The organism is Sphingomonas sp. 320_CC, assembly GCF_059691795.1.
The window spans coordinates 1-56663 of the sequence record NZ_JCAWAE010000003.1 but is presented as its reverse complement, the minus strand read 5'-3'; the positions used below and the strand labels follow the sequence as shown (position 1 = coordinate 56663).

Here is a 56663-nt window from a genome sequence, read left to right as displayed (position 1 = left end):
GCCCGATAGCGCGGTCATCACCGACCACAGCGACAACCCGATCGTCATCAGCCTGACGCGGTGCCAATTGTCCGCCAACCGCCCCAGCGGAATACCGAACAGCGAATAGAACACGCCGAACGCAGTGCCGTACAGGAACCCGAGATCCTGGTCCTTGAGCCCCAGGTCGCGCTTGATGTCCTCCGCCAGGATCGAGATGATCTGCCGGTCGACGAAGTTCAGGACGTAGACGAGGAACAGGATCGACAACACGTACCAGGCGTAGCGCGACGCGCCTTTCTCCGGCTCGCCCATAACGGTTTCGGCGTTTGCCATGATCCCTCCCGATGTTTTTCGAGCTATGGGTATCAGAGGCAAGAAGAGAGAAACAGTGCTTTCGGCAGGCTCGGGTACGCCAGATCGAGCGGTGCGCGTCTACCTCAGTGTGACCCGATCCGCCCGCGACGAAGCGCCCCCTGCTCCAGTCGCTGCAAGAGCGTCTCGATCGTCGGCGGCACAGGCGGCTCAGCCTGCGCACGCAGAGGCCGGGCGATCGGCGTCGGCGCGCTGACCTCCTCCACCGGTTCGGACGTTTCGACGACCGGCGGCTCGACTGGCTTCGGCACAGGCGCGGTCACGAACGTGTCCGGCTCGACGGTCGGCGACATTTCGATCACCGGCGCGACCATCGTTGGCTGCGCCAGCGGCGCGACCGGCCGGGCAGGCTCCATCGGCACCGGCCGCATCGCCTTCGGATCATAGGCGGCGAGCGGCAGGTCGAGATCGGCGGGAATAGCCCGTTCATCACGCGGGGCCCCATCGGCCGAACCCGCGACGCCAACCTCCATCAACGGCGTACCGAGATCGGCCGCAGACATAGGCTTGCGCGGCGGTGCGTCGGGATGCGCGTCGGCGCGGCGGATCACCGGCACGCCGTCTTCCCGCGGTCGCGCACCGGCAAACACCCCACCCGGCCCGAACAGCAAATACAGCGACGACCACAGGATCGCCGCGATCAACGCCCCCGCCCCCAGCGAAAGTATCGCGCGCGCAGTCGCCCCGAGCGGTGGTGCCGCCATCGGGATCAGCGCCGCGATACCCGTATCCGATACGAGCGCCTCCAGCGCATCGCCGGACGACAGCATCACGCCTGCCGCCGCGATCACGCCCCCGGCAATCGCACCGACGATCGGCACCAGACGATTCAGATTGCCGCGCTGCAAAGTCCGAAGAGCAAACTCTGCCATTAATTTTCCCGCACCGCGGCCGCGATCAGCCGTTCATAGACTGGAGCATAGCGACGAATGTTTGACGACCAGTTACGCTCTTCCTGGACGAATGCACGCCCCCGTGCGCGCCGTTCGTCCCACCCCGAGCGATCCGCGAACATCCCCGCCAGCGCATCCGCAATCGCCTGCGGATCGTCGGGCGGAAACAGCGTGCCGGTATCACCGTCGCGGATCAGCTCGCGGTGCCCGCCGACGTCCGACGCCGCGACCAGCCGCCCCTGCGCCATCGCCTCCAGCGGCTTCAATGGCGTGACCAGATCGGTCAGCCGCATCCGCTTGCGTGGGTAGGCGAGGATGTCGACCAACCCGTAATAGCGCTCGACCTCCTGATGCGGCACGCGCCCAACGAAGGCGATCGCATCCGCCACCGGCGATGCCCCCCCCTGCGCGCGCAACGCCGCTTCCATCGGCCCGCCGCCGACCATCAACAGCCGAGCTTTGGGCCGCAGCGCCAGTAGGGCAGGCATCGCCGCGATCAGATCGTCGAGCCCTTCGTAATCGTAGAAGCTGCCGATGAACCCGACGACGTCGGCACCGTCGAGCCCCAACTCAGCCCCCAGCGCATCGTCACGCGGCGGCGCGTTGCCGAACAGGTCGAGGTCGACGCCGTTGGGCGACACCATGATCTTGTCCCTGGAGATGCCCCGCGCGACCAGGTCGCCGCGCAGGCCCTCGCAGATCACCGCCACCGCATCCGCCCGCCGCACCGCCCACGTCTCCAGCGCCCGCGTCGCACGGTAGCGCATCGACGTCGCCGTCCCCGTCCCGTTGCCGACCGCCGCATCCTCCCAGAACGCGCGAATCTCGTAGACCAGCGGCAGCTTCCGCTTGCGCGCGACGATCAGTGCGGCGAGCGCATCGATTACCGGCGAATGCGCGTGGAGGATGTCGGGCTTGAAGGCATCGACCGCCGCCTCGATCCGCTTGGCGAACGCCGCGATCCCGACGGCTTCGCCGACCGGTCCCGGCTTCACACCGGCATCCGTACGGTGGAAGGTCAGCCCGTCGACCGACTCAACCGAGGCAGGCGCGACACCGTGCCGCGGGCCGGTCACCGCAGCGACAGTCCAGCCGAGCGCCTCCTGCGCCTTGAGGATCGCCCGCGTGCGGAACGTGTAGCCACTTTGCAGCGGCAGGCCGTGATCGAGGATATGAAGGATACGCATCGTGCTATCCCCCTGCCACAGATCGCTTAACGGCGCGTCAACCGACTATACCTACAGACGATTCCGTGATGTCCGCATATCCGGAAAGGAGGCCGTACCTATGATCGACAATCTCGCGCTCGGCCTCAGCCACGGGTTGATGATGCTTGCGGCGTTCCTGTTGCTCAAGCGTCCCGATCTCGATCGCGAGCCCAGCCCACACGACAGTTCGGATACCAAGCGCAAGTCCACCGAGAAACCCCGCCACGATGCGTGACCTCGCGTTCATCGCGTTCCTGCTCGCGTTCTTCGGAATGGGGTTCAAGCGGCCGTTCCTGCTCGTGCTCGTCTATGTCTATATCGACATCGTATCGCCGCAGCGGCTGACCTACCTGCTACTCAATTCGGTGCCGATCTCGCTGATCGCGGTCGCGCTGGCGGTCGGCGGGTGGATCCTCGCCGACGACAAGCGCGACACGCGGGTCGGTGGGCGACAGGTGCTGATCGTGCTGCTGCTGCTCTATTGCTGGGGCACGACGATCACAGCAGACTTTCCCGTCGAGGCCAAGGAGAAATGGGACTGGGTGTGGAAGGCGCTCGCCTTCGCCGCGTTCCTCCCCCTGACGCTGCGCACGCGCGTGCGGATCGAGGCGCTGCTGCTGTTCATGATCCTCGCCGCATCGTCGATCATCGTCGTCGGCGGCATCAAGACGATCGCCAGCGGCGGCGGCGGTTACGGCCAGTTGAACCTGATGGTCGACAATAATTCAGGACTGTACGAGGGCAGCACGATCAGCGCGGTGGCGATCGCGATCGTCCCGATCATCGTCTGGTTCATGCACCACGGCACGATCTTCCGGCCGGACTGGCGGGTAAAGGCTTATTGCCTGGCGCTCGTCTTCGCCTGCCTGCTGATCCCAGTCGGCACGTCGACGCGCACCGGGCTGCTCTGCATCGGCCTGCTCGCGCTGCTGTCGATCCGCAACGTGAAACGCAAGGTCGCGTATCTGGCGATGCTCGGCGTGCTGGGGCTGGCGGCGATCCCGTTCCTGCCCTCGACCTTCACCAACCGCATGAACACCATCAAGACCTACGACGCCGACGAATCCGCCTCGACGCGCCTTGCGGTATGGAAATGGACGATCGAATACGCAAAGGCGAACCCGTTCGGCGGGGGCTTCAACGCGTATCTGGGCAACCACATCCGCTACGATTTGAAGACCACGCCCGGCGCTGCCGAGGCCCCCAAGGTCGAAGTCGATAAGGCGCGCGCGTATCACAGCGCGTATTTCGAAATGCTCGGCGAGCAGGGCTATCCCGGCCTTGCGATATGGCTCGCGATCAACCTGATCGGCATCGTCCGCATGGAGTTCATCCGCCGCCGCTACCGCGACCCGGACGGGGAATTCGCCTGGGCCGGACCGCTCGCGGCCGCGCTGCAAAGCGGGCACATCGTCTACCTGCTCGGCGCAGGGTTCATCGCGATCGCGTTCCAGCCGTTCGTCTACATGCTGATCGGCGCGCAGATCGGCCTCGATACCTATCTGGCGCGCAAGCGGAGCGAGCAGTCGTTCCGGCCGATGCGCCGCAGTGCCGTGCCATCTCCAGCGTGACGGATCGTACACCGGTTCACGAACTGCGCGCGCTGACCGGCGTGCGCGGGATCGCCGCATGGTTCGTCGTCTTCTATCACATCCGCCTGTCGATCGCGGGGCTGCCCAGCGGCGTGCGCGACGTCTTCGCCAAAGGTTATCTGGCGGTCGACTTCTTCTTCCTGCTGTCCGGCTTCGTAATCTGGCTGACCTGGTCCGACCGCATTCGTACCGGCGGGGTGGCTAGCATTCCGCGGTTCCTGCGAAAACGCATCGCCCGTATCTGGCCGCTACATCTGGTCACCTTGGGGGGCGCCGTGGGACTGGCCCTGCTGCTCCGCGCAACCGGCCGCAGCGATCCGCAGTTCGTCTTCCCGGAATTGCCGCTCCACATCCTGCTGCTCCAGAACTGGGGCTTCACGCATCAGCTCGCCTGGAACGACCCCGCCTGGTCGATCAGCGCCGAACTGGGTGCGTACCTGCTGTTTCCGTTGCTGGTTATGGCGGTGGACTGGCGGCGCTTGCCGAGCTGGGCATTGCTGGCAATTGCCGGCGGCCTGCTGGTCGGCCTGCACCTGGCGATGGATGCGACTACCCTCGGCGCCAACATCCCGCGCTACGGCCTGCTTCGCTGCCTGGTAGAGTTTACGACGGGCAGCATCGTCTGCGCCCTATGGTTGCGGTGGCGCGGCGTCTTGCGAGCGCCGCTATGGGCGGCGCTCGCAGCCATGGTCGCTGCCGGTAGTTGGATCGCGGGTGCACCGGAAACGCTGGTCGTCCCCGCGTTGTTCGCCGTCGTCCTGCTGCTGCTGGCACTGACTGGAGGTAAGCCAGGAAACCCGTTCGAACTGGGACCAACGCACTATCTGGGCGAGATCAGCTATGCGACCTATCTCAGCCATTTCATCTTGTGGAAGGCGTTCAAGCTCGTCTTCGTCAGCGACGCGACCGCCGTGTCGCCGATGTATGTAGCCTTGTATCTGGGCTTGGTCCTGATGGCCTCGATTACCCTCTATCACCTGATAGAACGCCCCGCCCAACGCTGGCTCAACAGGCTCCCCTCCCGCTCGTGGGAGGGGTTGGGGGAGGGGCAGCCATAAACGTCGGCGCCCAATCCCCTCCCCTAGCCACTCCCGCAAACGGGAGGGGAACAGGTCAGTCGACCGGCTCGTCGGACAGCTCTTCCTCAAGTGCGGCGATGATCGCCTTGTTGAACGCGGGGATATCGTCCGGCTTGCGGCTCGTGATCAAATTGCCGTCGACGACGACCTCTTCGTCCACCACGTCCGCGCCCGCATTCTCCAGGTCCGTCCGGATCGACGGGAAGCTCGTCACGCGGCGTCCGTCGATCACGTCCGCCTCGGCCAGCAGCCACGGCGCATGGCAGATCGCGGCGATGATCTTGCCGTCCTCCATGAACTCGGTGATGATCTCGATCGCGCGCTCCTGCTGGCGCATCGCGTCCGGGTTGGCGACGCCGCCCGGCAGCACCAGCGCGTCGTAATCGTCGGTATCGACCTCGTCGAGCGTCAGGTCGGGCGTCGCCGTCTCGGCCTTGTTGATGTCGCCCTTCATGCCCTGGATCGGGTCGGTCTTGATCGAGGCGAGCGTCACTTTCGCGCCCGCCGCCTCCAGCGCTTTCCTCGGTTCGAACAGTTCGACGGTCTCGAAACCATCGGCAGCGAGCATCAATACGCGAGCTTGGGAAAGATCGGCCATGTCATGTCTCCAGTGAAATCCCGTGCCCCCTCAACCAAGCGCAGCCCGCCTCGTTCCGGAACGATGCGCCTTCCCGAACATTTGCAGAGATAGTTCGAACGAGACCCTCGAGGGACCACCGCATTGCCCATCAAGATCGTGTATTCCGACGACTCCAAGCCCGGCATCACCCGCAAGAAGATGCGGAACGGCTGGGGCTATTGGGATGCCAAGGGCGAACGCATCACCGACCGCGACGAGATCGACCGGCTGAATGCAGTCGGCCTGCCCCCCGCCTACCGCGACGCGTGGTTCTGCCCCAAGCCCAACGGCCATATCCAGGCGGTCGGCTGGGACGAGAAGGGGCGCAAACAATACCGCTATCATCTCGGCTTCCGCGAAGCGCAGGAGGCCGCCAAATACGAACGCTGCGCCGATTTCGGCCACGCACTCCCCAAGATCCGCAAGGCGGTCGAAGCCGATCTCCGCAAGCGCTCGCTGACCCGCGAACGCGCGGTCGCCGCGGTTATCCGCCTGCTCGACGGCGGCCACATCCGCATCGGCAACGAGGCTTATGCCGAGGCGAACGAGAGCTTCGGCGCCACCACGCTGCGCAAGCGCCACGGCGAAGTGAAGGGCTCGACGCTCAAGCTCCAGTACAAGGGCAAGTCCGGCAAGATGCGGACGCTCAAGATCACCGACCGCTCGCTCAGCAGCTTCGTCAAGAAATGCCAGGACCTCGACGAACAGCATCTGTTCGCGTGGCTCGACGACGCCGGCGTCGCGCACCCGGTCACCTCGACCGACGTGAACTGCTACATCCGCGACGTCACCGGCACCGATTTCACCGCCAAGAACTTTCGCACCTGGGCCGCCAGCGTTGCCGCGTTCGAGGCACTCGCGTCGGCCGAACGCGACCTCAGCCTCAAGACGATGCTCGAACCCGTCGTCGCCCGGCTCGGCAACACCCACGCGATCGCGCGCAAAAGCTATGTCCACCCGTCGCTGATCGCGCTCGTGAAAACCGGTCAGTCGACCTTCCGCAAGGCGCTCCGCCTCCCGCGCGCCAAGCGCTACATGAGCCGCGAGGAATGTGGCCTGATCACCTTCCTCGAAGCCGGCACGCCCGCTGTTGCGACACTGGCAAGAGCGGCCTGACGAGTATTTCCATGACCAATACCACTGCCGCCGCCAAGCAACCGATCTTCGACGCGGGCGACGTCGGCGACCAAGCGCAGGGCTTAGTCACCGCCAGCTTCGCTTGGGTGCAAGCCTATTGGCTCCAGATCCTGATAGCATTCGGGATCGGCGCGGTGATCGTCGTCGCGCTCCACACTGCGCGCCGCTTCGGCAGCAAGCTCTGCGAACGCCCGCGCGCGCTGAACGGCTGGGGTATCGTCGTCGGCAAGGCGATCGCACGCACCGGCAATTTCTTCATCGTCATGCTCGCCGCCAAGCTGGTCGCCGGATACTCCGCCGCCCCCGGCGAAGTCGCGACGACGATCAATTTCCTCTTCACCGTCGCCGCGGTGTTCCAGGCCGCCGTCTGGGTCCGCGAGATCATCCTCGGCGCGATCGAGCACCGCACGCAGTCCGAACATTATTCGGGCGAAGCGCTGCTCTCGGCGATGGGGCTGATCCGCCTGCTCGTCACTTTCGTCGTCTTCGCGGTCGCGCTGGTGGTCGTCCTCGACAATCTCGGCGTCAACGTCACCGGCCTCGTCGCGGGTCTCGGCGTCGGTGGCATCGCGATCGGCCTGGCGGCACAGGGCATCTTCGCCGACCTGTTCGCCGCGCTAGCGATCATCTTCGACCGCCCGTTCCGCCGCGGCGACTCGATCAGCTACGACACCGCCTCGGGCAGCGTCGAGGCGATCGGCCTCAAGTCAACGCGCATTCGCGGCATCGACGGCGAGGAGCGCGTGATCTCGAACAAGAACCTCCTCAACAAGGAGATTCTTAACAACACGCAGCGCAACCACCGCCGCGCGAAGTTCGTCATCGGCGTCACCTATTCGACGCCCCCGGAGGTCTGCTCGCGCATCCCCGCAATGCTGAAGGAGATCGTCGAAGCCAACGACAAGATCTTCACCCGCGCAGGTTTCACCGGCTTCGGCGCGTCGAGCCTGGATTTCGAGGTCCAGTTCGACAGCAAGGGGCCCGACTATGCGAGTTTCTACGACGGTCGGACGGCCGTTGGCATCGCAATCCTGAAGCGGTTCAACGACGAGAAGATCGAGATCGCGTTCCCGACGCAGGTCAACATGATGGCCGCGCCGGATGGCTCGATGGTGATGCCGTATCTCGAAGGGCGACGGGCGGACACGGAAGCAACGCCCGCCTGATTATCTACCCGGCCGCTCGACGCCTTCGCCTTCGGCTTCGGAATGTACGCGCCGGTTAGGGTAGCCCTACCCTATCTTGTTCTCCCGCGAAGGCGGGAGCCCAGTCTGGGTCCCCGCCTTCGCGGGGAAACAATGCTTGCTAGAGTACCGTGAAATCGAGTCGGCCGAGACAAGCTGGACATAAAGAGCTCGCCGCCACGCCCAACACCACCCCGGCGAAGGCCGGGGCCCAATTGGCAAGGTCGCAGTAACGAAGCGCGACGGTCGTCAGCACAGTTCCCCAATTGGACCCCGGCCTCCGCCGGGGAGGTGCTCTACAAGTGACCCACGCGTAGGCCGTGTCCGGTTGAGGAGAGACTAAATTCCACCCTCATCCAACGACAGCAACGTCGCGTTCCCGCCCGCACTCGTCGTATCCACCGAAACCGCCCGCTCGGCACAGAACCGATAAAGATATCGCGGCCCACCAGCCTTCGGCCCCGTCCCCGAAAGCCCCTCACCACCAAAAGGCTGAGACCCCACGACCGCGCCGATCATCGACCGGTTGATGTACAAATTTCCCACCGCAGCCTCGGCCTCGATCACCTCGGCCGCCCGCGCGATACGGCTGTGCAGGCCCATCGTCAGCCCATACCCCTTCGCGTTGACCCGAGCGATCGTCTCGCTCAGCTTCCCCGCCTCCCACGTCGCCACGTGCAGGATCGGCCCGAACCACTCCTGGTTCAAATCCTCGATCGCCCCGATCCGAACCAGAGTCGGCGGCACGAACAGCCCATCCGCCGGCGCATCGAGCGTCTTGACGATCTTCGCCTTCACGCTCTCGCGGTAGGCCATCAGCCGATCATACGCGGCCTGGTCGATTACCGGCCCGACATCGGTCGCGGGATCGCCCGAGCGCCCGATCCGCAACGTCTCCATCGCCCCCGACAGCATCTCGATCACGCCGTCGGCGATGTCCTCCTGCACCAGCAGCAAGCGCAGCGCCGAGCACCGCTGCCCCGCCGACCGGAACGACGACGCGATCACGTCCGCCACCACCTGCTCAGGCAGCGCGGTGGAATCGACTATCATCGCGTTGATCCCGCCGGTCTCCGCGATCAGCGGCACGATCGGCCGCGTCTCGTCGTCGAGCAATGACCGTGCGATCTTCCGCGACGTCGCGGTCGATCCGGTGAACGCGACACCCTGGATGCGCACATCCGCCGTCAGCGCCGCGCCAACCTCCGGCCCGCCGGTCACGAGCACCAGCGCATCGACCGGCACGCCAGCCTCATGCGCAAGCTCAACCGCACGCGCCGCGATCCGCGGGGTCTGCGGCGCAGGCTTGGCAACCACGGTGTTGCCGGTGACGAGCGCCGCCACCGTCTGTCCGAGAAAGATCGCCAGCGGGAAGTTCCACGGCGCAATCGTCGCCCAGACACCCCGACCCTCGATATGCAGCGTGTTCCGCTCGCCCGTCGGCCCCGGCAGTTCGATCGGATGCAAGTTCAGCCGCGCCTGCTGCGCATAGTAGCGACAGAAATCGGCTGCTTCGCGCACCTCGCCAATCGCGTCGCCAATCGTCTTGAACGCCTCCTGCACGCAGATCGCCATGAGTTCGTCGTGATGCTTCTCGAGCAGGTCGGCAAGCCGTTCGAGGCAAGCCGCGCGTTCGTCGACGGGCGTGGTCGACCAAGCCGGAAACGCCGCATGTGCACGCGTGATGGCATCTTCTACCGTTCCCCCGCGAAGGCGGGGGCCCAGCCCCTCCAAATCACGCGCGTCAGCGCGGTCGGCGCTTCGCGCCGAGTCTGGGCCCCCGCCTTCGCGGGGGAACGGCGTATGGGCCAACGGTGCGTTCACGGCCTTCACCACCGCCTCCAGCGTCCCCACATCACTCAAATCCAATCCAGCAGAATTGCGGTGCCCGCAGGCCCCGAACAAATCCACCGGCAACGGAATGCTGGGATGCCGCTTCCCCCCCACCGCAGCGATCTTCGCCACCGGATCCGCCAGAATCTCCGCCTCGGTCAGCCGCTCGTCCGCCAACTGATGCACGAAACTCGAATTAGCCCCATTCTCCAACAACCGCCGAACAAGATACGCCAGCAAATCCCGATGCCCGCCAACCGGCGCGTAAACCCGGCAATGATAGCCATTCTCCTGCACCAGCCGCTCGTACAGCCCGTCACCCATCCCGTGCAGCCGTTGGAACTCGAAGTCGCGCGAGTTGCCCGCCCACTCCATGATCGTCGCGACCGTCAGCGCGTTGTGGCTCGCGAACGCCGGCCGGATATTCTCCGCGGCCAGCATGTCCTTCGCCACGGCCAGGTACGACACGTCGGTCGCCGCCTTGCGCGTGAACAGTGGATAGTCCGCCAGCCCCTCGACCTGCGTGCGCTTGATCTCGCTGTCCCAATACGCGCCCTTCACCAGCCGCACGTTCATCACGCGGTCCAGCCCGTTCGCCCATTCGATCACCGGCCGCGCGCGCTTGCCATAGGCCTGCACCGCCATGCCGAACCCGTCCCAGCCCTTCAGCGACGGCAGCCCAGCGACCGTGCCGATGATGTCGAGGCTCATCTCCAGCCTTTCGGATTCCTCCGCGTCGACGGTAAGCGCGATGCCCTTCGACGCCGCCTGCACCGCAAGCGCTTCCAGCATCTCGGTCAGCGCGGGCACGCACTCACTCCACCGCGCCACTTCGTACCGTGGATGCAGCGCCGACAGCTTGACCGAGATCGAGTGCCCCGCCGCCGGATCGCGCCCGACCGCGTCGACCGCACCGACATACGCCTGGAAGTATCGCTGCGCATCGGCATGCGTCCGCGCCGCCTCGCCGAGCATATCAAAGCTCGCCGTGAAGCCCTTGTTCTCCGGCCGGCGCATCCGCTTCATCGCCTCGTCGATGGTGCGACCCATCACGAAGATCTCGCCCATCATCTTCATCGCCGCGCCGACCGCCTGCCGCACGAACGGCTCGCCCGCGCGGCTGATCAGGCGCCGCAGCGGTCCCGTCGATCCCTCGCCGACCAGCACGCGGCCGACCACCAGCCCCCAGGTCGCCGAATTGACCAGCTTCGAATTCGACTTGCCCGCATGCGCGCGCCAGTCGGCATCGCCCAGCTTGTCCGCGATCAGCAGGTCCGCCGTCTCGGGATCGGGCACGCGCAGGAACGCTTCCGCCAGCGACAGCAACGCGACGCCTTCCGACGAATTGAGCCGATATTCCTGGAGGAACTGGTTCACCCAGCCCTTGCTCTGCGCCGCTCGCAGGTCCGCGAGCAGGCCCAGCGCATGCCCCATCACACGTTCGCGCGAATCCGAATCGAGCGCGGCGCGGTCCAGCAGCGGTTTTAGAACATCGGGTTCGCTCGCGCGGTACAGCTTTGCCATGATATCGCGGGCATTGGACGTTACGGCAGTCGACATTTTCCAGCTTCCGGTTGGGTGAGGCTTGCGATCCGCTCGCCTGTACGCCTAGAGACATTGCAGCGCTTAGCGCCAAATGAGCTTTGAGGGGAATGCCGTGGCGACGATCACCACCGCGCAGATGCACCAGCGCATCGGCACCGAGACGGTTTCCGACTGGGTCGAGGTCACGCAAGACATGATCGACAAGTTCGCCGACGCGACCGGCGACCACCAGTTCATCCACATCGATCCGGTCCGCGCGGCACAGACCCCGTTCGGCGGCACGATCGCGCACGGCTTCCTGACGCTGTCGCTGATGCCGCTGCTGTCGTCGAAGGTGCCCGACGCGCCGACCATCGAGGGCGCGAAGATGGGCGTCAATTATGGCGGCAACTCTGTCCGCTTCCTGACCCCCGTCCGCTCCGGCTCGAAAGTCCGCGGCCGCTTCAAGCTGCTCTCGTTCGACGAGAAGCGTCCCGGCCAGTGGCAGCAGACCAACGCGTTTTCCGTCGAGATCGAGGGCCAGGAAAAGCCCGCCCTGATCGCCGAATGGATCAGCCAAGTCTTCGTTTGAAACTAATTCCCCTCCCGCTTGCGGGAGGGGTCAGGGGAGGGTCCGATATAGCCGCGATTGCGCCGGCTGCTCTGGCCACCCCCTCCCCCAACCCCTCCCGCAAGCGGGAAGGGAGCAGATAAGGATAAAATCATGCGTTCAGCCGTCATCGTCTCCACCGCCCGCACCCCCATCGGCCGCGCCTATCGCGGCGGCTTCAACAACACCCCCGCCCCCACGCTCGCCTCGCATTCGATCAAGGCCGCGGTCGAGCGCGCCGGCATCGACGGGGCGGAAGTCGACGACGTCGTCTTCGGCTGCGCGCTCCAGCAGGGCCACCAGGCCGGCAACATCGCCCGCACGTCGTTGCTGCGCGCCGGCCTCCCCGTCACCGTCTCGGGCATGTCGGTCGACCGCCAGTGCGCCTCCGGACTGATGGCGATCGCCACCGCGGCCAAGCAGATCATCACCGACAACATGGACATCACGATCGGCGGCGGCGTCGAGAGCATCAGCCTCGTCCAGACCCCGCAGATGCGCGTCGCCCCCGATCCCCAGCTGATCGCGATGCACAAGGACGTCTACATGCCGATGCTGCAGACTGCCGAAGTCGTCGCCAAGCGCTACGGCATCAGCCGCGATGCGATGGACGCGTACGCGCTCCAGTCGCAGCAACGCACTGCCGCCGCACAGGCAGCCGGTTATTTCGATGCCGAGATCGTGCCAGTCGATGCCAACATGGCCATCGTCAACAAAGAGACGAAGGAGGTCACGTACAAGGACGTGACGATCACCAAGGACGAGGGCAACCGCGCCGACACCACGCTGGAAGGGCTCCAGTCGCTGAAGCCCGTGATGGGCCCCGACTTCACGATCACCGCGGGCAACGCTTCGCAGCTCTCGGATGGCTCGTCGTCGTCGGTACTGATGGAAGAGAAAATCGCCTCGCAGCGCGGTCTCCAGCCACTCGGTCGCTATGTCGGCATGGCGGTCGGCGGCACCGAGCCCGACGAGATGGGCATCGGTCCGGTCGTAGCGATCCCCAAGCTGCTAAAGCGCTTCGGGCTGAAGATGGACGATATCGGCCTGTGGGAACTGAACGAGGCGTTCGCGGTCCAGGTCCTCTATTGCCGCGACCATCTCGGCATTCCCGACGAGTTGCTCAACGTCAGCGGCGGCGCGATCTCGATCGGCCACCCCTACGGCATGACCGGCGCCCGCGCGACGGGCCACGCGCTGATCGAAGGCAAGCGTCGCGGCGCAAAGTATGTCGTCGTCACGATGTGCGTCGGCGGCGGCATGGGCGCGGCCGGGTTGTTCGAGGTGCTGTAAATTCGAAATGCAGCGCCGGTGTAGCCCACGTACTACACCGGCGCTGTCCCCATCGTCTTGCCTATATGGTCCCCGGCCGTGTTAGCAGCTCCGTTCAATATTCTGGAACAGCACGCAGTCGGGTCCCTACGACGCATTACGAAACTAAAACGCCGCCCGGCCCTTCTATTACTGAACTGCTCGACGCCTGGCTACGCCTGCTGCGGCTACTCGACGCGCCGCAGGACATCACGGTATTGGCGCCGCTTTGCGAGCATGGATCCCTTACCGCCTACTTCAGGGCGCGCAGGGAGCGATCGTCCGCCAGATCGCGCGTGCGGATAGCCGCCTTTCGCAGGTCGCCGCGCGATTAAGCTAACGCGAACAGTTCGACCAGCCTTTACGCGTCGAAGCGTTGACCGATGAGGCAGGCATGAGTTCGGCTTCGCTACATCGGCATTTTCGAACGGCAACGGCGATGAGCCCGCTACAGTATCAGAAGAGCTTGCGATTGCAGAAGGCTTGTCGACTAATCGTCAGCGGCCGCGATGTTGCCGCGGCCGGCTATGCCGTCGGGTACGAAAGCGTATCGCGATTCAGTCGCGAGTATGCCCGGCTCTTTGGCTCACCATCCTCTCGCGATACCAAGAGCGCAAACGCCGCAGACCAATTCAGCGAGGTTTTCGCGGAACGAGGCAACCCGGCCCAATTCCGGACACTCGGACTGCCTTGCGACACCGCCAGCTTCGGTCCCGATACGGCGCCGGATCTGTCGGCATCGCGGTATGCGTCAGGCAAGGCTGTTGGCGAGCACCACGTCGAGCAGGCCCGGGAAACGCCGGTCGAAATCGGAGCGTCGCAGCGTGTTGATCATCTCGCGCCCAGCCTGCGTCGTCTCGATCAGCCCCGCGGCGCGAAGCAGCTTCAGGTGATTGGACAGCGTGCTCTTGGGGATCGACTCGCATGGTGCCGCGTCGGTGCAGCTCAGCCGCTCGGTCATGGCCAACCGTGCCACCATTGCCAGCCGATTGGGATCGGCCAGCGCGTGGAGAGCGAGATCGAGCGGAACGTCCTCAAGACGGGGATGCGTGAAACGGGGCATCGGGCTCATATAATGGAGCGGCTCCACTTTAATAGTTCGGATATGTTGAACTGTGGAAGCGTCAGCTTATGTTCCCTCTTGCCGACAGCACACGACGGCGTGATCGCGGGCCACATTTCGGAGAATTGACATGTCACTTCAGGGCAAAAAAGCGCTCGTCACCGGTGGATCACGCGGCATCGGCGCAGCAATTGCCAAGCGACTGGCTGCCGACGGTGCAGCCGTCGCGATCACCTACGCCGGCAACAAGGCTGCCGCCGACGCTACCGTGGCGGCAATCGAGAGTGCCGGCGGCACTGCCTTCGCATTCCAGGCAGACGCTGCCGACCCTGCATCGCAACGCGCGGGCGTCGAGCAGGCCGCCGCCGTGCTCGGCGCGATCGACATCCTGGTCCACAATGCCGGCGTGGCGGAATTCTCTGCCGTCGCCGACGATACGGACGAGACCTTCGATCGCCAGTTCGACGTCAACGTGAAAGGCCTCCACGTTGGCACACGCGCGGCGCTGTCGCACCTGAACGACGGTGGGCGGATCATCCTGATAGGCAGCGTCTCGGGCGAGCTCGCCTTCCCGGCGACCGCGGTCTACAGCGCGACCAAGGCGGCCGTTGCGGCGTTGGCGCGAGGCTGGGCGAAAGATCTCGCATCACGCAATATTCTGGTGAACACGGTGCAGCCAGGCCCGATCGACACAGACATGAACCCCGCCAACGGCGAGTTTGCGCAGCAGATGATCGGATACATTCCGCTTGGCCGCTACGGCAAAGTCGAGGAAATCGCGGGTGCGGTCTCGTTCCTCGCCGGTCCCGATGCGAGCTATATTACGGGTACCACGCTCAACATCGACGGAGGCGCGGCTGCCTAACGCTACCGGTCAGCCCCTCCGCCAAGTTGGAGGGGCTGATCGCGCTTGGGCGAGGGTGCGATCGAAGGGAGCACGGCTGTCCTGGAGTATCTCAAGCTGATCGCATCACCCGGGCTTGGCGCATCCTGCGTCTCAGTGCCAAGTACGCTGTTTCGACACTTTCGAACTCGAGGAAGATCTGTGCGGAAATAGCGCGATGAGCGACTAACCGGCCATGACGGCGGCCCCTTGCGAATGGCAAGTAGACGTTGGCGAACACGCTTGGACGGTCCGGATTGCTCCAGGAGATTGATCGGGATCTTGGCGATATGCAATCAGCCTTGCAGCGCTGGTGGAAGCCTCAGAACAACGTGATCAGGCTCAGGTAGCCGTTCAGTGCTGGCCCGAACCTTGGGCTGAAGATCGGATGCACCGTTACTCCCAAGCCCGGCTGGATATAGATCCCCGCCGCAGCGCGATAGGCGTAGCTGGCCGTGGCAGCCCAGGTACCTTTGTAGAATGATTGGTTTGTCGGGACACGAGCGCGCAGTCCCTCCGGACTATACACGTTATACGTTGTTACCAACGACGCCAGATCGAACGGACGGCTTTTGATGAGACCGACGCCATAGACGCGGCCTTCGTAATATTGCGTGAAGAAGTTCTGTTCCGGTGGCGCGTAGTTGAATGTCGCTCCGGCATAGATTCCGCGAAAGGGTTTCGCCGGATCGGTCTGCGTCAGCTGTCGATCGGCAGCGACGAAAACGGCCCAATTATCTTTTTGCGCACCATCCGAGAAATGCGTGTAGCGCGTCGAATTATGAATGCCGCCGAACCGTACCCAGGCAGATTTCGTTCCGGGCGCCGATGCCCGATTGAAACCGATTTCGTCGATCAATAAGACGCCAGTACCTGGCGGAGAGAAACGAAAACCTCCCGGGTTTACGGCGTTCTCCGCGGTCGCACCCCCGGGTGGCAAGCTGCGCTGAATACCGAATTTGTTGTAGAAGCCGGTCTTCGATCGTACCCGGACGTTGATACCGGGCGCTGCGAACCCGCCATAACTCAAACCGAGTTGGAACGGGATCGTCGCCTGCGGTCCGAGGTTTCCGGTTGCCAGATTGCCACCGACGTTGATCCCGAGGAACTCCTGCGTGTTGTCGATGTAGCCCGCTTTGAAGTCCAACACCCCGGCGATCACATCCTGATAATAGTGCAGACGACCGATCCGGATTTTCTTCGGACCGTTCACTGCTGGAAAGCTGTTGTCGACGATGCTCAATGTCGTTGCGATCTGTCCACCCTTGAGGCCAATACGGCCGAGATCATAGGTCGCGGTGAGGCTGGCCGTGGTATTGGTTCGTGTTATCCGCTGGCCGTTATAAAGCTGTGGTCCACGATAGCCGCGATCGTTCTGCAAGAAGTCATACTGGAAATTAGCCGTATTGATCGGCGAAATGCCGATGCCGATATCGGCGAGCGCATCACGAACGCCCAGATGATCGGCGAGGATCGTATCGGCGACCTTGGGATACGAGATCGCCCATCCCTTCAGACTAAGATCGTCGAACCGCTTGAAGCGATCGGGCGTGGGCAAGACGCTGTCGTCTGGCAGTGCGCTGGTTGTCGCAGGCTGTGTCGTCTGTTCGGGGGGATCCGGTCGCGGGGGCACCTGAGCAAGAGCCACGGAGGGCGCTGACACCGCCAATAGCGCTGCAACGCAGCAGAATGCGGTAGGATCGGACATACGCAACTCTCCAAATATCAGCGACGCGTCGCGCGCTCCGCCTGCGCCCAGGCCAGCGCCATCAATTCGGGCAGCACCGCGACGCGCTGGCGTGCCTCGGCAGACGCCGCCGTACCGTTCAGCACGCGGCCCTTTATTCCGTGGAAGATCGCGGCGAGGCGGAAGAAGTTGAACGCGATGTAGAAGTCGTATCCGGGCATCGAAGCCAAGCCACGCCGGGCACAATAGGCTTGCAGATACGCTTGTTCGGACGGGATCCGGAGCGACGCCGGATCCACACCACCAAGCCCGGCGACGATATGTGCCGGCATCCGGTACATCATGGCATGATAGGCGAAGTCCGCTCCCGGATGCCCGAGAGTCGACAATTCCCAATCGAGTACGGCCAATATCCGGGGTTCGCTGGGATGAAAGATCAGATTGTCGCAGCGGAAGTCGCCATGCACGATGGATGACGCATCGTCGTCGAGGGGAATGTTCGCCGGCAGCCATTCGACGAGCCGGTCCATATACGGATCCCGCCCTGCGGCATCGTCGGACAGATACTGGCTCGACCAACGCGCGATCTGACGTTCGAAGTAATTGCCGGGCCTACCATAGTCCGCGAGCCCGATCGCGTCTGGATCGATCCCGTGAAGCTGCGCCATCGTCGCATTCATCGCATCGAAATACGCAGCCCGCTCCTCGGCAGGTACGTCAGGGAAGGTCGCGTCCCAGACGACGCGCCCTTCGACCATGTCCATGACGTAGAACATCGTGCCGATCACCGTGTCGTCCACCGACAGTCCGTAAACGTGCGCCACCGGAAAGCCGGCACGCTCGAGTGCGATCAGCACCCTAGCTTCGCGGTCGACGGCATGAGCGCCCTTCAGCAACGGCCCGGGCGGCTTGCGACGCAGGACGTAACGTCGCTTCGGCGTGGCCAGATGGTAAGTCGGATTGGATTGCCCACCGCGAAACTGCGTGACGATCAGCGGCCCCTGATAGTCCGCAACATGCGCCCGCATCCACGTGTCCAACGCGCCTTCGTCAAGCTCGAAACCCGGGCGTACTGGCGTGGTCCCCAGATTGGCATCGGAGACCCGCGTCATGACGTGCTCGACCCCCAACTTGCGGCGCCGCGGTAGCCGTTCACCGGGAAAACCAGCGTCAGTTCGGCGGTGCGACACGCGGTATGGCACTGACCAACCCTGGTATGCCAAACCCTCAAAGCGTCTGTCCGTCGTCGATCGTCATCACCGAACCGGTCAGGTTCCGGCTTGCATCGGACGAGAAATACAGGATCATCGCGTCAAGCGCGTCGCTGTCCATAACGCGCTTTCGTGGAAAGGACGCGAGCAGCCCCTGCCCCGCCGGCTGATCCCAAAGCGTCTCGTTCATTTCGGTGGAGATGTAGCCGGGGCAAAGCACGTTGACGTTGATGCCCTTGCGCGCCCAGTCCTTCGCCAGCGATCGCCCCATCTGGGCGACGGCAGCCTTTGTCGCACTGTACGGCGCAATGCCCGCCCCCGGCTGATGCGCGGTGATCGACGATATTATCGTGATGCGACCATGTTCGCGGTCCTGCGATCCGGCTGCCACCATGCGCCGCGCACCTTCGCGTGCCGTCAGGAACACACCGCGCAGATTGACCGCGACGATCCGGTCGAAGGCGTCGGCCTCCAGCCCGAGAGAACTGCCTGCGACGTTCAGTCCGGCGTTGGCAATGACCGTATCGACCGGGCCGAAGCGTGCTGCGGCTTCGTCATAGGCCGCGATGATCGAGGCCTCGTCGGTGACATCCATCGCCAGCGGCAGCGCTTCGCCGCCATTGTCCGCTATCTCCTGCGCAAGCGTGTCGAGCAGTTCGGCACGCCGCGCGCCGATCACCGCTTTCGCACCGCTCGCCGCCAATATGGTCGCAAACCGACGCCCCAGTCCCGAGGATGCCCCTGTGACCAGCGCGACACGGCCGGTCAGATCGAACGAAAATCCAGTCATGCCGACACCAGTGCGGCAACCGCACGCGCGGCCATGGCCTTCTTGTCGAGCTTTCCGGTCGCGCCGATCGCCATCTCATCGACCAGGACCAGATGTTCCGGCCATTTCTTGCGCGACATGCCTTCGCGTTGGAGATGCGCGATCATCTCGTCGAAACTGATTGGCGACGCGCCATCGCGTATCCGACAGACTGCGCAAGCCTGCTCGCCAAGCTTGCGTTCCGGAACGCCGACCACTGCCACTTCGGCAAGTGCCGGATGGCGCAGTAGCGCGGCTTCGATCTCGGCGGGGTCGATGTTCAGGCCGCCGCGAATGATCTGGTCCTTGATCCGACCCACCACCCGGACATATCCCTCATCGTCGCGCACGATCTCGTCGCCGGTCAGGTAGTAGCCGTCGGGCGTCATGCGCTCCTGTCCGGCTCCCAGATTCTCGGCATAGCCCAGGAACAGCGAGGGTCCGCGCACGCCCGCCTGTCCACGCCCACCGCGTGGCAGCGAGCGACCATCCAGATCGAAGGCTTCCTCGAGCGTTCCCGGGAAGGGTCGCCCATCGGTCGATTGTCGCCGCAACAGCGTGTCTGCCGGCACGGTCGAACAATGTCCCATGCATTCCGACATGCCGAACATACGCAGCGCCTTCAGGCCCAGCAGAGCATCGGCATCGGCGATCAATTCAGGCGTCATGGCACTACCGCCAACGGCCACGGCGCGTAACGGCAATCGCCCCGACCACGCGCCTGTCTTTGCCGCCTCCACCATCGTATAAAGGTGCGTCGGCACCATGATCGCCCAGCCGCAGCCATGAAGGGTCGCACGTCGCATCGCTGTCACGGGGTCCCATGGATCGATCAACACGAGGGGGTGGCCAAGCGACAGGGCGAAATGCGCGGTGAACGTGAAGCCCGGCGCGCTGTCGAGCGGTACGATCCCCAGGATCGAGTCTCCTGGCTTCAGGCCGGCGTTGGCAGCGCAGGCACGCGTCGCGTAGTTCAACGCCGTCGACCCGTGCATCACACCCTTGGGCACGCCTGTAGTACCGGACGTGAACCCGATCAGCGCGGCGTCGCGGTTGCGAAAATCGTTGGAGCGAGCTGTCGAAGGAACGGGATCGATACGGATCGCGTCGTCGGGATCCACGAAGATGTGCGCGGCATGGCTCAGCCGGCTCTCCAGCATCGTCCGGTCGGCGTCGGACAATTTCGGCGAATAGGGGCAGAAGATCGCCTCGCACGCCGATACGGCGAGCGCGATGACCAAGGTGCTCGCACGCTTGTGCCCGGCGACCAGCACGCGGGATCCTGCGCCGACTCCCGCCGCACGCAGACGGACCTGGAGGGTATCCGCCTCGGCGCGAAGCTCGCCCCGTGTCCATCGTCGATCATCGCAATCGACCAGAGCCGTCGCGACTGGATCTTCGTCGGCCCTCGCCACGAACTGCGGCCACAGCCGGTCGTCCGACCAGACAAGTCCATCCGCGCTCAGGTCAGCCAATGGATTGCCCTCCGTCCACGAGGAAAGTCTGGCCGGTAATGAAACTGCCGGCCTGGGAGGCAAGTAGGGCCAGCGTACCTGAGACTTCGTCGGGGTGTCCGAAGCGCCCCATCAGGATGCGTGCCCGAGTTTTTTCCTGAATCGCGGGATCGAGCGTCTCGGTCATGCCGGTCTCGATCGATCCGGGCGCGATCGCATTCACGCGTATGCCGTGTTCAGCCCATTGCGCAGCCAGATCACTCGTCAGGTGGACGATAGCCGCCTTGCTCGTCGTGTACGGCACGACCTGGCCATCCGCAGGGCGGTAGGAGATGAAGGCGCCGACCGAGGCGATGTTGACGATCGCACCACCGCCATGCGCGATCATGTGCCGTGCCGCATGCCGGCACGCGAGGAACGTGCCGGTGACGTTCACCTCCATGACCTTGCGCCAGCCCTTGAGCGGAATGTCCTGTGGGAGCCCCCACCACGAGGCGCCGGCATTGTTGACGAGGATATCGAGACCGCCAAGTCGCGCGATCGTCTCGGCCATGGCGGCCTCGACGGAGTCCTCATCCGAAATATCGCAGGACAGTCCGATCGCCTGCGTGCCAAAGCGCTCGGTGATCGTGTTGGCCAACGCAACACATTCGTCGCCGTTGCGGGAGGCGAGTGCCACGGCGCAGCCTAGATCCGCCAAGGTCGCGGCCATTGCCTCCGCTAGTGCGCCGCGTCCGCCCGTGATGAGCGCACGCTGGCCGTCCAGTCGAAAGCCTTGCGCCATAAAGCCAGGAGAGAGTTCACTCATCTCCATACTCCTTCGACCGAACCGGCCCTTCCAGCAGATCGACCTCCTCGGTGATCAGGATGATGCGGCGGCCGCCCATTCCCCGGGTCTGGGCGGTCGCCGCCTTCCATTCGGGCGAGGCGAAGGCGACGTCGAGCGCCGCCTGATCAACGAAGGTCAGCACGGCGTGCCCGTCCCATCCCGGCGTTTCGGGACTGTCATAGTCCTTCGTCACGACGCCGTGGCGATACGCGACGAGACCAGGCAGCACCCGGGCGGCATCGGCATGGGGCCCGCGCCACCACTCGGTGAAACGCGCCTGCGTCCAGTCGTCGGGACGGCTTGCGAGCACGACCATGCTGACCTTCGTCACCTTAGTTGCCCGTCCAGACCGGCTTGCGCTTCTCGAGGAACGCGGCGACGCCTTCCTTCGCATCGGCGGAATGGTGGACGACGTTGCAGGTCATCGTCTCAAGCGTGATGAGCGTGTTCGTGTCCGCGTCCATGCCGCGGTTCAGCGCCATCTTGGTCATCCACATGCAGAACGGGCTCTTGTCGATCAGCGGCGCGCAGAAGTCGGCGATCAGCGCATCGAACTTGTCGGCGGGCGCAGACGCGTTGCACAGGTTCCACTCGACCGTCTCGTCGCCGGTCAGCAGCTTGCCGGTCAGCATCAGTTCCTTAGACTTGCGCATGCCGATGTAGCGCGGCAGGCGATAAATCGGTCCGGCACCGCCGAATAGCGCGCGGCGGATATGGAAATCGCCGATCTTCGCCTCCGATGCAGCCAGTGCGAAATCGCACGAGATCATCAGCTCGAAGCCACCAGCGACGGCATAGCCTTCGACTGCAGCAATGGTCGGCTTCGACATGTTGTAGATCTTGTCGTAGGTCCGCGCCGAATCGATCGCGAGCTGTAGCGAAACCGTGCTTTCGTGCAGCACCGGACCGACCAGCTGATCCAGATCGGCGCCGGAGCAGAACGTGTTGCCGCGTCCGCGAAACACCACGGCCAACGCCTTCTTGTCGGCAGCAGCGCGATCGACTGCGGCCTCGAGTTCGCGCAGCAGCTGAGGGCTGACGCAGTTCCGCTTGTGAGGCCGGTTCAGCCAGATCGTGCAGATACCATTATCCGCCAGTTCATACTGGATGACGTCTTTTTCGAGTTCCATGTCGCTCTCCGTTTTTAGTGATGGAAGTACTTGTAGAAAGTTCAGTCCGCTGCCGGTTCCAGCAGCGCGCCAACGGCCATCCAGGCGGCAACCCCTGCTGCGGGGATCGCGCAGAGCACCGCTTCGGCGATTTCCTCGTCGCTGGCGCCCGCCCGGCGGGCACCGCGAACATGCGTTACCGCCATCGGGCTATACCCGGCTGCGAGGATCGCCAGCAGCAGCAGTTCGCCATGCTTGGGCGACAGCGGGTTCGCGTCGATGCTGCCCCGACGCATGAGATAATATGCGTCCGCTGCCCGCGGCACGAGCCGCAGCAACTGGGCGAGTGGCGGCGGAATCGTTCCGAAATACGCCTCGAAATTGGCGACCGCTTCGCCAGGCGCAGCGTCGGGTAGCTGCTGTGGTTTCGGCAACTCGCCCAACGCCATGGCGCTGGTCACCAGTTGGGCGAATTCCAACGCCGCACCTTCACCGCGCAGGCTGCTCAAGACGATGATTCCGGCGGTTGCCTCCGTCACGGTGAGACCCAGACCCACGCCACGAACAAGTTCGCGGCGAGCAAGATCGGGATAGCGCCGATCGATCGCCGTGACCGCGACGAACAACGCCTTCAACCGCGCCGGAACGGCTCCGTCCCGATCGATGACGTCGCGAAAGGCCGCATACCCAGCCAGCGTGTAAGGGGCGTGAGACCGCAGCAATGCCGCGTCTTCCAGCCCGTTCGACGAACTCATCAGCACTATCCTCTCTCGCCGCCAATTGTGTCGACCGTCCGGTCGGGCGTCAATCTATTTTCTTGGTTGGCGGTCCGGTGGTCGCGATTACCACCCTGCCAAACCGATACTCCAACGTCAGTATCTAAGCACCGTCCGACCGGACGGTCGCCTGTCTAATTGGTCAATGGATATCCGAATCGATCTCTGCCGAACCCGGCGATTTGGCGCGTCCATGTTCCGCCCCAGGCGCCACAAGACCGGTTGACAGCCGACCGGTCGGTCGAATAGCTCTGGCAGGATACGACCGACCGGTCGATTGAGTGATCATTTATCCGTTAGGCAGGGGTAGCCGCATGAATTTCGAGCATTCGGATCAATCGCAGGCCTGGATGGCCCGTGTCCGCGCCTTCATGGACGAGCATATCATTCCTGCCGTCCCGGTTTATCACGAGCAAGCCGCGAAACTGGATCGTTGGAAAGATATTCCACCGATATTCGAAGAGCTTAAAGACAAAGCCCGCAACGAAGGATTGTGGAATTTCTTTATGCCCCCGTCGGAGCATGACGGTGAGTTCTTCACCAGTCCCGGGCTGACGAACCTCGATTACGCCCCGATCGCGGAGCTGATGGGTCGCGTGTCGTTCGCGAGCGAAGTCTTCAATTGCATGGCGCCCGACACCGGCAATTTCGAGGTCCTTCACCGCTATGGCACGCCGGCACAGAAGGCGCGTTTCATGGTGCCGCTGCGTGACGGGATCACGCGGTCTGCGTTCCTGATGACCGAACCCGCCGTCGCCTCGTCCGACGCGCGCAACATACAGACCGCGATCCGCCGCGATGGCGACGAGTATGTCATCAACGGTCGTAAATGGTGGTCGTCCGGTGCGGGCCATCCCAAGTGCGACTTCTTCATCCTCATGGGCAAGACCGATCCTGACGCGCCTGCCTATAAACAGCAGTCGATGATCCTGGTACCGCGCGACACGCCGGGCGTGACCTTGCTGCGCCACCTGCCCGTATTCGGTTACGATCACGCGCCGCACGGCCATTTCGAGGTATTGCTCGAGGACGTTCGCGTGCCCGTCGACAACATGCTGCTCGGCGAGGGACGCGGCTTCGAGATCGCGCAGGGCCGCCTCGGGCCCGGCCGAATCCATCATACCATGCGCAACATCGCGACGATGGAAGTGGCGCTGGAAAAGATGTGCCGGCGACTCCTGACCCGCCATACGTTCGGCAAGGCGATTGCCGAACATTCGGTGTGGGAAGAGCGGATCGCGCGCGCGCGCTGCGAGATCGAGATGACGCGCCTCCTATGCCTGAAGGCGGCCGACATGATGGACACCGTGGGCAACAAGGCCGCCCGCGCGGAAATCGCGATGATCAAGATCGCCGCGCCCCGCATGGCGCAGCAAATCGTCGACGATGCCATTCAGGCGCATGGCGGTGGAGGCGTCAGTGACGATTTCGGACTGGCCGAGTTGTGGGCGAACACCCGCATCGTCCGTCTGACCGATGGCCCCGACGAAGTGCACGAACGTCAGCTCGCACGCATGGAATTCGACAAGTACCGTGGGGAGTTGGCGGCATGAGTGCTCCCGCTGCAACGATCGGCCAGACCGAAGCAGTCGTGCCTGGTACCCAGTTCGACGAGGCGACGCTGAAGCGTTACCTCGTTGGGGCAGTACCTGGGTTTTCTGGTCCCATGGCCGTCGATCAGTTTCAGGGCGGCCAGTCCAATCCGACATTCCTGCTGACGACTCCGGATGCCAAATATGTATTGCGCCGGAAGCCGGCTGGCGTCCTGCTCGCGTCGGCGCATGCGGTGGATCGCGAATATCGCATCACGCGCGCGCTGTTCGAAGCGGGGCTGCCCGTTCCCGAACCGCTGGTGCTGTGCGAGGACCTCGATGTCATCGGCACGATGTTCTACGTCATGCGACATGTACCCGGCCGCGGCTTCTGGGACCCCCGCATGCCGCAATTGTCCCCGGCCGAGCGCGCGGCGGTGTATGATTCCGCAAACGACACGCTCGCCCGACTTCATCGCGTTGATTATGCGGCGCTCGGTCTCGCCGACTATGGTCGCCCGGGAAATTATTTCGTCCGTCAAATCTCGCGCTGGACGCGCCAATACGAGGCGTCACTGACGGTCGATATACCAGAAATGGACTGGCTGGCCGAGTGGCTGCCAGGGGCCATTCCGCCTAGCGACGAACGCACGACGATCATCCACGGTGACTATTCGTTCCACAATCTTCTGATCCACCCGACCGAACCGCGCGTCGCGGCGGTGATCGACTGGGAACTGTCGACGTTGGGGGATCCGCTCGGGGACCTGACCTATCACATGATGGAGTGGTTTCGCCCCGAGGGGGTTGATGTGCGCGGAACGTTGCGCGGCGCCGACCTGACGGCCCTCGGTATCCCGACGCCCGAGGCTTATGCCCGGACGTATTGCGAACGCACAGGGTTCGACGTCGACCCCACGCATCCCTTCTACACCGCGTTCAACCTGTTCCGGGTTGCGGCCATCTTGCAAGGCATCGCCGGGCGCGCGCGAGACGGTGTGCAGACCGCCGCCAATGCAGGCGAAATCATCCAGCGGATCCGTCCCCTCGCCTTGGCCGCATGGCATTCAGCGCGCGAAGCCGGAGCAGGCTGACCTTCCTTTCGTGGCCCGAAACCTACCGTCGGGTCACAGCGACCATCTGACTACGGAGCGAAACAAGCGACCATCAGATCCGACAACAGATCGGACGATATAAAGGAGAGGATTACATGACGCGATCGATGATTCCGTTGGCGCTAGGTGTTTCGACGCTAGCCCTGCTTACTCCGATGACGGCTTATTCCCAAGCCGCCGGCACCACGACGCCGGGGGAACAGGAACCCGTTATTCCGACTACGCCAGCCCCCCCGGCCGGCAGCGTGACGGACGCGGTACCGACGCCGCAGGCAGCAGCGGCAACTGGCATCGCCGGCGACATCATCGTCACCGCGACGCGGCGGTCCGAACGTCTCCAGAATGTACCGATCGCCGTCAGCGCGCTGGGGGAAGAGCAAATTCAGGCTCGCAAGGTCGACAATTTCGCCGAGATCGTGAAGATCGCACCTGGCCCCACCTTCGTACCGGTCAAAGGTACATCGGTCGTTACGGTACAAATCCGTGGTCAGGGTACCATCAATGATTCACCCGGTCTGGAAAGTCCGGTCGGGGTGTATATCGACGACATATTCTACGGGACGCTCGCGTCCTTCGACGCCAATCTCTATGACGTCTCCCAGGTGTCGATACTTCGCGGGCCGCAAGGAACGACTTTTGGGCGCAACGCCGTGGGCGGCGCGCTCGTCGTCACCAACAACATGGCCGAGATTGGCGTGAACAGCGGCCGCGCGACGTTGACTGGGGTCACTTATAAAGGTGGTCGTGGCGGATTGGAGGCTGACGGATTCATCAACGTACCGATATCGGAAACTCTCGCCGGACGTTTCGCTTACAGCGTGAAGTCGGTTGGCGGATATCAGCACAATTTGATCACCGACAACTACCTCGCGAATAACAAGGTATCTTCCTATCGGGCGTCTGTTCGCTGGCGGCCCAACGAGAAATGGAACATCGTCGCGAGCGGCTCCTACCTACGCCGCGTTGGGTCCGGCGATGGCCCTACCATCGTCGGCGACGGCGCCCTGGCAGCATCGGTACAAGAACGAACGAACGGCAATCTCCACAAAGTGCTTCTCGATGACGATGGGTTCACGCGGCGTACGATCGGCACCGCGTTGCTCAATGCGAGTTACGAGACCGCCATCGGACAGATCAGTTCGATCACGGGATACCGATATCTGAAGTCGAGGCTGGCGGAAGACGCCGATGGAGGCCCGAACCCCGTCAACTTTCCTTCACTCAACACGAACGACGAGTGGCAGGTAAGTCAGGAATTCCGGTTCACATCAGACCTTGGCGGCCCCTTCGATTTCGTCGCGGGCGCATATTTCGGCTATGAGGACTTGAACCACAAGATCACGTTCGGTTTCGACGGTCGCGATCCGAACCTCTTCTTCTCGGTCCTCAATGCGGGTCGATATACGCCAGGTCAGACGTTCGAGGGACAGATCGAGAATCGCAGCTTCGGACCGTATGCCGAGGGAAAATACAAGTTCACGGACAAATTGTCGCTGACCGCCGGCCTTCGTTACAGCTACGAGCGCAAAACGGGCTACACGCAGCATATCGGATCGTCTCCGTTCCAGGGCGGTCCTTACTTCCAGCAACTGCCGGCCAATGACGATGCGGTCGACAGCTGGAAAGGTTGGACCCCGCGCGTCATCGCGGAGTATCACCCATTCCGTGGCAGCCTGTTTTACGCATCGGCGTCGCGCGGCTTTCAGGGTGGCGGCTGGTCGTTCAACGTCCGAACGCCGCTGGCTGCCGCTACACCGCTGCGCGCCCAAACGACATGGAGCTATGAGGTCGGCACGAAGACCGATCTCTTCAATCGTGCTCTCACCATCAATATCGCTGCCTTCCACGCCGACACGGCTAATCTCCAAGTGCGCTCTCAGGTGGACGGCGTGTTTCAAGACTCGAATGCAGGGAAGCTTCGGTCTCGCGGCGTCGAAGTCGAGGCAGTGTTACGTCCCACGTCCAACCTGTCGATCGGCGCCAATTATGCTTACACCGATGCTTTTTACGCGAGTTTCGTCGGATGCACTGCAGCAGGTCTGAATTGCACCGGCAATCAAGCTCCATTCACGCCAGAGCATGATTTTACTGCCCTTCTCGATTATACTGCCGACCTTGCGAGCGGCGCTTCGGTGATTTTTCACTTCGATACGAAGTTTGCCAGCCCGTTCCAAGTTACCTCAACCGGACTTGGCCAGCCCGCAGTACGACTGACCGAGCGCAAGAATGTTGCCAATACTTCTTTGACTTTCAAACCGGCCGCCGCCGACTGGGATATCCGTGTCTGGGCGCGCAATCTGTTTGACAAACAATATGCCACCAACGGTCTCCAGTATAACTTCTATCATGTGTCGCGCGCCGAAGTGGCCGCTGCAGGTGGCTTGGGCAATCTTGACGTTGAACGGATCACCGTCGGCGCACCGCGGACGATCGGTGCGACCCTGACGATACGATATGGGAAATGATATGATGGGACAGGCCGCAGATACCCCGACGACGGCATCACGACGGATCGCATTGCTGGTGTTGATCGTGGTGTCGGTGTTCAACTATCTCGATCGGACAGTGATCTCGATCCTGCAGGTGCCGATCAAGCGCGACCTGTCCCTCAGCGATGCTCAGCTCGGCGCGTTGACCGGGCTGACCTTCGCCCTGTTCTATTCCACGCTTGGCGTTCCGATCGCGCGGCTGGCCGATCGGTACAGTCGCAGGATCGTGATTGCCGGATCGTTGTTGTTGTGGAGCGCGATGACTGCGGTAAGCGGGTTCGCTGGCAGCTTCGCCATGCTTGTCTTCTTCCGCATCGGCGTGGCGCTGGGAGAGGCTGGCAGCATTCCCGCAAGCCATTCGATGATCGCCGACTATTATCCGCCGGAGCGCCGAGCGACGGCACTCGGCATCTGGGGGCTCGCACTGCCGATCGGGGTGATGCTGGGGTATCTGTCGGGCGGCTGGCTCGCCCAGGCGATCGACTGGCGGGCCGCATTGTGGATTATCGGAGGGATCGGCGTCGTGCTGGCACCGATCGTCCTGATGATGCTCCGGGAACCGGTTCGCGGGCGCTACGATGCCGGGCCCGCCCCCGACGCCATGCCGTGGCGCGACGGGCTGGCGCTGATGGCGCGACGGCCGAGCCTGTTGCTGCTGTTCGCCGGTGGCGCGCTGAACAACGTCGTGCTCAGCGTCGCGCTGAACTGGAACGCGCCATTCTATACGCGGCTGCACGGCATGGCGCTTGGTGACGTCGCAACTGCGCTGTCGCTGATGACAGGCCTTGGCGGGGCGATCGGTATTTTCCTGGGAGGGTGGCTGACCGACCGTATCGGGGCCGACAAGCCCCATCTCCGGCCGGTATTAACCGGAATTGCGCTGATCGCGGTCACGCCTGCCGCACTCGTCCAGCTGTTGTCGCCATCGACCACGGTATCGCTGATCGCGTGCGCGGTGACGGTCATGCTGCTGTTCTTCTATTATGCGCCGATCATCGCGATGACCCAGACGCTGGTGCCCGCATCGATGCGGGCATTCACGTCGTCCATCCTGCTACTGTCGGTCAATCTTATCGGGCTCGGCCTTGGGCCATGGCTGACGGGCGTCCTGAGCGACGTCATCGGCATGGGCGACCAGTCGTTGCGTTATGCAATGGCCGCGATGTCCTTCGTCGGAATTTTCGCAGGGTCGTGCTTCCTGCTCGCCGCCCGTTATTACAAAAAGGATCTGGCAAAATGAGCGATTGGTCGAACGGCTGTGCCGTGATTACCGGTGGCGGCAGCGGGATTGGCGCTGCGCTTGCGCGCCACGCAGCGACATTGGGCATGAACGTCGTGCTCGCGGATATCGCGGTCGAAGAGGCGCAAGCGGTCGCCGACGAGATCGGCGCCGACCGTGCGATCGCGCTGCGCTGCGACGTGTCCTCCGAAGCGGACGTGGCCGCGCTTGCCGATGCCGCGGAAGCCAGGTTCGGCCGTGTCGGCCTGCTCTGCAACAACGCGGGGATCGTGCCTGGTGGGCGTCATCGACGCGTGTGGGAATATACCGAAAACGACTGGCAATGGTCGCTCGGCGTCAATTTGGGGGGCGTATTGAACGGCATGCGCGTGTTCGTGCCCCGGCTGTTGGCGGCGGAAGCGCCTGCGCATATCATGAACACGGCCTCGGTTGCCGGGCTGGTCAGCGGCTCGGGATCGGCCTGTTACGGTGCGGCGAAGCACGCCGTGGTCCGCGCGACAGAGGCCCTGTATGCTGGCTTGCAGGAAATGGACGCTCCGATCGGCGTCACGTTGCTCCTGCCCGGACTGGTAGCGACGCGGATCTACGATGCCGAGCGGTCTCGTCCGCAAGCGTTGGCAGGGCCAGGTGGCCCGCCCAGCGAGTCCGCCGCTCTGGAAGCGATGCGCGACGATCTCTATCGCGGTGCACTTACCGCCGAACAGACCGCCACGATCGCCTTCGACGCGATCCGACAGAATCGCTTCTACGCGACGACGACCGACGCGTTCGATGCCGCAATTCGCGCCCGTGCCGATGCGATCCTCTCCCGGACGAACCCCCATTTCGAGAGCATCGTCGACATGAGCCGCAAGGATGCCGGATTGGCCGTCACGTCGGCCGGATGAGCTTCGTCGGCCGCTCCGTACTGATCACCGGTGCGGCAATGGGCATCGGCCTCGCTACCGCGCGTCGTTTCCTCGAACGTGGGGCCGATGTCTGGCTCGCAGACCGAGACGAACGCGCGCTCGCGTCTGCGTGCGGTGAACTCCCCCTTGCCCGCCGCGATCGTACCATCGTGCTCGACGTCACGAACGAAGATAACTGGGCGGACGCCGCCAGTCGCATCGCCACGGCCGGCGGGTTGGACGTGCTGATCAACAACGCCGGGCGGGGTCATTTCCGTATGCTCGCCGAGACCAGCCTTGCCGAGTGGCGCGAGATCCGGGCGGTCAATGTCGACGCGCTGTTCCTGGGCACACGCGCGATGCTTCCGATGCTTGTCGCGTCGGGATCGGGTGCGATCGTCAACGTCGCGTCGATCCGGGGCATGATCTCGGGGCCGGGATCGGGTTCGTATAGTGCCGCAAAAGGTGCGGCGCGCATGTTCGGCAAGGCGGCCGCGTTGGAGTTCGCGGCGCTCGGCAACGGCGTGCGCATCAATACGGTCAATCCCGGCCTGATCGACACCCCGCTATCGCGTGCGGTATTCAACGATCCCACTGCGTCTGCCAGGCGATTGGCGGACATCCCGCTCGGTCGCGCCGGGACTGCGGGAGGAAGTCGCGGACGCTATTGTCTTTCTCGCGAGCGACGAGGCCGCCTATATCACAGGTGCGGACGTGACGATCGATGGCGGCCAAACTGCGGGCTGACGCCTCACGCCGTGACCAGCAGCGTCCCGTCATTGCTTCCGTCAAACAGTGCAACGAACGCTTCGGGCAGACGCGCGAACCCGGCGCGCTCGTCGATGCGGACGGTGAGCCGGCCTTCGTCAGCCCAGTGCCGCAACTTGGCGCGCGCGACAGCAGCGCGCCCGACGAAATCACCGACCACGAACCCTTCCATGCGGATGCGGCCATAGACCAGCTTCATCATGTCTCGCGGCCCTGGAGCGCCGCCTGCCCGGTCGTAGGACGAGATTTGCCCGCACAAGACGATACGGCCGCGGTCCGCCATCGCGTTCGCCGCAGCCTCGAGCTGCTCGCCACCGACATTGTCGAAGAACACGTCGATGCCACCGGGACACAGTTCAGCCAAGCGGGCTGGAACGTCATCGTTGCGATAATCGATCGCTGCCGTCGCACCGAGTTCTTCGACCAGCTTGCGACATTTGTCGGGGCCCCCTGCGATACCGATCACGCGACAGCCTATGATCCCCGCGATCTGACAGACAAGCGAGCCTACCGATCCTGCCGCACCTGATACGACGACGGTTTCTCCCGCCAAAGGCCGTCCGACGTCCAGCAATCCGAAATAGGCCGTCAGACTGTTGGGTGAATACAGGCCAAGCGCCTCGATGAACGTCACGTCGGAAGGTATCGGAAATGGCGGAACCGGGGCTGCACTCGGACGAAGCACGCTCCAGTCCTCCCACCGCGCCATCGCGACCATCCGCGTGCCAACGGGATGATCCGGATGGTTCGACTGCACGACCTCACATGCTGTCATGCCTGCGATCGTGCCGCCGATCGGGATCGAGCCGCGATAGCTCGCGGGTCCGGCGTTCAACCAGTTGCGGATCGTCGGGGCCACTGCGAAGATATGGTTGCGGACCAACACTTCGCCTTCGTCCAGCGCGGGAGGCGCGAATGGCTCGGTCAGCATGACAAAATCGTTTGTCGCGACCCGCCCGTCGGGCCGCTTGGCCAAAGTCCACTTGCGGTTGAACGTCACGCCGCGAGCGCCACGCGCGCCTCGCTGGCGCTGCCAAATGCACGTGCCAGCAGCATGACCCGGCGCAGGCCACGTCCGACCGGGAGTTCGTCGGTCACGCCCATCCCGCCGTGAAGGTGCACCGCCTCCTCGGCAAGCCGCTGTGCCGCGTCCGCGACATAGGCCTTGGCGCCCAGCACACCGCGCACGAACCCGGCGTCATCGCGGTCGACGATCGCGGCTTTCAGCATAAGCGATCGCGCCTGTTCAAGCGCGACGAACATCCGCGCCAACTTGTGCTGAACGACCTGAAAGCTGCCGATCGCGACGCCGAACTGCTGGCGTTGGCGCACATACTCCACGGTCTGCTCGTACAGCGTAGACATCGCCCCCACCAATTCTGCGACGTGGCAAAGGCGAATCATTGCCAAGGTCGTATCGCCGTCCCCTTGCGTCAGGGCCAGAGCGGGCGTGCCGTCAAACCGCACCATGCCGGCAGCCGATCCGTCGATCAGCCGCACCGGGTCGATCGAAAGCCCCTCGGCGTCGCGTTCGACGAGCCAGGTCGCGCCGTCGCCTATCACGACCAGTGCGGCTGCATCGACTGCCGACAAAACGAAATCCGCGCGTCCCGTCAGCCGCCCGCCATCGGTCGAAACATCGGCCACCGCGACGGCGAGCACATGATCGCCCGTCATTGCCGGTGCTACCCATGTCTCGATCGCTGCGGCGTCGCCCCCACGCGCGATCGCATCCGCGGCGCCAACGATCCCCTCGGCCAATGGCGTGATCGCAAGCGCGCGGCCGAACTCTTCTGCCACGATCATCACGTCCTGCGGACCGCCGCCCAGGCCGCCCGCTGCTTCGGGCAACAGGAAGCCGAAGAGTCCCAGTTCGCCCAGCGCATGCCAGTCATCCTGCGAGATCGGCCCCTCGCCGGCCGTTGCAGGGTCCGTCCGATCCGCCAGAAAGCGGCTGACGGTATCGCGCAACAGGACCTGTTCCTCGCTGGGGGTGATGTTCATGTCACACCCGCTCCACGATCGTGACGTTGGCAATGCCCCCGCCTTCGCACATCGTCTGCAAGCCGTACCGCCCACCGCGCGCATGCAGCGCGTGAACGAGGGTCGCCATCAGCTTCGTGCCCGTCGCACCCAGGGGATGACCAAGTGCGATTGCACCGCCATTCACGTTGAGCCGCGCTGGATCGGCACCGAGCGCGGACAGCCACGCCATCGGGATCGATGCGAACGCCTCGTTCACCTCGAACAGGTCGATCTGATCCAGCGCCATGCCCGCCCGTTGCAGCGCGCGACGGGTCGCGGAGATAGGCTCCTCCAGCATGATGACGGGATCGCCCGCCGTCACGGTAAGGTTGTGGATGCGCGCGAGCGGCGTCAGGCCATTAGTCCGAACCGCTTCGGCCGAGGCGACTAGGACACCGCTGGCGCCGTCGCAGATCTGGCTGGCAGTCGCTGCGGACAACGTGCCCTTCTCGCTTAAGAGCTTGACCGAACCGATCGACTCGAGCGACGCGTCGGCACGTACGCCCTCGTCATGATCATGCACGACCGAATTGCCATCGGGATCGATCGTCGTGACCGGAACGATCTCGGCAGTGAAGGCGCCGGACGCGCGAGCGGCTACCGCCTTACGGTGGCTTTCCAGCGCATAGGCGTCCATCGCAGCTCGGTCGAAACCGTATTTGTCGGCGATCATCTGTGCACCGGTGAACTGGCTGAAGCCCTCGACGCCGTAGCGTTCCAAGATCTTCGCCGAGAAGGGACTGCCGCCCATTCCGGCCTTGGCGGCGAGTGTCACCGGCGATCCCATATGGACACGGGACATGCTCTCGACGCCGCCGGCGATCACCAGATCCTGTGTGCCCGACATCACCGCTTGAGCCGCAAAGTGCAGCGCCTGTTGCGAGCTGCCGCATTGGCGATCGATCGTGACGGCGGGCACGCTGTCGGGCAGCGACGAAGCAAGTACGACGTTGCGGCCAAGTGCGAAGGTCTGCTCGCCGATCTGGCTGACGCAGCCGATGATGACGTCGTCGATCGCCGATGGATCGACACCGGTCTCGGCGATGATGGCGTCGAGTATCGTCGCACCCAGGTCGGCAGGATGAATCCCCGCAAGCCTGCCATTGCGACGGCCGCCGGGAGTACGTTTTGCTGATACGATGAAAGCTTCTGGCATGAAAATGGTCCTTCGATGGTCAGAGGCCGACGGCGGCCTTGGCAATGATGGTGAGCTGGATTTCGCTGGTGCCGCCGAAGATCGACCACGCCCGCGCGTTGAGATAGCGTGCGGCGGCCAAGCCTGCCTCGGGCGGGCCGACCAGTGCGGGCGCGTCGTAGGCGTGGAACGGGCGTTCGGCGGGGAGCTGCAAGCTCGCCATGCCGAACGCGTCGATCGCAAGGCCCTCGATCCCCTGGCGGATTTCAGAGGCGATGAGTTTCACCGCGAGGCTACGCGCATGCGGTGGATTGCCCTGCTCGATCTCCAGCAACGTGCGCAACTCGGTCATCTCGAGCGCTTCGGCCTCCAGCCGCAGCCGGACGGCGCGATCCGCCAGTTCGCCCCTCAACGTCGTGGCGCGCGTCAGACGATCGAGATCGGCCAGCAATTGCGGCGCATAGCCGGTACCACCGCGCTCGTTCTCGAGCAGGAACTTGGCGATCGTCCACCCCTGCCCTTCCTCGCCGACCAAGTTTGCAACGGGGACACGGACGTCTTCGAGAAAGACCTCGTTCAGTTCATGGTCTCCCGATGCACTCAGGATAGGTCGCACGGTAACACCGGGCGATGCCATGTCGATCAGCAGGAACGAGATGCCGCGCTGCGCCTTGACGGTGGCGTCGGTGCGTACCAGCGCGAACATCCAGTTCGCGAATTGCGCCTGCGTCGTCCAGATTTTCTGCCCAGAAACGATATACTCGTCGCCTTCGCGCACCGCGCGCGTGCGGAGCGAGGCGAGGTCCGAGCCTGACCCCGGTTCCGAAAACCCCTGTGCCCAGATGTGCTCGCCGCTGCGCAATGCGGGCAGAAACCGCTCCTGCTGTTCATCGCTGCCATAGGTATACAGGACAGGCCCGACCAGCTTCAGTCCCATACCGGGCAGGATCGGTGCGCCCGCGGCCGTGCATTCGGTCTCGAATATCCAGCGGCGCACGGCATCCCATCCGGGTCCACCGGCCGCTTGAGGCCAGAAATAGACAAGCCAGCCCTTGGCGTTCAACGCCGCCTGCCATGCAAGATACACGTCGGGTTCGGCGAACACGCCCGATGTCAGGGTTGCGCCCCGCCGCATCGCCGGCGTCAGCGCGTCCTGCAGGAACGACCGCACCTCCGTACGGAAAGCCTGCTGTTCTGGGGATAGCGAAAGATCCATCACGCGCGCTCCACGATCGCGACGCCCGAGACGCCGGGGGCGCCATAGACGTGACTATAGCCCAACCGGGGGCTGCCCGGCACCTGCCGCGCGCCAGCCTGGCCGGTCAGCTGGCGGTAATTCTCGTACACCTGCCGCAGCCCCGAGGCGCCGACCGGCTCCCCGCACGCGAGGCATCCGCCATCGGTGTTCACCGGCAGCGCACCGCCAATCCGCGTGCGTCCCTCGGCCAGCCACCGTTCCTGCTCGCCATCGGCACAGAAACCGTTCTCGGCCATGTGCATGATCTCTGCCCCGCTTTCGGTATCCTGCAATTGCGCGACGCCGATATCGGCAGGACCAACCCCTGCCATCTCATATGCAGCGCGCGAGGCGATCTCGGTGGGCGATGGCCCACGATCGATTTCCAGCGCCGGCGAAAAGACCTCGAACGACCCCGGCGGGCGGCTACGGACCGCTGCCGCACGAAGCCGCACCATCGGCAATCCCAGTTCGCGCGCGCGCTTGCCACTGGCGAAAATCAGCGCGACCGCGCCTTCGCCGGGCGAGCAGAACATGAACTTGGTCAGTGGATCGCTCACCATGGTCGAGTGCAAAATCGTGTCCGCATCGACCGGTTCGCGCCGCCATGCATGCTCGGTCAGCGCCCCATTTGCGAACGCCTTCTCCGCGACTGCCGCGAGGGTCGATGGAGTAATGCCGTAAGCCGCCATGTACCGTTGGATCTTCATCGCGAAGAACTGCGTGGTCAGCATCAGGCCGGTTTCACCATACCATTCGGGCAGGCCCCATTCGGCAGGCTTCGGATCGAAGGCACCGCGCGGATGCTTGTCGAAGCCGACGGCAATACCCAGGTCGAACTCGCCCGACTTGATCGTCGTATAGGCGCCGAACATCGCCGAGCCACCGGTCGCGCAACCGTTCGACACGTTGATGAACTGCAAGCCGGTCAGTCCCAGATCGGAGACCATGGTGTCGGCTTTGCCCGCGGCGTCCGATCCGCCATAGGCGAACTGCACGTCGGGCCAGGCAAGACCCGCATCGGCGAGTGCCGCGCGCACCGCGAACGCCCCCTGCTGCAAGCCGCTGCGGCCCGGCGTACGGCCAAACGGGTGAATGCCAGCACCGATGATGAAGACGTCGCTCATGCCGCCAACACCGCTGGCGCGAAAGCGAAGGTCGTACGAACCTCTCCATCCATTCGCGTAAAGGCCTGCGCCACCAGCGTCATCGGCATGTCGATCGCGAACCGGTCGATCGGTGCGCCGGTCAGCCGACCCTCGACGATCAGTGCCTCACCCAGAGCCACATAGCCGACCGCATAGGGTTCGAACGCTTCGGGCCCCGCATAGGGCGGCGACTTGGGACGGAAGCGCTGCACCGTCCACGACCACAAACGGCCTTCGCGGGGCAAAGTTACCGTTTCAAAACGGTCCTCGTCATCGGGTAGCGGAAAGGCGATCGCGCCCGTCATGCGATTGCGGCCCGCCAACAAGGCGACGTCGCCCTGTCCATCGCGGACAAGCAAGCGATCGTCGATCAGGGGCGCATCTTCCAGCGGTGCATCCAGCATATCTCTCTCTCCTTGGTTCGAGAGACTAGCGGCATCGCCAATGATACGCCGCTGACCTTTGTGTCAGCGCACCTTGCCGAGAAATCCGAGCTGCGCCGCCTTGAACAGCGCCTGGTCGCGATTGACGGCATCGAGCTTCTGCGCGGCGGAGCGGATATGAAAGCGGATGGTGGTGCGCTTCAGGCCAAGGATGGTCGCGATATCGTCGTTGGTCTTGCCTGCCCCCGCCCACCGCAGGCACTCTACCTCCCGCTTCGTCAGCGCCACCCCCGCCAGCTGCTCGCGTGGCTGTTCTGTTGCCTTGGCGTAGCTGGTGATGAAGATTCGCGCGAGCAGCGCCAGTGCCTCGTCATGCGCGCCGAAGATCGCGCTCAGGTCCTCCACGTCATGATCATGATGGACGAAACTCGCAGCACCGATCTGACCGAACGGGAGATGCACCGGCGCTACGATCGCCGCGCGCGTGAACGCCCGTGCCTCGAAATCGGAGAGATCGAGCGCTTCGAGCGCGCGATTACGCGACCGCGAATAAATGCCGCTTCTGTTGCACCAGAACGGTTCCCCCTCCAGCCGACACGCCTTGGGCAAAGGCGACGTCAGTCCGAGCAGGGGTACTTCCCACCATAACGCCCCAGCCTCGCCTGGCGTGAAGACATCGCCGGCGAGTACGCGGCCGTCCACATCCTTCATCGGCGTCGAGGTGGCGATATTGTGCGTGATGTTGACGAGTAGCCCGGTGCGCTCGCTCACCGCATCGCGCAGCGCCTCGGCAGCCGGACGTATGTCTGCGGACGTCTGTATCCGTACCGCGTCGAGGATATCGTCGTCGATCAGCATGGCAGCGTGGAGGGACTCACCGTCCAAGCATAAACACGGTGAGGATCAGGTCGCGATCGGTCGTACATGGACGGGGTCTAACAGGATCGCCGCCGGCGCGTTACCCCTGCGATGGGTTGGTCTTGAGCCCGTCGAAGAAGGGTTGGCATAGCGCATCCGCGACTTGCTCCGGCGTCTGCGTCGGGGCCAGCGGCGGGTACCATTTATACGCCCAGTTGCACATGCCCAGGAAGCCGTAGGTCGTAATGGTCGGATCGACGCTGCGGAATTCACCGCTCGCTATGCCCGCCTCGATCAAGCCCTTCACGCGGGCAAAATAATCGCGCCTTGCCTGGCGGATAGCATCGCGCATTTCCCCTTCCAGATCACCGTAATTGTCCATGAAGGCACGAACATAGCCCGGATGGTTGGCGATCTGGGTCAGGATGCCGACGCACGCCGCGCGCAGCGACGGCACCGGATCAGAGCCCTCCTCCACCGAAAGCCCGGCAAGCAAGGCCTGGATATGCGTGTCGTGGATAGCGTACAGAATGGAAATCTTGCTCGGGAAGTAATGGTATAGCGTCGGCTTTCCCATGCCGACCTCGTCCGCGAGCATCTGCATCGACGTATTGTGATACCCGACTTTGTCGAACAGGCCGGCGCAATGCTCGATGATCGCAATACGCTTCTCATCATGCGCTTCCGTGCGAACCTTGGTCGTCTTTGCCGGCATGCGGTGTCGTATCCTGTTGTCTAGCAGTTATCGTTCGTATGCCGTTCGAGCGCGTGCGTCCATGCATCCGCGCAGTCTTGGACTGTTATCCGCTCTTTGGCGCTTCCATCGCGGTTGCGCCGATCACCCATGCCGACAACCCGGCGACCGGGACCGCGCAGAGGATGGCTTCGGCGATCTGGGCCTCGGTCGCGCCTGCTTTTCGTGCGCCATCGATGTGAACGGAGGCCCAATTACTATAGTCCGCGGCGAGCACGGTCACGAGCAGGAGCTCCGCATGAGTCGGCTCCAATGCGGTCCCCGACAGCGTCCCCTCACGCATGAGATAATAGGCGTCGGCGCCGGTAGGCACGAGATCGAGCAACAGTCGAAGCGATGGCGGCACCGTACCAAAATATTTGATGAAGTTGCCTTCCGCCTCTCCTGGGGCGACCTCAACCGGCTGCTCGTCGGCCTCGATCACGGCATCGTCGGGATAAGTCACACTCAGCACTTCGGCGAAACGCAGCGCCGCCCCCTCGCCTCGCGAACTCGACAGGATCGTCATCGCCGCGGCGGCATGCTCGCTCGTCAGCCCAGCGGTCGCGGCCTGCGCCAACTCTCGTCGCGCCATCGCCTCATAGCCTTTCGTACAGGCGGCCGCGGCGACAAACAGACGCTTGAGCGAAGCCGGCAGCGCACCGTCCTCCTCGACCACCTTACGAAACCGCGCATAACCCGCGACGGTCTTCGGAGCGTTGGAGCGCAGTCGCCCGCTTGAAAGCAGCGGATTGGCTTGGGGGGCGTCGCGAGTCACGTCTTTCTCCTTCAAGCAGAAGCCGATGAGCCTTGGTTCGGCCTGTGTGCCGCCCTTCTTAACGACCATCCGGACGCTGACAACAGTTGACGACCGACCGTACGGTCGATTATCCGTCGTGACGATAATCGAGAAGGATGTCAGGCTATGACGAACGACCGGCAATCGACGTGATGAAAGCATTGGACAACCGCCTCGCCCTGGTCACCGGTGCAGCGTCGGGGATCGGGCGCGCTACCGCCCGTCGCATGGCCGAACACGGTGCGACCGTTATTCTCGTCGATCGGACAGCAGACGCCTTGCCCGGCGCGCTGGAAGACCTGCCGGCAGGTGCGCACCGCACCGTCACACTCGACGTCATCGACGAAAGCGGCTGGATCGACGTGGCGCGGACCATTGCCGATGATATCGGGCATCTCGACATCTTGGTGAACAACGCCGGCTTCGGGACCTTCCGCTCGATCGCCGATACGACGCTCGATCACTGGCGGATGGTCATGGCCGTCAACCTCGACAGTATCTTTCTCAGCACCAAATATCTTCTGCCCCTGCTCGCGAAGTCGCCGACGGGCGGTGCGATCGTCAATATGTCGTCGATCCGCGGCATCGCGGGTGCCGCCAACACCGGCGCTTACTGCGCGGCAAAAGGCGGCGTTCGCATGTTTACCAAGGCCACTGCTCTCGAGTGCGCGGCCTTGGGCAACGGGGTACGCGTCAACTCCATCCACCCCGGACACGTCGCCACGCCCCTGACGGCGGGAGCGCACGCGTCGGAGGAAGGACAGCGCGCGCTGCTGGCGGACACGCCGCTCGGGCGCAAGGCCTCCCCGGACGAGATTGCCGATGCCATTGTCTTCTTGGCCGGAGACGGATCGCGCTACATGACGGGCGCCGAACTGGTCGTCGATGGTGGATCCACCGCACAATAGGAGACAGTCTTGAAGATCAACGACATAGCCGCCATCGTCACGGGTGGCGCATCCGGACTGGGCGGGGCCACCGCTGCGATGCTCGCGGCCAGAGGGGCCAGGGTGACGATCGTAGATCGGGATCGTGCGGCCGCAGAGGCTCACGCCACAGCAATCGGCGGGCGCGCCGCGATCGTCGACGTAACGGACGACGCCGCCATCGAAGCTGCACTCGCCGAGGCGGAACAGGCCCACGGCGTCGCCCGGATATTGGTCAATTGTGCCGGCGTAGCGCCCGCGATCAAGACCGTCGGCAAGGAAAACGTTCCGCATCCGCTCGATGCCTTCCGCCGCGCCGTCGAGATTAACCTGATAGGCACCTTCGCGATGATTGCCCGCTTCTCGGCGAGACTGGTCGCGGCCGAGCCGATCGGAGAGGAACGCGGCGTGATCGTCAACACCGCCTCAGTGGCCGCCTATGACGGGCAGGTAGGCCAGGCAGCCTATGCCGCCTCGAAAGGCGGCGTCGTCGGCATGACGCTCCCCATCGCTCGCGACCTTGCGCAGCATCGCATCCGGGTGATGACGATCGCCCCCGGGATCTTCCTGACGCCAATGCTCATGGGCCTGCCACAAGCGGCGCAGGATTCGCTGGGAACGCAGGTGCCACACCCTAGCAGGCTTGGGAAACCAGACGAATATGCCGCGTTGGTCGAAGCGATCCTAACCAATCCCATGCTCAACGGCGACGTGATCCGCCTGGACGGTGCGATCCGGATGGCACCCCGATGAGCGGTGCCAGCATTGCCGCAGCCGTGGCAGGCTTCGTTCGCGACCAGATGGTGCCGTACGAACACGATCCCCGGCGTAGCGCGCACGGTCCTTCGGACGAACTCGTCCAGGAGTTGCGCGATCTGGCGCGCGCGGCCGGAGTCCTGACCCCGCATATTCTTTCCGACGGCAGCCACCTGTCGCACAGAGATACGGCGAAGGTGCTGCGCGCTGCCGGGTTGTCGCCACTCGGGCCATTGGCGGTCAACGTCATGGCACCCGACGAGGGCAACATGTATCTGCTCGGCAAGGTCGCCAGCACCGAGCAAAAGGCGCGCTTCCTCTCGCCGTTGGTGGACGGCACGGCGCGATCCGCCTTCTTCATGACGGAGCCAGCAGCCGATGGTGGCGCTGGCTCGGATCCTTCGATGATGCTCACGACCGCCGCTCGCGACGGAAACCACTGGGTCGTCAATGGTCGCAAGGCGTTCATTACAGGCGCCGATGGTGCCAAGGTCGGCATCGTGATGGCGAAAGCCGACGAAGGCGCGACGATGTTCCTGGTCGACCTGCCCGATCCTGCGATCACGATCGAACGCGTGCTCGATACGATCGACAGTTCCATGCCGGGCGGTCATTCGGTCGTCGCTATCACCAACCTGCGCATTCCGGCCGACCAGATGCTCGGCAATCCGGGCGATGGCTTCAAGCTCGCGCAAGTTCGGCTGGCGCCCGCGCGGCTTACCCATTGCATGCGGTGGCTGGGTGCCTGCGACCGCGCGAACGAGATCGCGACCGACTATGCCTGCCGCCGCCACGCGTTCGGCAAGCCGCTGGTTGATCACGAAGGGGTCGGCTTCATGCTTGCCGAGAATCTGATCGATCTGAGACAGGCCGAACTGATGATCGATTGGTGCGCCGACGTGCTCGATACGGGCGCGCTTGGTACCGTGGAAAGCTCGATGGCAAAGGTTGCGGTCAGCGAGGCGTTGATGCGGATCGCCGATCGCTGCGTGCAGGTCATGGGCGGCACCGGGGTGACCGACGACACGATCGTCGCGCAAGTGTTTCGCGAGGTGCGCGCCTTTCGGATCTACGACGGTCCCACCGAGGTTCACAAGTGGAGCCTCGCCAAGAAGATCAAGCGCGACTGGCGCGACGCCCAAAGTCCGGTTCATCCATGACAGGCCTGTCGTTCGAGCGCGTTGGACGCCCCTTTTGATCCTGCCGACACCGCATCGGACGACATGAATTCCGGAGATAGTATGACCCCGTCGACGAATACTGGCCCGATCCGCACCGAACGCCATGACGACGTGCTCGTCATCATCTCGAACAATCCCCCCGTCAACGCGCTCGGCGCCGCGGTCCGCCAGGGCCTCGAAGCGGCGATCAAGGACGGCGTGAACGACGACAGCATCACCGCGATGGTGATCCGCTGCGACGGCCGCACGTTCTTCGCGGGCGCCGACATCACCGAGTTCGGCAAGGAGATGGTCGAGCCCGGCCTGCCCACCGTCGTCGACATGATTGAGGCGTCGTCGAAGCCCGTCGTCGCGGCGATCCACGGCACCGCGCTCGGCGGCGGCTGCGAGGTCACGCTGGGCTGCCACTACCGCGTCGCCGTCCCGTCGGCGAAGATCGGCACGCCCGAAGTGAAGCTCGGCCTGCTCCCCGGCGCTGGCGGCACGCAACGCATTCCGCGGATCGCCGGCGTGAAGCTCGCGCTGGAGATGACCGCGAAGGGCGATCCGATCTCGGCAAAGAAGGCGCTCGATGCCGGCCTGATCGACAAGATCGTCGGCGAGGACTCGCTCGAAGCCGACGCCGTTGCCTTCGCGCGCGAGATCGCCACGAAGCGTCCCCTGCCCCGCGCGTCCGAGAAGACCGCGCAGGCCGATCCCGATGCGGTCGCCGCGTTCAAGAAGGAGAATGCGCGGCGTTTCCGTAACTTCGACGCGCCTGCTGCGAACATCGCCTGCGTCGAGAAGGCCGCCGACGGTTCGAGCTTCGAAGAGGGCATCGCGTTCGAACGCCAGGAATTCATGAAGCTCATGATGGGCGTGCAATCCGCCGCACAGCGCCACATCTTCTTCGCCGAACGCCAGGCCGCCAAGATCGACGACGTACCGGCCGACACCAAGCTTCGCGAGATCAAGCGCGTCGGCGTGATCGGCGCGGGCACGATGGGCGGCGGCATTTCAATGAACTTCCTGTCCGCGGGCATCCCCGTGACGATCGTCGAGATGCAGCAGGACGCGCTCGACCGTGGCACCGGCGTCGTGCGGAAAAACTACGAGGCGACCGCCGCGAAGGGCCGGATGAAGCCCGAGCAGGTCGAGCAGGCAATGGGTGCGCTGAAGCCAACGCTCGACTTTGCCGATCTGGCGGAATGCGACCTGATCATCGAGGCGGTGTACGAGACGATGGAGGTGAAGAAGGAGATCTTCACCAAGCTCGACGCGATCGCCAAGCCGGGCGCGATCCTGGCCTCGAACACGTCGTATCTCGACATCGATGCGATCGCGGCGTGCACCAAGCGGCCCGAGGACGTGGTCGGGATGCACTTCTTCTCGCCGGCCAACGTGATGAAATTGCTCGAAGTGGTGCGCGGCGACAAGACCGCGGACGACGTGCTGGCGACCGTCATGGCGCTGGCCAAGAAGATCAAGAAGGTCGCTGTCGTCGCCGGCGTCACCTACGGGTTCATCGGTAACCGGATGCTGATGCCGCGGCAGGTCGAGGCGACCAAGCTTCTGCTGGAAGGCGCGAGCCCGGAGCAGATCGACAAGGTCCATGTCGCGTTCGGTATGCCGATGGGTCCGTTCCAGATGAGCGATCTCGCGGGCGTCGACATCGGCTGGCACCGCGATCCGAGCCGGATCGAGAACATCCGCGATGCGCTGGCGGCAGAGAACCGCTGGGGCCAGAAGACCAAGGCGGGCTTCTACGATTACGACGAGAAGCGGACGCCGTCGAACTCGCCGCGCGTCACCGAGATCATCGACGATTTCCGCAAGAAGTCGGGCGTGACGCCGCGCGAGATCAGCGACGAGGAGATCGTCGTGCGGACGCTCTACACCATGGTCAACGAGGGCGCGCTGATCCTCGAAGAGGGCAAGGCGCAGCGCGCGTCGGACGTCGATGTGGTGTGGATCTACGGCTATGGCTGGCCGGTGTACCGCGGCGGGCCGATGTTCTGGGCACAGTCCGAGGGGTTGCCGAAGGTCGTCGCGGGACTCGAGAAATACGGGTTCACCGTTGCGAAATCGCTCAAGGCCGGTTCGCTATGACGGCGTTTCCGGTCTCCAAATCCAATCGAGTTTACGACCGCCCGAACGGTGGCAGGAATGAAGCGGGGATCCATACTCTACTGACCTGCTAAATCTCTCAATACCAGAAATGGTCATAGCCGTCGGCGTAAGGGTTGCTATCGGCAATGCCGACTTTCGGAAGGAGTGCGGCGCGTATCCACCTTTACGCTGACAAGGCGGCGACCTCGATACACTCCTCCGCCTCGCAACAGTTTGCCAGATCACGTGTTTTCAAAGATCGATGGCCTTGACCCTTGGTGACGCCAGCATCAGCCACCCACTTCCAGCGACAAATACGCGACGGCAGGAACAGTGACGTCCGCGCGAAATCAGCCATAAATTGCCCGGTTGCCTCGGCGAAGACGACATCGGCAGTGTAGGCAGAGATCGAATTGTGGCGATACCGTAAGCCAGGCCGATTAGCGCGGGGATCTAAGGCGGGAATGCAGTGGATGAGTCGCCGCATCGAGGTTGTCTTCGTTACCCAGTGATGGTGGATCCTCAACGAACGCGGCCAGCCCCCGATCGCATCGTTAGGACATCCCGAATAATAACATTGCCGATCGCTATGCCGACGAGCAGTGTATTTTACGCTCTTTCCCGCCGGCCGGATGTCATGAACGGTGTTTGTCGACTCACCATAATAGCGCTCCGCGACTGCTCTGCCATTGTGAAGCAAATCTACGCCCGCAGATCGAGGTGTTCATCGTGATCGAACGCCGCGAGGACCGTTTCGAGAGCAAGGGGATACGCGGCGCAGAGGCAGCAGCGGACAACGCGACGGCGCTGGGCGCGATGACAGCAGTTTTGGTTGATTTCATAGGCCGGTTTCCTGAAGGGATACAGCCAGTACCTGCCACATGGCAGCGTTCGCGTCTTGTATCAGCTCAACATATCGAGATTTACCCTAATAGGCAGGAGTTATGTCGAGACGAGACTGGAAGGTTCTGGTCAGATGGGACTGATCGACAAAGCCTGCCGATTGCGCGACGTTGGCGAGCGACGCGACACCTTTTCCTAGCATCGCTACAGCTCACTCTAATCGGTGCTAGAGCTTTATGTCACTCGCCCTTGGGATGGGCCTGCTGTCGAGTAGCGCGTCAGAGAGCAGCGATGACCGCGAGATCATCGCTTAATCAGGCGCATTGGAAGTAGCAGCTGTTACTGCGCGGCGGCATTGGAGCTGTTAACCGAACCTTTCGCCATGCTGGCATTGCCAACCACGGTGGCAGAAACGCTCAACGGGAATGACCCCGTACAGGCGTACGCCCGCTCTGGAAGGTCAACCAAGACACCACCGGCTAGCTGCGCTAACTGCCTTCGATGCTCGCGACCCGTCGCCTCTTAGCGCAACGCTATTTTACCGTGCTTTTCTGCGCGGCAGCGTTGTTACTGAAGCTGCTCGTACCGACCGGGTACATGATCAGCAGCGAGCACGGCCGGATTACGATCGAGCTATGTTCCGGCGTTGCCCCCAACGCCACGACGATGGCCATGTCGGGGATGCACGGCGACATGCCCGATCACGGCAAGTCGCAGGATCACGGCAAGGCTGAAATGCCGTGCGCGTTTGCGGGCCTGTCAGCCGCAACGCTCGGTGCGATCGATCCCGTTCAGCTCGTCGCCCTGATCGCCTTCGTCATGGCGATCGGACTGTCACCAGCCGTCCAACCGGCGACGGTCCGCCGCGGCTACCTACGGCCTCCGCTTCGCGGTCCACCGGCCGCCCTTTGACCGACTGATCGTCTGCTCCTTCGAGAGCAACCACGTCCACGGACCGCGCGCTATCGCGAGGGCCGGTCAAAGGCCTATCCATGATCCGAACTCACTTGCTGGCAGGGGCGTGCCTGCCCTGCCTCCTGCTCGCCGTACCAGCGTCCGCTCAGGATGACGCGGCACGCATCACGAAGTCCGACCTAACAGTCACCAATGCGCAGGGCCTCCACGCAGCGCAAACCGGCGACATCATCGTCACGGCGCTGAAACGCCCGCAAGCGCTGCAGGACGTGCCGGCAAGCGTCACCATCCTGTCCGCCGACCTGCTTCGTCGCCTTAACGTGCAAGACTTCTCCCGCGTCGCGGACTCCGTGCCCGGCTTGGCCTTCGCGGCCACCGGTCCTGGCAACTCGCAGTACATCATACGCGGGATCGGCGGGGTGGGGTTCGTCCAGTCGCCGACCACAGGCGTCTACTTCGACGAGACCCCGCTTCAGACCCGCGCACTTCGCGGCTTTTCACAACCCGACCTGCAGCTGTTCGATGTCGCTCGGGTCGAAGTGCTGCGCGGACCGCAAGGCGTGTTGTTCGGATCGTCATCGATGGGCGGTCTGGTCCGCATCGTGACCAACCAGCCCGACCCGACCAAGATCGCCGCACTGGGTCAGGCGAGCGTTTCGACCATCACCGATGGCGGCACGAGCTGGGACGCCAAGGCGATGCTCAATTTCCCGATCGTCGCCGATACACTCGCGCTGCGCATATCGGGCGGTTTTGCCCGGCAGGGCGGCTGGATCGACGATCTCCGACCCACCACCGGCGACCTGACCGAGAATGCGGGAACGTCGGCGGTCCGCAAGGACGTCAACTGGACGCGCACCGGCACGGTTCGCGCCGCTCTGCGCTGGAATGCAACACCGACCATGACGATCACCCCGTCGCTGGTCTGGCAGGACGCCTACAGCAATGCCGACCGTCCCCATAGTGACGTGACCTTTGGCAAGCGCGCGCGACTGAAGGCGCGGTATGCCGACACGTATGCCAAGGATCGGTTCATCATCGGATCGCTGTTGATGGAGAACCGGTTCGATGCGCTCGGTGGCTTCACTGTGTCGTCCAACTCGTCGTGGCTCGACCGGCGCAACCGGCTATCGTTCGACGTCACCGCGTTCGATTCCCCGATCGTCGAGGACATCGTCGGACCGGGTCCAGGCGGCAGGCTGTTCCCAACGCCGCTCGTGGATTTCAGCCGCACGAAACAATTCACGCAGGAGGTACGTGCGGTGTCCGATGGCTCGGGGCGGCTGCAATATGTCTTCGGCGCGCTCTACCGCGACCTTCATCAAGACTCCGGCCGTACGATCACCGTCGCCGACCTGTTCGGCGTCACCGCGCCGCTCCCCCTTGGCGCCAGCAGCCCGGCCGTCATCCAGGACACGACGGTGCGCTTCCGTGAGAGCGAGATCGCGGCGTTCGGCGAGCTGACCTATGCCTTAGTGCCGAAGGTGAAGGTCGCCGCTGGCGCCCGGGTGTTTGCCTATCGCCAGCGCGAAGCGAGCCGACGCTACGGGATCGGTGGCGTCGCGGGCGGCGATCTCGCCTACGATTATGACGAGCGCAATCGCGAGAACGGCGTCACACCGCGCTTCACCCTGAGCTATGAGCCAAGCCGGGCCGCAACGCTCTACGCCAGCTACTCGCAGGGCTTCCGGACGGGGGGCGTCAATGCGCCCGTGACCGATGATATCTGTTCGGCCCCGGAACGTCGCGCGGCAGGCATTCCCGATGTACCGCCGCCCTACAACAGCGATCGAACCGACAATTACGAGATCGGCGCCAAGACCAGCCTGTGGGGCGGTCGCGTGCGGATCAACGGTGCTGCCTATGCGATCGACTGGAAGGACTATCAGCAGGCGTTCCAGACGGCGTGCGGGATCAACAACGCGACGACCATCTCCTTCACCGTCAACGCCGGCCGGGTTCGTAGCCGTGGCGGCGAGCTCGAGGTTTCCGTGTCGCCGGTCCGGGGGCTCGATCTTCACGCGGGCGGATCGTTCACCGACGCGACCTACCGCAACGACGTACCCAACCTGCTTCTGCCGGCAGGCTCGCGTGTGCTCGATGTGCCCCGCTGGCTGTGGAATGTGCGCGGCGAGTACGAGACCGCGCTCACAGAAGGGCTGACCGGCACGCTGTTCGCCGCGGCGCGCCACGTCGGCGGATCCAACAGCGGGTTCGGCGAAGGCGAGGTGCTGCCGCGTCCGGCCTATACGCTGGTCGATGCCTCCGCGGGGGTGACGACGCATGGCGGCTTGGGGGTCGACCTGTTCGTCACCAACCTGTTCGACGCCGTGCCGGTCTTCGGTCAGGAGTTCACGACGTCGCCCGGCAACACCACTGCGACCAGCTACTTTTCCTATCTCGTCGGACCTCCGCGGACGGTCGGGATACGTCTGACCCAGGCATTATGATGGCGGGCATGGACGCTTCAGCGATGAACACGAACCCACCCGCCGGCCATCGGGCATCCGGCGCGCGGTGGTACAACGCGGTATGGCGTTGGCACTTCTATGCAGGCCTGTTCTGCATCCCATTCATTATCTGGTTGTCACTGACGGGCACGATCTATCTTTGGCGACCGCAGCTGGACGCATTGCTGGACCGGCCCTACGACGATCTCCCCGTTGCCGGGCGGACCGTCTCACCCGACGCGCAGGTGCGGGTGGCACTGACTGCGGTGCCAGGATCGTCGCTGCATAAATACGTACTCCCGGAGCATCCGGGAAACGCCGTGCGTGTGATCGTCTCCGCTGATGGCGTTGATCACCGCGTCTATGTCGATCCGCACTCGCTTGCGGTGCTGAAGGTCATCGGCGAGGAAGACCGGCCGCTCAACGTTGTATCGCGCCTTCACGGCGAATTGCTCGCGGGGGTGTGGGGCAGCTACCTCGTCGAGATCGCCGCGTGCTGGGCGATCGTCATGCTCCTGACCGGGCTTTATCTATGGTGGCCGCGCAACAGGAAGGGCCTCGCGGGTGTCCTCTACCCTCGCCTGGGGGGCGGACGACGCGTGTTCTGGCGTGATATCCACGCGACTGCCGGCATCTGGGTTTCGGTGTTCGCGCTCGGGCTGATCCTCACTGGCCTTCCGTGGGCAAATGCCTGGGGCAGCTATCTAGGGGAGGTCCGCACGCTCACGGGCACGACGCAGGGTCCCGTCGACTGGACGATCGGCGGCAAGGCGCCAAAGCCGCAAGCGGACGCGATGCTTGGGGCTCACGCCGGGCATGACGGCATGGTCATGGCTGCTCCGCCGATCCGGCCCGATGAGCTTGGGCGCGTGATCGCTACGGTCCGGCCGTTGCGGATTGCACCGCCTGTGCTGCTGTCTCCCCCCGCGCATGAAGGCGGGCCGTGGGCGGTGTCATCGGACGCAGCCGATCGACCACTGCGATCGGACGCGCAGGTCGATGGTGCGACAGGCCGCCTTGTCGGCCGCGTCGCGTTCGCCGACCGCCACTGGATCGACCGGGTCATTGGCTACGGCATCGCGGCGCACGAGGGCGCACTGTTCGGCATCGCCAATCAGATCCTTGGCACGCTAACCGCGCTGCTGCTAACCGTCCTCGCCGTATCGGGCGGGATCATGTGGTGGCGGAGGCGACCGACGGGTTTGCTGGGCGCACCATTGCCGCAGAACCGTCCGCGCTTTCGGATCGGGTTGGTGGCGGCGATCGTCGGGCTTGGGATCTACATGCCGCTGTTCGGCACGACACTCGTGATCGTCCTCGTAGTCGAACGGGTTGTCCTGCGCCGCATTCCCGTAACGCGACGCTGGCTGGGGCTGGGAAGAGCCGCTTCTTCCTGAAGGGGATGCGGGAACAGTAGGTGTGATTGCACGGCGCCGGTCACTATCCACCTGACGAGCCGTTCGCCCCTGTGCCTCGACCGTATCTGACAGTGTCATGTTCCAACGCAGGGCAGCCCATACATCACAGGCGTTTTAGCCTGACACGCCGACGGATATCGGCGCGATGGCGCCGAGACGTCGGAACCCTCCCCCATCCTCCCGCGCTTTAGCCGTGAAGGAGAGACGGCATGGACGACCAGCGCGTGTGGGAATTCGAAGGCAGCCTATGGGTTGCCAGCGACGAGCGTTACCAGGACCGGATCGACGAGGAGATCGTCATGGTCTTGCCCCGGCCGCCTTATGTCTTCCAGGGGCAGGAAGCGAAGGATGCGGTCAAGGCTACGCCCGATTGGGATACGGTCGAGCTATCGGATCGACGAGTGTCACGCCCTCAAGAGGGCCTCATCGTCGTTGCGTACACCGCGCGCTGCGCGAGCGGCGACGAGACGTACGAGGCACATTGCACCTCGACTTTGCGGATGCGGGGACACGACGATTGGCTAGTCATCCAACATCAGCAGACGCCACCCTTGACCGCCAGCGTCGAGGCCTGACCGCGGGCTTGCCGTTGCGCCCAATACATATCTGTAACAGGCGCAACGGTACTAAATCGGGAAGGCAGCGCCCCTATTGCTGATGTAATCCCAACAGCCTCAACTACGACCGGTTATCGCGACCAATGGATCGCCCAGGCGACCGTCGGCGAGTAAGGATGCCGTGACTCCGCGAAAACCCGCCGTCTCGAGATAGAGGCGGACGAGCGAGGTGTGGCCCTGTGTATCGAGAGCGCGCCAGACCGCCACGGCCTTGGTCGGGAAGCACCGGTTCGAGAAGCTTATGATAACGCGGCCTCCCGGCTTCAGCACACGACGAACCTCGCGCAGTACCGCCAGGGGGTGTTGCAGATATTGAACGCCGACACAGATCAGTACGGCATCGTAGCGCGCGTCCCCTTCGGACAGGTCAGGCACATCGTTCAGGTTCTGGACGAACCAGCGATCGAGGCGCGGGTTGGCCGCGAGTTCCTCTGCGTTCATGCCGTGGCCTACGACCTCGGCATAGGCGACGTCGTCCGGCAGGTGGCTGACCCAGCTCGACATGAGGTCGAGCACCCGCCCGCCAGCGGGGATCGAATCGCGGTACAGGCTGGTCAGTGCGCCGACAGCTGCCTCGTCAATGTGCGTGACTAAACGCGGGGGTGCGTAGAAGCCAAGGTCGTCGCCATCATCCTGACGGTCGAAGGCCCGCGCCAGCAGTCCCAATTCGATCGCTTCGGTCATGCGGTAAGCCCCTGCCGATTAAATCGGCCAATATTTGCGACCACAGTGTCCGTTCGTAGCCGTATGCCCGAGCGCACCGCGAGATAGCGGTCGTCCTTGATCACCGGCGACGGCCGAGCCAGACACCGACCCCCGCAAGAACGAGAACCGCCATACCGCCTGCCGCGGCTGCCACCTTGCGCCCCCGGTGTGGATCGCGCCGGCCACCATCTGGACCGGCGGGGACGCCAGGTTCGAACAACACCCCATCGTTGTCGTTGCCGTCGGCCGCGCGGGCCGACCAGGAGTCGAGGAAGCCACTCATGATCGCCGCCAGCAGGTTCGGCGCCGCGAACTCGCCAAGTTTGAATGCGATTGCCGGTGCGCCGACGGCGGTAAGGTTACGAGGGTGCGTGGCAAGCCGCACGACTGCCTTCGCCACCGTCTCCGGTGCGAGCGAACCGGGGGGAAGCGAAAGCCGGGCGCCGGTATAGTTACCAGCATGGTCCACGCCGGGCGTATCGACGAAGGTCGGGCAGACGTCGCATATGTGGATATGCGGACGCTTCGACACCTCACCGCGCAAAGCCGAACTGAACCCGCGTAACCCGAACTTACTCGCCGAATAAGCCGCAGCATACGGCGTGGCGATAAAACCGCCCGCCGAAATCATGTTTACCCAGGTGCCGTGATCCTGCGCTAGGAAGATCGGCAGTACTGCATGGACGTCGTTCATGTGGGCGACGAGGTTCACGTCGACGACGCGGGCATGATCCGCAATCGGGACGTCTTCGTACCGGCCAAGCACTCCAACGCCTTCGCAGCTAAACCACAGGTCAATGCCGCCGAGCAGATCGCGCGCCTCGGCAGCGAACACGGCCACTGCGCCTGCGTCAGTGCAGTCAACTGTACGGACGATCGCGCTGCCGCCAGCTTCGACGCAACGCTGCGCGACGTCGTCCAGCCCGTCCTTGCCACGAGACCCCAGGACAAGCCGCGCTCCCGCTTTGGCAAAAGCCACCGCCGTTGCCGCGCCGATACCGCTTGATGCACCGGTTATCACGACACGCCGCCCGGCCAGGTTACGATCAGCTCTCATAGGACTATGCTCAAGGCGACTGCCCTTACACCTAAGGGAAGACAACGCCGGCGCGTTAGACGAACTGTCCTGTCATCATGCATAGACACTCAACGTCCCGGAGGCGCCGAGGTGTCCACCCGAGACAGCACGACGTTCCTCGAGATCGCTGCAGGGATGATCAGTTCGGATTTGTATGCGGTTCCTTGGGGCCATCGTTCAACGATCTGACCTGCGCCTCGCGGGTTGGGTTTCCACTACCGCCGTACGGAACCGGGACGTCGATAGGGCTGTTCGGCGTTGCACCACCGCTAAGCTTTCCCGATCCGCTCAAGCCATCCGCGGCATCGGCACCGCCTAGCCCCCCGCCGCCCGGCGTTTTGGTCATCTGCGAGTCGTCTAAAACGGTCGCGGCGCTCTCCGCGTCGTTCGGCTCCGGCTTCACGTCGTCAGGTACAATGTTCGGCTGTTCGGTCGCCATGTCGATCTCCTTTGCTCGCTCTAAAACCTTTCAAGCGGAGCTAGTTTCCCATCAATTCAACGAATCAAATGCTCGTTGCTAGAGCACGGGAGCCCCGAGAATACCGTCTCGGCCCGCCCCCCGACGGCCAATTCGTCCAGCATCACTCGGGAGGACAAGAGGCAAATTCCGCCGCTCCGCCCTCATGGATATGTTCCAAAATCTACGCGTTTGAACATCGACACAGGGAGAGCATGATGCCCGATACGTTCAAACCAACTGCGAAGATCGCCGCCAATGCGAAGAAGGGGCTAAAGTTACGCGACGATTTCGCACCAGCCGGTACGGACGTCGGGGTTCGTCGCGCCGAGCAACTGGCAGCGCAGAACGATGTGACCGCCGAGGATGTGAAGTCGATGCACAGCTACTTCGCTCGTCACGAGGTCGATAAGGACGGCAAAACGCACGAGTGGGGATCGGACACTGATCCGTCCGCGGGCTACATCGCCTGGCTTCTCTGGGGAGGCGATGAAGGCAAGGAATGGGCCGATCGACACGTCGAGAAGCTCGACTAGAAGGCTGTCGGAACGGAAAAGCGCGATCACGATCGTTATTCGATCAAGATCGACCACCACTTTTACCGCGGAGGGCCGGCACGATACCGTTAGCGCTCCTCGTCCCCTGTAATTGATCGGCGCCTATCAGATGTACGTTCTTATTTTTGCCGCGGCCGCAGCGCTAGTGCAATCGCCGGTTGCTGCATCCGTGGTGAAGCCAGGCACGATATCGATCGTGGCTGCTTATCGTCCGACCACGTCTCCCGCTATCACGAAAACGTTCACGGACGCCGTGCAGCGAACCCTCCTTCGAACAGCTTTCCTGCCCCTCCCCGACGCAAACCACAGCCTTTACGTCGCCAAGGTCGAGGTATCGCAGACACAGCGCGGCGTCGTCCGGTCCGGCAACGACCGATCAGGTTGACCGGGCATGGCAGCCGGGCTCGCAGGACTGTCGTTGACTTTGCCCTCGGGGAAGGATCAGTTGCATGGCCTGATCGTCACCCGTCTCGAGGTGACCGTGTCGCTGCGCCGCGACAATCACGTTGTCTGGACGGGACAGGCGACCACAGTACGCGCAAGCGGGACGCGAACAGGCGAACCCTCGGCTGTTGCCGCAGCTCTGTCCGATGCCCTCCTGAGATGGTTTCCCCGGCAGCTGCCCGGACCGCTGTCTGTGCCATAAGGTTGACTGACAAAGCAGTCGTCAGACCCTGATCTTCGACAACAAGCGCACCGCGACATTGCCGCGCCTGTCAAGCTTCCGCCCGTAGAGCAATGCCATCGACGGCGACGATCAACGGAGTGGTTGGACAATTCCACGTCATCCTCACCGGCGCAACAAGTCCGGAATAAGCCCTACGCGCAACGAGTGACTCAAAAGTGCCCCTACCGCCTTATGACTTTGGTGATCGGTATCTTTGCCAGCCCCTGACCAAAAACTTAGCACCACCCGACGATAGATCCCGTTGACGTACTGTCGGCTAATCGAAGCCGTCTCAATGGTGTAGGCGGTGTGCGCGGGGTCGGGCATCCTCCCCTTGAACGTCTCTTGCCAATAGCGCGCGTACCCTGCAATCGCGTCATAAGGCATCGGAGGAAATGATTCGCGCAGCCGACCTCTAGCGCCCCCGCCACGGCGGAAGACGGGCCCCTTGGTGATCGTGCTCACCACCCGCAGAGCGCGATGCGGCTCAGTGGATTAGCCGACAGTGATCCCTAAGCCCCCTGCCCTTTCGCTAACGCGGGCGTGAAGCCCTGCGCAAAAGTGCGTTGAAGGTTTTCGCGCGGCTTTATACTAGCACCGGATCAGCTACTTTGGTCGCCTCGCGCTCGGCAACCGCACCTAGCAACACGCGTAAAGGTAAATCGTCAGGATTTTGGGCCGCAATGAATTATCGTCATTCCTTCCATGCCGGCAACAGCGCCGATGTGGTGAAGCACAGCCTATTGATCGCGCTCGTCCGGGCCTTGCAACAAAAAGAGGGCGCGCTGACCCTGATCGACACTCATGCCGGCTGCGGTCTGTATGACCTAGGCGGCGAGGATGCCCAGCGCACCGGCGAGGCCATGCAGGGCGTGCTGCGGGCCTTTGCCAACCCGAACCCCTTGCTGGACGACTACCGCGCCGCCGTACAGGCGGTGAATGTCGAGGCCGAGCCGCATCTGTACCCCGGATCGCCGCGGATATTGGCGCAGCTTCTGCGGCCGCAGGACTTCCTGATCCTGAACGAAAAGCATCCCGAGGACGCCTATACCCTGCGCGGCGTGATGCGCGACACACCCGCTGCCGTGCATGAGCGCGACGCCTACGAGCTTTGGCTGGCGATGCTGCCGCCCCGAACCGCGCGGGGCGTGGTGGTGGTCGACCCGCCGTACGAGCAGACCGATGAACGCGCCCGTATCACAGCCACCCTTGCGGCTGCCTCTCGCAAATGGTCGCATGGCGTCACGGTGATCTGGTATCCGCTGAAAGACCGCGCCACGCATTGGCAGTGGAAGGAAGAGTTACGAAAGCTCGGTATCCCGAAATTGCTGGGGGTGGAGCATTGGTTGTACGATGGCGATCAGCCCGGCATCTATAACGGCGCAGGCCTTTATATCGTCAACCCGCCCTACGCTTTCGTGCAGGCGCTGCCGCCTTTGCTGGAAACCCTGCGCACTGTATTGGCGCCGGAGGGGCATGGGGGCGAGATCACAACCGAGTGGTTGCGCGATTAACGGTAAAGCCCCACCCCTTTTCAAAGGGGGTATCACCACACCACAGACTTCGGCGGGGTAGGTGTTGTTGGCGTGAATGCCGCCCACCTTGGCAGCCGCTAGCACCACGCCGTCAGGCTTCTCGCTTGCGAAGAAAGCACGCACCGCCGCCTGGTCTGTCAGGTTAAGTTCGGCGTGCGTGCGCGTGATCACCTCGACGCCGCGCTCGCGCAGTTTACGCGAGATCGCTCCACCGACCATACCGCGATGGCCCGCCACGTAGATGCGTGGGGTGCTGTCCATCAACCTTCGACCGAAACGGGAAGATCGTAGCCATGGGTCTTGAGAAGGGCATGACGCTTGGCCGTGTAAAGGTCGGCCGCGACCATTTCCTGGCACATCTCCTGCACGCTGATCTCGGGGAACCCAGCCAAGCCGGTCCAAGTGATATCTTGCGAGATCCGCTCAATGTTGGCTGGCTATCGCGGCCTGCGCTCCGCGTTTCCTAAGAGTGCTGGTAGGTCTGCTTTCTCTAGAAAAATATCGATTGGCGAAGACGCTATGAACAGTAACTAAAGTAGTTTTTGCTGTCCTCGAAAGCCGCGGCCGCTTGTAGACGCGTAGTCTGACATGAACGGCCTTGAGTCAGTATACGCGAAATCGCGGCTTGAACAGCCGCCGGGTCTGGCAAAGGCATTGGTTTTGTGGGTCACGCCGCCATATCCATGTTGTGTGCGACACTATAATATTGGCGTTCGGCTTCGGTAGGCAGGGTGTTGCCGACCGTGCCGACCGACGGCTCGATCCCGGCCTTGGCGATCGACCTACGCGGCGAGCTTGTTTCGATGGTGTCGCTATGTGCTGAACCAGAAACGCAAAAAGCCTCCGCCGGTCTGACCGAAGAGGTATTGCTCTATAGAGTTGGTTGCGGGGACAGGATTTGAACCTGTGACCTTCAGGTTATGAGCCTGACGAGCTACCGGGCTGCTCCACCCCGCG

General features: G+C 63.6%; 53 protein-coding genes, 1 tRNA gene and 3 pseudogenes (1 of these 57 running past the window's edge). 27 read left to right on the top strand and 30 right to left on the bottom strand.

The genetic code is table 11. From position 1 onward, the window contains the following. The 3 genes from AC59GX_RS11780 to AC59GX_RS11770 all read right to left on the bottom strand — a co-directional run. Positions 1 to 315, bottom strand: the 5' end (the start) of a protein-coding gene (locus tag AC59GX_RS11780; RefSeq protein ID WP_426281779.1) for a spinster family MFS transporter. 1254 nt of this gene lie to the left of the window's left edge; the window shows 315 of its 1569 coding nt (coding positions 1–315); its start codon is at positions 313 to 315; its stop codon lies beyond the left edge, outside the window. A 104-nt stretch (positions 316 to 419) separates the two neighbouring features. Next, a complete protein-coding gene (locus tag AC59GX_RS11775; RefSeq protein ID WP_426281780.1) occupies positions 420 to 1226 on the bottom strand; it encodes a hypothetical protein in 807 nt (268 codons plus the stop codon). Further along, entirely contained in the window at positions 1226 to 2434 is a 1209-nt protein-coding gene (locus tag AC59GX_RS11770; protein WP_426281781.1) for a TIGR04063 family PEP-CTERM/XrtA system glycosyltransferase, read from the bottom strand. The genes AC59GX_RS11775 and AC59GX_RS11770 overlap by 1 nt, the downstream gene beginning before the upstream one ends. Positions 2435 to 2534: 100 nt before the next feature. On the opposite strand from AC59GX_RS11770, the gene AC59GX_RS11765 reads away from it, so the two are divergent. Genes AC59GX_RS11765 through AC59GX_RS11755 form a run of 3 tightly spaced genes read left to right on the top strand, consistent with a single transcriptional unit; the run spans position 2535 to position 5105 of the window. Next, positions 2535 to 2690 carry a hypothetical protein gene (locus tag AC59GX_RS11765; protein WP_426281782.1) on the top strand — a complete coding sequence of 52 codons (156 nt, stop codon included), beginning with the start codon at positions 2535 to 2537 and terminating at the stop codon, positions 2688 to 2690. Further along, the gene (locus AC59GX_RS11760; protein WP_426281783.1) at positions 2683 to 4026 is read left to right on the top strand and encodes a putative O-glycosylation ligase, exosortase A system-associated; all 1344 of its coding nucleotides are present in this window, start codon (positions 2683 to 2685) and stop codon (positions 4024 to 4026) included. Before AC59GX_RS11765 ends, AC59GX_RS11760 begins: the two co-directional genes overlap by 8 nt. Beyond that, positions 4023 to 5105, top strand: coding sequence for an acyltransferase family protein (locus AC59GX_RS11755; protein ID WP_426281784.1), 1083 nt, complete (start codon positions 4023 to 4025; stop codon positions 5103 to 5105). Before AC59GX_RS11760 ends, AC59GX_RS11755 begins: the two co-directional genes overlap by 4 nt. A 55-nt stretch (positions 5106 to 5160) precedes the next feature. On the opposite strand, the gene AC59GX_RS11750 is transcribed toward AC59GX_RS11755, so the two are convergent. After that, the gene (locus AC59GX_RS11750) at positions 5161 to 5724 is read right to left on the bottom strand and encodes a type 1 glutamine amidotransferase domain-containing protein (RefSeq protein WP_426281785.1); all 564 of its coding nucleotides are present in this window, start codon (positions 5722 to 5724) and stop codon (positions 5161 to 5163) included. Between the two features lie 180 nt (positions 5725 to 5904). On the opposite strand from AC59GX_RS11750, the gene AC59GX_RS11745 reads away from it, so the two are divergent. Together AC59GX_RS11745 and AC59GX_RS11740 are read left to right on the top strand one after the other, a co-directional pair. Then, a complete protein-coding gene (locus tag AC59GX_RS11745; RefSeq protein ID WP_426281863.1) occupies positions 5905 to 6861 on the top strand; it encodes a DNA topoisomerase IB in 957 nt (318 codons plus the stop codon). Positions 6862 to 6872: 11 nt separating this feature from the next. Continuing rightward, positions 6873 to 8048 (top strand): mechanosensitive ion channel family protein, encoded by a 1176-nt coding sequence (locus AC59GX_RS11740; protein WP_426281786.1) that lies wholly within the window; start codon positions 6873 to 6875, stop codon positions 8046 to 8048. Between the two features lie 357 nt (positions 8049 to 8405). Here the strand turns inward: AC59GX_RS11740 and putA are convergent, their stop codons facing one another. Beyond that, complete coding sequence (gene putA / locus AC59GX_RS11735; RefSeq protein WP_426281864.1) at positions 8406 to 11423, bottom strand: bifunctional proline dehydrogenase/L-glutamate gamma-semialdehyde dehydrogenase PutA; 3018 nt, start codon at positions 11421 to 11423, stop codon at positions 8406 to 8408. A 157-nt stretch (positions 11424 to 11580) separates the two neighbouring features. On the opposite strand from putA, the gene AC59GX_RS11730 reads away from it, so the two are divergent. The 4 genes and pseudogenes from AC59GX_RS11730 to AC59GX_RS11715 form a co-directional block, all read left to right on the top strand. Then, positions 11581 to 12015, top strand: a complete 435-nt coding sequence (locus AC59GX_RS11730) for a MaoC family dehydratase (protein ID WP_426281866.1) — start codon at positions 11581 to 11583, stop codon at positions 12013 to 12015. A gap of 132 nt (positions 12016 to 12147) precedes the next feature. Then, entirely contained in the window at positions 12148 to 13326 is a 1179-nt protein-coding gene (locus AC59GX_RS11725; RefSeq protein WP_253071098.1) for an acetyl-CoA C-acyltransferase, read from the top strand. Positions 13327 to 13391: 65 nt separating this feature from the next. Then, positions 13392 to 13679: an AraC family transcriptional regulator N-terminal domain-containing protein gene (locus AC59GX_RS11720; protein WP_426281787.1), complete on the top strand. Its 288-nt coding sequence runs from the start codon at positions 13392 to 13394 to the stop codon at positions 13677 to 13679. Between the two features lie 59 nt (positions 13680 to 13738). Then, a pseudogene (locus tag AC59GX_RS11715) lies at positions 13739 to 13876 on the top strand (helix-turn-helix domain-containing protein); the annotation flags it as partial. Between the two features lie 219 nt (positions 13877 to 14095). On the opposite strand, the gene AC59GX_RS11710 reads toward AC59GX_RS11715, so the two are convergent. Further along, positions 14096 to 14407, bottom strand: a complete 312-nt coding sequence (locus tag AC59GX_RS11710) for an ArsR/SmtB family transcription factor (protein WP_426281788.1) — start codon at positions 14405 to 14407, stop codon at positions 14096 to 14098. Positions 14408 to 14537: 130 nt separating this feature from the next. Here AC59GX_RS11710 and AC59GX_RS11705 point away from each other — a divergent pair, with 130 nt between their 5' ends. Beyond that, positions 14538 to 15272: an SDR family oxidoreductase gene (locus tag AC59GX_RS11705; protein WP_426281790.1), complete on the top strand. Its 735-nt coding sequence runs from the start codon at positions 14538 to 14540 to the stop codon at positions 15270 to 15272. A gap of 340 nt (positions 15273 to 15612) precedes the next feature. Here the strand turns inward: AC59GX_RS11705 and AC59GX_RS11700 are convergent, their stop codons facing one another. The 8 genes from AC59GX_RS11700 to AC59GX_RS11665 all read right to left on the bottom strand — a co-directional run bounded on the left by AC59GX_RS11700 (position 15613) and on the right by AC59GX_RS11665 (position 23143). Beyond that, on the bottom strand, positions 15613 to 16998 hold the full coding sequence (locus AC59GX_RS11700) for a carbohydrate porin (protein WP_497301754.1): 1386 nt from the start codon (positions 16996 to 16998) through the stop codon (positions 15613 to 15615). Between the two features lie 17 nt (positions 16999 to 17015). Beyond that, positions 17016 to 18089, bottom strand: a complete 1074-nt coding sequence (locus AC59GX_RS11695) for a phosphotransferase (protein ID WP_253071103.1) — start codon at positions 18087 to 18089, stop codon at positions 17016 to 17018. A 115-nt stretch (positions 18090 to 18204) separates the two neighbouring features. Continuing rightward, complete coding sequence (locus AC59GX_RS11690) at positions 18205 to 18978, bottom strand: SDR family NAD(P)-dependent oxidoreductase (RefSeq protein ID WP_426281793.1); 774 nt, start codon at positions 18976 to 18978, stop codon at positions 18205 to 18207. Continuing rightward, positions 18975 to 20471, bottom strand: a complete 1497-nt coding sequence (locus tag AC59GX_RS11685; RefSeq protein ID WP_426281795.1) for a class I adenylate-forming enzyme family protein — start codon at positions 20469 to 20471, stop codon at positions 18975 to 18977. Before AC59GX_RS11685 ends, AC59GX_RS11690 begins: the two co-directional genes overlap by 4 nt. After that, positions 20464 to 21258 carry an SDR family NAD(P)-dependent oxidoreductase gene (locus AC59GX_RS11680; protein WP_426281796.1) on the bottom strand — a complete coding sequence of 265 codons (795 nt, stop codon included), beginning with the start codon at positions 21256 to 21258 and terminating at the stop codon, positions 20464 to 20466. The genes AC59GX_RS11685 and AC59GX_RS11680 overlap by 8 nt, the downstream gene beginning before the upstream one ends. Further along, positions 21251 to 21595, bottom strand: coding sequence for an EthD family reductase (locus AC59GX_RS11675; RefSeq protein WP_426281867.1), 345 nt, complete (start codon positions 21593 to 21595; stop codon positions 21251 to 21253). Before AC59GX_RS11675 ends, AC59GX_RS11680 begins: the two co-directional genes overlap by 8 nt. Positions 21596 to 21611: 16 nt before the next feature. After that, a complete protein-coding gene (locus AC59GX_RS11670; RefSeq protein WP_426281797.1) occupies positions 21612 to 22409 on the bottom strand; it encodes an enoyl-CoA hydratase/isomerase family protein in 798 nt (265 codons plus the stop codon). 41 nt (positions 22410 to 22450) lie between these two features. After that, positions 22451 to 23143: a carboxymuconolactone decarboxylase family protein gene (locus AC59GX_RS11665; RefSeq protein ID WP_426281798.1), complete on the bottom strand. Its 693-nt coding sequence runs from the start codon at positions 23141 to 23143 to the stop codon at positions 22451 to 22453. 335 nt (positions 23144 to 23478) lie between these two features. On the opposite strand from AC59GX_RS11665, the gene AC59GX_RS11660 reads away from it, so the two are divergent. From AC59GX_RS11660 to AC59GX_RS11630, 7 genes and pseudogenes are all read left to right on the top strand, one after another. Beyond that, positions 23479 to 24717, top strand: a complete 1239-nt coding sequence (locus AC59GX_RS11660; RefSeq protein ID WP_426281799.1) for an acyl-CoA dehydrogenase family protein — start codon at positions 23479 to 23481, stop codon at positions 24715 to 24717. Then, positions 24714 to 25790, top strand: a complete 1077-nt coding sequence (locus AC59GX_RS11655) for a phosphotransferase family protein (RefSeq protein WP_426281800.1) — start codon at positions 24714 to 24716, stop codon at positions 25788 to 25790. Before AC59GX_RS11660 ends, AC59GX_RS11655 begins: the two co-directional genes overlap by 4 nt. Before the next feature lie 116 nt (positions 25791 to 25906). Continuing rightward, the gene (locus tag AC59GX_RS11650) at positions 25907 to 28276 is read left to right on the top strand and encodes a TonB-dependent receptor (RefSeq protein WP_426281802.1); all 2370 of its coding nucleotides are present in this window, start codon (positions 25907 to 25909) and stop codon (positions 28274 to 28276) included. A gap of 1 nt (position 28277) precedes the next feature. Continuing rightward, complete coding sequence (locus AC59GX_RS11645; protein WP_426281803.1) at positions 28278 to 29540, top strand: spinster family MFS transporter; 1263 nt, start codon at positions 28278 to 28280, stop codon at positions 29538 to 29540. Next, a complete protein-coding gene (locus tag AC59GX_RS11640) occupies positions 29537 to 30427 on the top strand; it encodes an SDR family NAD(P)-dependent oxidoreductase (protein ID WP_426281804.1) in 891 nt (296 codons plus the stop codon). Before AC59GX_RS11645 ends, AC59GX_RS11640 begins: the two co-directional genes overlap by 4 nt. Next, positions 30424 to 31014, top strand: a pseudogene (locus tag AC59GX_RS11635) (SDR family oxidoreductase); the annotation flags it as partial. The gene AC59GX_RS11640 and the pseudogene AC59GX_RS11635, both read left to right, overlap by 4 nt. Further along, positions 31001 to 31174 (top strand): SDR family oxidoreductase, encoded by a 174-nt coding sequence (locus AC59GX_RS11630; RefSeq protein ID WP_426281805.1) that lies wholly within the window; start codon positions 31001 to 31003, stop codon positions 31172 to 31174. The pseudogene AC59GX_RS11635 and the gene AC59GX_RS11630, both read left to right, overlap by 14 nt. A gap of 4 nt (positions 31175 to 31178) precedes the next feature. On the opposite strand, the gene AC59GX_RS11625 is transcribed toward AC59GX_RS11630, so the two are convergent. The 9 genes from AC59GX_RS11625 to AC59GX_RS11585 all read right to left on the bottom strand — a co-directional run bounded on the left by AC59GX_RS11625 (position 31179) and on the right by AC59GX_RS11585 (position 39492). Further along, entirely contained in the window at positions 31179 to 32195 is a 1017-nt protein-coding gene (locus AC59GX_RS11625; RefSeq protein ID WP_426281806.1) for an NADP-dependent oxidoreductase, read from the bottom strand. Further along, complete coding sequence (locus AC59GX_RS11620) at positions 32192 to 33199, bottom strand: acyl-CoA dehydrogenase family protein (protein ID WP_426281808.1); 1008 nt, start codon at positions 33197 to 33199, stop codon at positions 32192 to 32194. The genes AC59GX_RS11625 and AC59GX_RS11620 overlap by 4 nt, the downstream gene beginning before the upstream one ends. Position 33200: 1 nt before the next feature. Continuing rightward, entirely contained in the window at positions 33201 to 34376 is a 1176-nt protein-coding gene (locus AC59GX_RS11615) for an acetyl-CoA C-acetyltransferase (protein WP_426281809.1), read from the bottom strand. 19 nt (positions 34377 to 34395) lie between these two features. Then, entirely contained in the window at positions 34396 to 35571 is a 1176-nt protein-coding gene (locus tag AC59GX_RS11610) for an acyl-CoA dehydrogenase family protein (RefSeq protein WP_426281868.1), read from the bottom strand. Beyond that, on the bottom strand, positions 35571 to 36719 hold the full coding sequence (locus AC59GX_RS11605; RefSeq protein WP_426281810.1) for a thiolase family protein: 1149 nt from the start codon (positions 36717 to 36719) through the stop codon (positions 35571 to 35573). Before AC59GX_RS11605 ends, AC59GX_RS11610 begins: the two co-directional genes overlap by 1 nt. After that, positions 36716 to 37144: a Zn-ribbon domain-containing OB-fold protein gene (locus AC59GX_RS11600; protein ID WP_426281812.1), complete on the bottom strand. Its 429-nt coding sequence runs from the start codon at positions 37142 to 37144 to the stop codon at positions 36716 to 36718. Before AC59GX_RS11600 ends, AC59GX_RS11605 begins: the two co-directional genes overlap by 4 nt. Positions 37145 to 37207: 63 nt before the next feature. After that, on the bottom strand, positions 37208 to 37981 hold the full coding sequence (locus tag AC59GX_RS11595; protein WP_426281814.1) for a helix-turn-helix transcriptional regulator: 774 nt from the start codon (positions 37979 to 37981) through the stop codon (positions 37208 to 37210). A gap of 100 nt (positions 37982 to 38081) precedes the next feature. Continuing rightward, positions 38082 to 38696, bottom strand: a complete 615-nt coding sequence (locus AC59GX_RS11590; RefSeq protein WP_426281816.1) for a TetR/AcrR family transcriptional regulator — start codon at positions 38694 to 38696, stop codon at positions 38082 to 38084. 85 nt (positions 38697 to 38781) lie between these two features. Beyond that, positions 38782 to 39492: a carboxymuconolactone decarboxylase family protein gene (locus AC59GX_RS11585; RefSeq protein WP_426281817.1), complete on the bottom strand. Its 711-nt coding sequence runs from the start codon at positions 39490 to 39492 to the stop codon at positions 38782 to 38784. Positions 39493 to 39665: 173 nt separating this feature from the next. Here AC59GX_RS11585 and AC59GX_RS11580 point away from each other — a divergent pair, with 173 nt between their 5' ends. The 4 genes from AC59GX_RS11580 (at position 39666) to AC59GX_RS11565 (ending at position 44464) form a co-directional block, all read left to right on the top strand. Then, complete coding sequence (locus AC59GX_RS11580) at positions 39666 to 40421, top strand: SDR family NAD(P)-dependent oxidoreductase (protein ID WP_426281870.1); 756 nt, start codon at positions 39666 to 39668, stop codon at positions 40419 to 40421. A gap of 9 nt (positions 40422 to 40430) precedes the next feature. Continuing rightward, the gene (locus AC59GX_RS11575; RefSeq protein WP_426281818.1) at positions 40431 to 41192 is read left to right on the top strand and encodes an SDR family NAD(P)-dependent oxidoreductase; all 762 of its coding nucleotides are present in this window, start codon (positions 40431 to 40433) and stop codon (positions 41190 to 41192) included. Beyond that, complete coding sequence (locus AC59GX_RS11570; protein WP_497301747.1) at positions 41189 to 42355, top strand: acyl-CoA dehydrogenase family protein; 1167 nt, start codon at positions 41189 to 41191, stop codon at positions 42353 to 42355. Before AC59GX_RS11575 ends, AC59GX_RS11570 begins: the two co-directional genes overlap by 4 nt. A gap of 81 nt (positions 42356 to 42436) precedes the next feature. After that, positions 42437 to 44464 (top strand): 3-hydroxyacyl-CoA dehydrogenase NAD-binding domain-containing protein, encoded by a 2028-nt coding sequence (locus AC59GX_RS11565; RefSeq protein ID WP_426281822.1) that lies wholly within the window; start codon positions 42437 to 42439, stop codon positions 44462 to 44464. A gap of 928 nt (positions 44465 to 45392) precedes the next feature. On the opposite strand, the gene AC59GX_RS11560 is transcribed toward AC59GX_RS11565, so the two are convergent. Continuing rightward, positions 45393 to 45509, bottom strand: coding sequence for an AraC family transcriptional regulator (locus tag AC59GX_RS11560; protein WP_426281824.1), 117 nt, complete (start codon positions 45507 to 45509; stop codon positions 45393 to 45395). 299 nt (positions 45510 to 45808) lie between these two features. On the opposite strand from AC59GX_RS11560, the gene AC59GX_RS11555 reads away from it, so the two are divergent. The 4 genes from AC59GX_RS11555 to AC59GX_RS11540 all read left to right on the top strand — a co-directional run bounded on the left by AC59GX_RS11555 (position 45809) and on the right by AC59GX_RS11540 (position 50665). Then, entirely contained in the window at positions 45809 to 46219 is a 411-nt protein-coding gene (locus AC59GX_RS11555; protein WP_426281825.1) for a DUF2946 family protein, read from the top strand. Positions 46220 to 46299: 80 nt separating this feature from the next. Further along, positions 46300 to 48672, top strand: a complete 2373-nt coding sequence (locus tag AC59GX_RS11550; RefSeq protein ID WP_497301745.1) for a TonB-dependent receptor — start codon at positions 46300 to 46302, stop codon at positions 48670 to 48672. A 23-nt stretch (positions 48673 to 48695) separates the two neighbouring features. Then, positions 48696 to 50069: a PepSY-associated TM helix domain-containing protein gene (locus tag AC59GX_RS11545; protein WP_497301743.1), complete on the top strand. Its 1374-nt coding sequence runs from the start codon at positions 48696 to 48698 to the stop codon at positions 50067 to 50069. 230 nt (positions 50070 to 50299) lie between these two features. Further along, positions 50300 to 50665: a DUF4440 domain-containing protein gene (locus AC59GX_RS11540; protein ID WP_426281828.1), complete on the top strand. Its 366-nt coding sequence runs from the start codon at positions 50300 to 50302 to the stop codon at positions 50663 to 50665. A gap of 99 nt (positions 50666 to 50764) precedes the next feature. Here AC59GX_RS11540 and AC59GX_RS11535 read toward each other — a convergent pair whose 3' ends face one another. The 3 genes from AC59GX_RS11535 to AC59GX_RS11525 form a co-directional block, all read right to left on the bottom strand. Further along, positions 50765 to 51391: a class I SAM-dependent methyltransferase gene (locus AC59GX_RS11535; RefSeq protein WP_497301741.1), complete on the bottom strand. Its 627-nt coding sequence runs from the start codon at positions 51389 to 51391 to the stop codon at positions 50765 to 50767. A 100-nt stretch (positions 51392 to 51491) separates the two neighbouring features. Continuing rightward, on the bottom strand, positions 51492 to 52469 hold the full coding sequence (locus AC59GX_RS11530; protein ID WP_426281831.1) for an SDR family oxidoreductase: 978 nt from the start codon (positions 52467 to 52469) through the stop codon (positions 51492 to 51494). A 160-nt stretch (positions 52470 to 52629) separates the two neighbouring features. Continuing rightward, entirely contained in the window at positions 52630 to 52929 is a 300-nt protein-coding gene (locus AC59GX_RS11525; protein WP_426281832.1) for a hypothetical protein, read from the bottom strand. A 236-nt stretch (positions 52930 to 53165) separates the two neighbouring features. On the opposite strand from AC59GX_RS11525, the gene AC59GX_RS11520 reads away from it, so the two are divergent. Further along, entirely contained in the window at positions 53166 to 53483 is a 318-nt protein-coding gene (locus AC59GX_RS11520) for a hypothetical protein (protein ID WP_497301740.1), read from the top strand. 1371 nt (positions 53484 to 54854) lie between these two features. Continuing rightward, on the top strand, positions 54855 to 55685 hold the full coding sequence (locus tag AC59GX_RS11515) for a 23S rRNA (adenine(2030)-N(6))-methyltransferase RlmJ (RefSeq protein WP_426281835.1): 831 nt from the start codon (positions 54855 to 54857) through the stop codon (positions 55683 to 55685). 57 nt (positions 55686 to 55742) lie between these two features. On the opposite strand, the pseudogene AC59GX_RS11510 reads toward AC59GX_RS11515, so the two are convergent. The 3 genes and pseudogenes from AC59GX_RS11510 to AC59GX_RS11500 form a co-directional block, all read right to left on the bottom strand. After that, positions 55743 to 55967, bottom strand: a pseudogene (locus tag AC59GX_RS11510) (NAD-dependent epimerase/dehydratase family protein); the annotation flags it as partial. Beyond that, on the bottom strand, positions 55967 to 56098 hold the full coding sequence (locus AC59GX_RS11505) for a hypothetical protein (RefSeq protein WP_497301738.1): 132 nt from the start codon (positions 56096 to 56098) through the stop codon (positions 55967 to 55969). The pseudogene AC59GX_RS11510 and the gene AC59GX_RS11505, both read right to left, overlap by 1 nt. Positions 56099 to 56586: 488 nt before the next feature. After that, positions 56587 to 56663: transfer RNA gene (locus tag AC59GX_RS11500), tRNA-Met, on the bottom strand.

Coding starts and splice junctions, on each gene's coding strand:
- AC59GX_RS11665 (WP_426281798.1), bottom strand. CDS start 23,143: ATGAGTTCGTCGAACGGGCTGGAAGACGCGGCATTGCTGCGGTCTCAC.
- AC59GX_RS11695 (WP_253071103.1), bottom strand. CDS start 18,089: ATGACGCGGGTCTCCGATGCCAATCTGGGGACCACGCCAGTACGCCCG.
- putA (WP_426281864.1), bottom strand. CDS start 11,423: ATGGCAAAGCTGTACCGCGCGAGCGAACCCGATGTTCTAAAACCGCTG.
- AC59GX_RS11710 (WP_426281788.1), bottom strand. CDS start 14,407: ATGCCCCGTTTCACGCATCCCCGTCTTGAGGACGTTCCGCTCGATCTC.
- AC59GX_RS11750 (WP_426281785.1), bottom strand. CDS start 5,724: ATGGCCGATCTTTCCCAAGCTCGCGTATTGATGCTCGCTGCCGATGGT.
- AC59GX_RS11725 (WP_253071098.1), top strand. CDS start 12,148: ATGCGTTCAGCCGTCATCGTCTCCACCGCCCGCACCCCCATCGGCCGC.
- AC59GX_RS11595 (WP_426281814.1), bottom strand. CDS start 37,981: ATGCTGATCGACGACGATATCCTCGACGCGGTACGGATACAGACGTCC.
- AC59GX_RS11720 (WP_426281787.1), top strand. CDS start 13,392: ATGGTCCCCGGCCGTGTTAGCAGCTCCGTTCAATATTCTGGAACAGCA.
- AC59GX_RS11675 (WP_426281867.1), bottom strand. CDS start 21,595: ATGGTCGTGCTCGCAAGCCGTCCCGACGACTGGACGCAGGCGCGTTTC.
- AC59GX_RS11615 (WP_426281809.1), bottom strand. CDS start 34,376: ATGCCAGAAGCTTTCATCGTATCAGCAAAACGTACTCCCGGCGGCCGT.
- AC59GX_RS11570 (WP_497301747.1), top strand. CDS start 41,189: ATGAGCGGTGCCAGCATTGCCGCAGCCGTGGCAGGCTTCGTTCGCGAC.
- AC59GX_RS11535 (WP_497301741.1), bottom strand. CDS start 51,391: ATGACCGAAGCGATCGAATTGGGACTGCTGGCGCGGGCCTTCGACCGT.
- AC59GX_RS11580 (WP_426281870.1), top strand. CDS start 39,666: ATGAAAGCATTGGACAACCGCCTCGCCCTGGTCACCGGTGCAGCGTCG.
- AC59GX_RS11515 (WP_426281835.1), top strand. CDS start 54,855: ATGAATTATCGTCATTCCTTCCATGCCGGCAACAGCGCCGATGTGGTG.
- AC59GX_RS11555 (WP_426281825.1), top strand. CDS start 45,809: ATGCTCGCGACCCGTCGCCTCTTAGCGCAACGCTATTTTACCGTGCTT.
- AC59GX_RS11520 (WP_497301740.1), top strand. CDS start 53,166: ATGCCCGATACGTTCAAACCAACTGCGAAGATCGCCGCCAATGCGAAG.
- AC59GX_RS11740 (WP_426281786.1), top strand. CDS start 6,873: ATGACCAATACCACTGCCGCCGCCAAGCAACCGATCTTCGACGCGGGC.
- AC59GX_RS11690 (WP_426281793.1), bottom strand. CDS start 18,978: ATGACTGGATTTTCGTTCGATCTGACCGGCCGTGTCGCGCTGGTCACA.
- AC59GX_RS11655 (WP_426281800.1), top strand. CDS start 24,714: ATGAGTGCTCCCGCTGCAACGATCGGCCAGACCGAAGCAGTCGTGCCT.
- AC59GX_RS11705 (WP_426281790.1), top strand. CDS start 14,538: ATGTCACTTCAGGGCAAAAAAGCGCTCGTCACCGGTGGATCACGCGGC.
- AC59GX_RS11620 (WP_426281808.1), bottom strand. CDS start 33,199: ATGAACATCACCCCCAGCGAGGAACAGGTCCTGTTGCGCGATACCGTC.
- AC59GX_RS11645 (WP_426281803.1), top strand. CDS start 28,278: ATGATGGGACAGGCCGCAGATACCCCGACGACGGCATCACGACGGATC.
- AC59GX_RS11770 (WP_426281781.1), bottom strand. CDS start 2,434: ATGCGTATCCTTCATATCCTCGATCACGGCCTGCCGCTGCAAAGTGGC.
- AC59GX_RS11745 (WP_426281863.1), top strand. CDS start 5,905: ATGCGGAACGGCTGGGGCTATTGGGATGCCAAGGGCGAACGCATCACC.
- AC59GX_RS11610 (WP_426281868.1), bottom strand. CDS start 35,571: ATGGATCTTTCGCTATCCCCAGAACAGCAGGCTTTCCGTACGGAGGTG.
- AC59GX_RS11540 (WP_426281828.1), top strand. CDS start 50,300: ATGGACGACCAGCGCGTGTGGGAATTCGAAGGCAGCCTATGGGTTGCC.
- AC59GX_RS11525 (WP_426281832.1), bottom strand. CDS start 52,929: ATGGCGACCGAACAGCCGAACATTGTACCTGACGACGTGAAGCCGGAG.
- AC59GX_RS11565 (WP_426281822.1), top strand. CDS start 42,437: ATGACCCCGTCGACGAATACTGGCCCGATCCGCACCGAACGCCATGAC.
- AC59GX_RS11600 (WP_426281812.1), bottom strand. CDS start 37,144: ATGCTGGATGCACCGCTGGAAGATGCGCCCCTGATCGACGATCGCTTG.
- AC59GX_RS11700 (WP_497301754.1), bottom strand. CDS start 16,998: ATGTCCGATCCTACCGCATTCTGCTGCGTTGCAGCGCTATTGGCGGTG.
- AC59GX_RS11680 (WP_426281796.1), bottom strand. CDS start 21,258: ATGAGTGAACTCTCTCCTGGCTTTATGGCGCAAGGCTTTCGACTGGAC.
- AC59GX_RS11660 (WP_426281799.1), top strand. CDS start 23,479: ATGAATTTCGAGCATTCGGATCAATCGCAGGCCTGGATGGCCCGTGTC.
- AC59GX_RS11545 (WP_497301743.1), top strand. CDS start 48,696: ATGAACACGAACCCACCCGCCGGCCATCGGGCATCCGGCGCGCGGTGG.
- AC59GX_RS11560 (WP_426281824.1), bottom strand. CDS start 45,509: ATGCTAGGAAAAGGTGTCGCGTCGCTCGCCAACGTCGCGCAATCGGCA.
- AC59GX_RS11650 (WP_426281802.1), top strand. CDS start 25,907: ATGACGCGATCGATGATTCCGTTGGCGCTAGGTGTTTCGACGCTAGCC.
- AC59GX_RS11670 (WP_426281797.1), bottom strand. CDS start 22,409: ATGGAACTCGAAAAAGACGTCATCCAGTATGAACTGGCGGATAATGGT.
- AC59GX_RS11640 (WP_426281804.1), top strand. CDS start 29,537: ATGAGCGATTGGTCGAACGGCTGTGCCGTGATTACCGGTGGCGGCAGC.
- AC59GX_RS11765 (WP_426281782.1), top strand. CDS start 2,535: ATGATCGACAATCTCGCGCTCGGCCTCAGCCACGGGTTGATGATGCTT.
- AC59GX_RS11590 (WP_426281816.1), bottom strand. CDS start 38,696: ATGCCGGCAAAGACGACCAAGGTTCGCACGGAAGCGCATGATGAGAAG.
- AC59GX_RS11775 (WP_426281780.1), bottom strand. CDS start 1,226: ATGGCAGAGTTTGCTCTTCGGACTTTGCAGCGCGGCAATCTGAATCGT.
- AC59GX_RS11605 (WP_426281810.1), bottom strand. CDS start 36,719: ATGAGCGACGTCTTCATCATCGGTGCTGGCATTCACCCGTTTGGCCGT.
- AC59GX_RS11550 (WP_497301745.1), top strand. CDS start 46,300: ATGATCCGAACTCACTTGCTGGCAGGGGCGTGCCTGCCCTGCCTCCTG.
- AC59GX_RS11760 (WP_426281783.1), top strand. CDS start 2,683: ATGCGTGACCTCGCGTTCATCGCGTTCCTGCTCGCGTTCTTCGGAATG.
- AC59GX_RS11730 (WP_426281866.1), top strand. CDS start 11,581: ATGCACCAGCGCATCGGCACCGAGACGGTTTCCGACTGGGTCGAGGTC.
- AC59GX_RS11530 (WP_426281831.1), bottom strand. CDS start 52,469: ATGAGAGCTGATCGTAACCTGGCCGGGCGGCGTGTCGTGATAACCGGT.